The sequence below is a fragment of the Nostoc sp. PCC 7524 genome (assembly GCF_000316645.1).
In the GTDB taxonomy this organism is placed as follows: Bacteria; Cyanobacteriota; Cyanobacteriia; order Cyanobacteriales; family Nostocaceae; genus Trichormus.
In genome coordinates, this window is the sequence record NC_019684.1 from 576717 (window position 1) to 634387 (window position 57671).

The window sequence follows — 57671 nt, forward strand, 5'->3', positions numbered from 1 at the left end:
AGGATGCAAGTCTGCTGACATCATCAGCATTCATACGGCTAGCGTGGTGTGTGGAAAGTCCTAACTGTTGCTCTAGATGTCGCTCGTCTAATCCTCTTTGCTTGAAATGTTTGAAAAAGGCGCGTGCAACATCGTCACGTTCGTTGGGTTTAATTTGGGCGATCGCTCTTTGTAATTCTGGCTCCATTTGGCTGGGAGGAATCCGTTCTGGATTTAAAGAACGACTGAACAAATTACGCCGTTGATCTGCTGTTGTCCGTTGAGCAAAATCATCGAAGGTTTCGTATTGAGTACCGGCATCGGTTGTTGTATCATCCAGATATTCAATATTCCCTTCAGCCAAATCCTTCATGATTTGCCGTCTGTATTCTTCGCTGCTAGTCACTTCACTTCGCTCCGAATTCAAAATTTCTTGAGTGATGAGTCCTAAGTGCTGATTGTGTACTTTTTCTCTCCCAACTCCTCAATCCCCAGTCCCCACTACCTTCCTTCTACTTAGCTATATTGAATTTGACTTGTTTGCACATCATAATTAGCAGTCAAAATCAACTTTTTATCAGGGCCGTAAACCAAAACCGTTAAATCTTGATTAGGAAAGTTTTTGTGAAAACCTTGCAGTAGAGATTTTGCTAAAGGACGCACTTCGTTAGGACGCACTTGAGGGGCAATCACCACGCCTAACTTATTGTTATCGCGTACATACGCATCTTGTACTAAGCCTCTGGATGTTTGTACTACCCAGTTACCAAAACTTTGCCCTGATTGAGTATTGCCTCGTTCTAACTCTGAATATGTGACACTTCTACCAATAGCTGGTGGGGTAGTGGTGCGTTCGCTTTGTGTATATGTGCCACCGCCGCAAGCAGTAGTGATCATCAACACTGCAATTAAGATAAAAGTCGTCAAGATTTTGCGACTCTGCTGTAGCAGAATCATATTATTTCCTCCTATCAACTAGAGTAAATCACATAGAAAATATGTAGCTTTGCCTAGAATATTAAGCAGATATTTGGTTATTTAAGATAGTCTATGCTAGTAAATAAGGTTCAGAAATGTAGAGACATGATGCACACGTCCCTACGCTAAATAACTATTTAATCAAGGCTTTATTGTTCCAAGTAAAAGTCAAGGCTTAATCAAGCTTTTTCTTGATGTTATCTTTGACATCTTCAACGCCATGACGTACTTCGCTTTCAGCTTGCTTGGCTTTACCTTCAGTTTTATCTTCTGGGTCGCCAGTAACATTTCCTACTGTTTCTTGGGCTTTACCTTCAATATTTTTGGCTGTAGCTTTTGCCCGTTCTTCTAAACTCATTTTACACTCCTAATATTTCATAGAAAACTAATTTCAAAGCCATCAAATAACTTTGAATTCTTTGTTATCGCTTCTACAAGATAGCTTAATAAATCTATGGAAGCCTTCCCCCACAGGATATATTAATTACCTATACAAAAAGGGAGATATAGCAATCCGATTTGATTTTGGAATTTACTTGTGTAGTCAAAATCTTCAGGGAATTCAAAATCCAAAATTATCATGTTAATTAGCGATTACTTTTAACTAAGTAAGTCGGCGGGAATGAATAGACCTATTTTCATCTCTAAAGGAGGAGGGGTTGACTCATAACTTGTCAATCAAAAACCCAGTTACTATATAGAACTGGGTTAATGCAATTATTGAGGTGAATGAGATTTTTCTTTGACCTAATCTATAAAACCCATCAGGCTATCAGAATCATCAGTAGTATTTGAGGCTACCGGACGGTTCCCCATTACCGAGTAGCTGCTAGAAACCACTAACGCACTAGAAGCAATTGGGCGAATTCCAGAAAGATTAATACTGTCAACAACGTGAATTGTATTAGCAGCAATGGGGCGAATTCCCATAACATTCATTGTGTCAACCACTTGCAAATGACTGATACCAATTGGACGTAACCCAGCAATTGATACTGTTTGAGATACTTCCAAGTCACTCCCAGCGATAGGGCGCACTCCAGCAACAGCGAGTGTTCCCACAACCTCTTGTTTATCGGAATTTTCTACTTGCACTGATAAATTAGCACCTTGTTCGACTTGATCTTGATTCAAGCTATGACCTTGATTATTTTCAACTTCCACTGTTGTTTCTCCTTTAAGTTTGGCACGTCTTTGCCGAGGGCTGACCGTTTTGCCATTACTGCTGATGGTCATAACTAGACACCTCTGGTCTATTAACTGAACGTTACAATATTTAAGGAAAACTTAAATTATTTCCTATATAAGAGAGTTTAACTCTAAACAACCTTACATAGATATAAGTATCTTCAAAACTGATACATAAGTAAATTTAAACTGCAAATTTCTATAAAGTAAGATTGCCGCTTTGAAAAAAGGTGTGGGGTTGTGGGAGGAGACAAGGGAGAAATTCTTTCCCAGTCCCCAGTCCCCAGTCCCCAGTCCCCAGTCCCTACCCAGAAAATGAGGTCTTACTTCACGTCATAACCAAACAAATTGGGGTCAACTTCACCTAGTTGCAAATCAGCCAAACCATATTCAGACCATCGCCTTTGTACCATTGCGGCTACATCTGGGTCAGATTCTAAAGGCGCGCCCCATTCGTGGTCTGTTTCTGGGGGAATCTTCGTAGTTGCATCAATACCCATGCGTCCGCCTAAGCCAATTTTTTCGCTGGCAAAATCTAAAGTATCAAATGGTGTATTTGGCAGAATAAATACATCTCGTGTGGGGTCAACCTTGGAACTAATTGCCCAGACTACTTGACGCGGGTCACGGATATTAATGTCTTTATCAACAACAATCACAAACTTGGTGTAAGTAAATTGGGGTAATGCACTCCAAAAGGCTAAAGCTGCTCGTCTTGCTTGTCCGGGGTATGCTTTATCAATGGAAATAATTGCGGCTTTGTAACTCAAAGCTTCCATTGGGAGAAAGAAATCCACAATTTCTGAGACTTGTTGCCGCAATATAGGAGTATAAATCCGATTGAGCGCGATCGCCATCATGGCCTCTTCTTTGGGTGGACGACCGCTAAATGTCGTTAAATAAATCGGGTCTTTGCGGTGCGTCATACAATGGAAGCGAATCAAAGGCGAATCTTCCACGCCACCGTAGTATCCCATATGGTCGCCAAAGGGGCCATCTGGTAACACTTCCCCTGGTGTAATTGTTCCTTCCAAGACAAACTCGGAATCGGCGGGAACTTCCAAATCTACGGTTTTACACTTCGCCAACTGCACACCCGAACCACCATATAATCCAGCAAATAACCACTCAGATAAATCGACAGGGATAGGTGTAGCAGCTGCCATGATAATTAAAGGATCTACACCAAGTGCGATCGCTACTTCTAATTTTTTCCCATTTTCGGCAGCTTTACGTAAATGTCTCGCCCCTCCCCGCACCGATAACCAATGAACTGTCATCGTATTCTGGGATTGCAATTGCAAGCGATACACACCGACATTTGGCGTACCTGTCTCACAATCTTTAGTAATTACCAGTCCCAAGGTGATAATCTTGCCAGCATCACCAGGGTAAGGACGAATCAAAGGTAACTGGTTTAAATCCAAATCATCACCTTGAATCATCACCTGCTGACAAGCAGGAAAAAAGTCCCGTCCTGGTTTCGCTTTGACGACATCAAACAGCACTTTACCAAAATCTATAGCCTGAGAAATCTTTTTCGGCGGTTTTGGTTGTTGCAGCATACTCAACTTTTTCCCCAGAGTCTCTAACTCTTGGGGATGCTGCATATTCATTGCCCAGCATATCCTTTCCACCGTTCCCATCAAATTCACCGCCACCGGGAAAGATGACCCCTTGACGTTTTCAAATAACAAGCCAGGGCCACCTTGTTGCAGCATCCGGTTGGAAATCTCAGCAATTTCTAAATCAGAGTCAACTAACGCAGATATTCTCCGCAATTGACCTTTTTCTTCTAAAATCTTAATGAATCCCCGCAAATCTCTGGCCATAGTTCTAGTCAAGCTAAATATTTAAGAAGTGTAAAGCGCCTTCTTATATTATTAGCCATTAGCTACAGTGCTGTTAGCGGTAACACGGCGTTTAGCTGAGTGCTGAGTTGTGATTTGGGTATTGGATTTTTCTCCCCCTACTTCGCCCCAATCCCCAATCCCCAGTCCCCAATCTCCAATCCCCATAACTTTAACTACAAATTAACCATTTGCCTGGCTTCCCTTAACCCCTAACAGCATTAATTCAGTTATCCTAGATACGGATAGGCATTATTTCCTATAAATAAGCACTACCCCAATCAATCAAACATGGCGAGAAAATACCGTGCCATCCTGGTAGTCAGTCTGGTGAAATAGACTCTGCCAGGTTTATTTTTTTATCAAAAGAATAAGGTTCAAAACCTCACCCCTTGTGGGTGGTTTTTCTCTCCTGCTCCCCTGCTCCCCTGCTTTTCACCCTTCGCTAGTGGACGCAACACCGAGAAACATAGGTTTTTGGTTAAATTTGTATCTTTCTCTACCCCACTTTACATATTTGCGATTGCGATCGCCATCCCAAACTTATTGAATCCATCATCTCAGGGGTTATTTATACATAGACCCAAATAAAGCCTATAACAAAGGGATAAAAATGTCTTTTCCTCACTCCCCACTTCCTACGCCCTATTTTCAAGTGCTGTTCAAGCAAAAAATTACAATTGCTCAGGCTGTAGATATCAAAATCTAGCTAAATTAATCCTCTACAAAGATTCCATAACATTGGCACAATTGATTTTACTAATTGTATCCATAGTATTCTTGATGGATACTAATTTTAATTCATCATAACTTTACAAGATTTTATCTAATAATGCAAAAAATTTATGCAATCTGAGAAACATTACCACATGGTTATAACCGTTAGAGATGTGTGGCATCTTGCCTGATTGCATAAGACTGTCAATTTGATAATACGTTCACTCAGAATGATAATAATCAACTTCTAATCTGGTTTTCGTTAACTTACTAAAAACTAGGTTTTACAGACAATAAAAAGAGATTATTGCCCAGCTTTATTTAAACACAGTTTAAACGTTTATTTACCTTTCCTTAATCTAAATTAAAAACAAAAAATGTACCTTAATTAAGGTTTTGATTTAAGCAGTAAGTAGTCCTTAAATTCCGAGGCAATATGATTTTTTCAACCACCGTTCTTCAGCGTGTATTTAGCACTGCGGTTGTAGCAGCTGCTGTGACAGTTACTCCTATTTTTACAGCCACAGCTCAAGCTCAAACTCTCAATGGTGCAGGAGCAACTTTCCCAGCTCCACTATACGAACGGTATGCTCGTGAAGTGAGAAAGAAACATCCAGAGTTGAGAATTAACTACCAAGGGATTGGTAGTGGTGGTGGGATTCGTCAAACCATTGCAGGTACCGTTGACTTTGGTGGTAGTGACGCTGCCATGACAGATAGTGACATGGCTAAAGTTCAAAGAGGTGTGATTCTAGTTCCCACCGCAGGCGGTGCTGTTTCTGTTGTTTATAACGTTCCAGGTGTAAACAATCTGAGATTGTCTCGTAAGACGCTACCAGCAATTTTTTCTGGTCAAATCACTAACTGGAATGATGCAAGCATTAGAGCAGACAACCCTGGTGTTAACCTACCAAATCAACCAATTCGATTTGTAGTTCGTGCTGATAGTAGTGGTACAACTTTCATTTTCACTAACCACTTAAGTAGCATTAATGGTTATTTCCGAGGCAGAATTGGTGCTAATACGGCTCCTCGATGGACTTTGCCAAACGTCCTCAGAGGTAAAGGTAATCCAGGGGTAGCTTCTTTAGTAGCTCGGACTCCTGGCTCTATTGGCTATGTTGAATATGGTTATGCGGTTGCTAACAACTTAAGATCAGCTCAAATTCAAAACAAACGAGGAGAATTTGTTGCTCCTTCTCTACAAACAGCCAACGCGGCTTTATCATCTGTCACTTTTCCAGATAACTTCCGTACTTTCGTAGGAGATCCAGGACAAGGTTATCCCATTGTTGGTCTGACTTGGATGATGGTTTATAGAAACTATCCAACTGCTGCTAAAGCTGAGGCTGTGAGAAAGTGGATTAACTGGGTATTGACAGATGGTCAACAATTTAATGATGATCTGAACTACACCAGAATTCCGAGTGACGTAGCTAGACGGGTACTCCAAACAGTGAATAACAATGTTAAGCCATAGTTGGCAATTTTACTAATTTTTTACGTAGTATTGGGTGGGCTATTTGTCCACCCGAATAAATAACAAATAATTTCACAATCCAGTTGCAATGCTTTTATGGCAAATCTCTCTCAACCATCCAAACAACCTGCTTCAAATAATGAAAATTTTCAATTAACAACTCATGGTGATGTAAATTTTTGGCTAGACAAGGGATTTACTTGGCTAATACATATATTTTCTGCCATCACAGTTACTGTATTATTTGTGATGAGTTGGATTATTTTTTCTGAGGCTAAACCAGCAATTACACAATTTGGTATAGGATTTTTATGGAGTCAAGATTGGGATGTAGGTAATGAAATTTTTGGAGCTTTACCTTATATCTATGGAACTTTAGTCAGTAGCGCGATCGCTATTTTTTTAGCCTTTCCTATAGGCATAGCAGTCGCCTTAGTCACTAGCGAGGATTTCCTCCAACCAGCTGTAAAAACAACATTAGCTTTTGTAGTGGAATTAATTGCGGCAATTCCTAGTGTGATTATTGGGCTGTGGGGAATTTTTATATTTATTCCTTTTATAGAACCCTGGCAAAAATGGTTAGGTAGTACCTTTCACTGGTTGCCAATATTAAAATCAGATTTCCCTGTAGGCACAAATATGCTGACAGCCGGGATAATTTTAGCCATTATGATTTTACCGGCAATGGCAGCCATTACCCGCGATGTTTTGCTCGCTATACCTAGAGAATTACGCACAGCATCTATGGCTTTGGGTGGTACTCGTTGGGAAACAATTTTTCGGGTTTTGTTACCGGCTGGTTTCTCTGGAATTGTGAGTGCAGCCATGCTGGCTTTAGGACGTGCTTTGGGTGAAACTATGGCCGTCACTATGGTAATTGGTAACTCCGCTCAAATTAGTCTGTCTTTACTTGATCCAGCCTATACAATTCCTTCTGTATTAGCTAATGAATTCGCAGAAGCCAACCCAGGATTACATATTGGCGCTTTAAGTTATTTGGGGTTAATTTTATTTGCTGTAACTCTCATTGTGAATATTGCTGCTCGGTTATTAGTGCAGTTCGTAGTTAGAAAAAGTAAATAAATTTTGCCGAGAAAAATTATCTTGATGTATGTCCCAGTGAACAGCAAAATTGCCAAAAATGAATAACTTTGAACAACCAGAAATAGATAAAATTTTAGCAGCAGAATTATACAATCCTTTACCTAAAGGCAGGCTGTTATTCTCTTACTTCATGAATGGGGTTGCATTCGTATTTTCGATTTTAGCTTTAATTCCGTTAATATCTATTCTGTGGGAAATTATTGTTCGAGGCATTAGTGGTCTAAGAACAGAAATGTTTGTCACAACAGTCATTGACAATGGTTTTGCTAATGCCATTTTAGGAACAATTACAGTCGTGACTATTGGCTTTATATTAAGTTTTCCCATTGGCTTATTTACAGGGATATTTTTGGCAGAATTTGGTCAAACTAATGCGATCGCTCGTTCTGTACGTTTTATTACCAGTATTCTGACTGGTGTACCTTCTATTGTTGTCGGGATATTTGCCTATGGTGTGATAGTTTTAGTGACTAAACAATTTAGTGCGATCGCAGGTGGTTTTGCTCTAGGAACAATCATGCTACCCATTATCGTACTGACTACAGAAGAAGCCTTAAAGCTGATTCCCATAGACCAACGTCTCGCCTCTGCGGCTTTAGGCGGTACACGCTTCCAAACCACTTTTCGTGTTGTTGTCAGAGCAGCCATACCCACCATCACCACAGGTGTATTACTAGCTGTAGCGCGTGCAGCCGGAGAAACAGCACCCTTAGTTTTTACCGCCTTATTTAGTCTGGATTGGTCGGCGGGATTAATCAGTCCTACCGCTTCCTTGCCAGTATTAATTTTTAACCTCTACAACGACCCTGACCCCGCTAGAAACCAATTAGTTTGGACTACCTCCATAGTCTTACTTGCTTTAGTTTTGTGCGTTAGTGTGATTTCTCGGTTAGTTACAAGTAAGAAAAAGACCAAGTAATACCAATTCCAAATTGAATCATGAATCAACTAACCCCATCTATCAAAGTTAAAAACCTGAGCTTTTACTACAACACCTCAAAAGCAATTGAAGGGGTGTCTATGGATATTTACCAAAATCATGTCACCGCAATTATTGGCCCTAGTGGATGCGGTAAATCCACTTTTATTAAAACCCTCAATCGTATCAGTGAATTAGAAGGCCCTGTAAAAGTAGAAGGCAGTGTGGAATTTTTTGGTCAAAATATTTATGACTCTCGGATTAATATCAATAGACTACGCCGCCAAATCGGTATGGTGTTTCAAAGACCAAATCCTTTTCCCATGAGCATCTATGAAAATGTTGCCTATGGTGTCAGAATATCAGCTAGGTTGCCACAAGCAGAGTTAGATGAGATTGTGGAATCTGCACTCAAAGGTGCTGCACTCTGGATGGAAGTTAAAGATAAGCTCAATCAATCAGCTTTAGGACTTTCTGGTGGTCAACAACAAAGACTTTGTATTGCGCGTGCTTTAGCAATCAAGCCAAAAGTGTTGTTAATGGATGAGCCTTGTTCTGCTCTTGACCCCATCGCTACAATGAAAGTTGAAGAATTAATTCACAGTTTACGCTCTGAATTAACTATTGCCATTGTCACTCACAATATGCAGCAAGCCACTCGCGTTTCTGATTTCACCGCTTTCTTTAGCACTGATGAGAGTCGTATTGGTCAGATGGTCGAGTTTGGTGCGACAACGCAAATATTTAGTAATCCCCTCGACCCTCGTACCCGTGACTACGTTTCTGGACGCTTTGGTTGAAGTACAGGCTTTCAGGAAACAGTGCTGAGTCAGTCCAGTAGCGTGCGTTATGGACATTAGTCCTAACGCACCGAGAATATCAGATGGTGGATTGCGCTACATGACCTTTGATTCAGCCAATTAAAATATTATTACTCCATCTAATTCTGACAACATCTGCTCTAGCATATCTTCCATCGTTTCTTGATTTAGGGATTGTAGAGTTGCTGGGCCATTGAGAAATTCTTTAATGGTTATTTTCTGTGCTTGAAAATCTTTGACAAAATCACGAATTTCCGAGACTATATTAATTTGATATTCTATTGTCTCTAGCATCATAGTAACAGAGTCAAGACCTTTTTTAGCAGCTTTGCGGGCATCAGAAACCATCATGCCTTCAGGAGTATTTTTTGCTAAACGTAATTCCCGTTTCAAGTTCTCATATTGAGTTACAAGAATTTCATTTTGCTGTTCTAGGGTTCTACATTTGCGAGTTAAATCATCTTCACTATTATTATCAATAGCTTCTCCGATTTGATGCTGTCTTTCTATTTCTAAAAGTCTTGCTAAATCACCTTCTTGATAAGCCCGATTAATTTCCTTCATGATTTCCGTATGAGACTGAAGGGTTTCGCTATCTGTAACTCTATCGGGGTGGAAAATTTCTGCTAACCTTAAAAATGTCTGACGAATTTTTCTAGATTCATCGGTTCTGCTAGCAGAAGGAGATTCTAAAAACTCTTGTGTTTGGGAATGTTGATGGCGGTGTTCTGTCGTTTCTTGAGAGCCATCATTTTGAGCTTTAAAATTTTCAAACAGTTCATCTAACTCTGTATCTGCATCATCTTCATCATCACCATCGAATTTTAAACTAATGATGCCTGTTAACTGGAGTTGACGGTAAACTGCTTCTACATTTTTTTGAGTTTGTTTACCAAACTTCCTAGTAGTCAAAATTTCTTTGAACAGTGCATGAATTTCTTGGTCGAGTTCTGCCATCTTTTGGAATTTTGGCGTGGCTCGATGAAATATATCGGTGGCTAAAGAACGCATTTGTTCGACAAAGTTCTTTAGTTCAGTTCGCTTTCTTTTAATCTGTTTTAGTATTGATTGGTGTTCTTTTTCTAAAGCATCTAAGCGGATATGTAAATCAGATAGTGCCAGGGGGGTGGCTGTGGTGGTGGATGGAGAGGAGGTTTTTTTCGGCATGGAAGGTGTAGTTCAGTTGAGGGCTTAAACCAGAATAGAATTGTCAATGTCTGGGAACATCAACCTAGGGCATATACCTTTAGTTGTATTTAGTTTATAGGTAATTACTAAGTTTGTTAAAGTTAAGAAATTTTGAGTGCCTGAATTTTTTCAGCGACTGCTTCAGGAACGGGTATTACTGATAAGCGATTACCTTGTCGTACTACCATGAGTTCCTCGGCGGTAAACTTTTCTTTGAGTGTTGGTAGTAAGATAGGCTGGAGAAAAGCTTCTACAAATTCCACGACAACGGTTTGCCAACGCGGCGATTCAGGCGTTGATTTGGGGTCATAATATTTACTGCTGGCTTCAAATTGAGTAGGATCAGCAATATCTGTGTTCACTACACGCATTAACCCCACAATACCGGGAGGGTTGGCGTTGGAGTGGTAGAAAAAAGCTAAGTCTCCTACTTGCATTTGACGCAGATAATTGCGAGCTTGATAGTTGCGAACGCCATCCCAGATAGTTTGATGCTGCTGTTGTAAGTCAGCAATGCTATAGACTTCTGGTTCTGACTTCATGAGCCAATAATTCATCGAATCCAGATGGTGAGGAAAATTTCAACTTCAGATGGCTTTCAGGTTTTGGTTAATGTCTATGCCAAAAGGGACAGAGCAGTCATGTCAAAACCAAGAGCAGACGTTATAAATACTACCGTCTTTCTGTCTCAGATAGTTCAAGAAGTAGTTTAACGCTCTGTTAAGCTGCGGTTAAAGAAATATTGCTTGCAGAGATGGTTAAGTTGATTTTGGTTACACGCATATGCCGTAGGCGTTCCCGTGAACTACCTACACTAACCTTCTCTTACGCAAATAATCTCATAATCAAGCGCAAGCAAGCAGCCGTGCGGGTGTCTCCCCAAATCTGGGACGCAATTGAGGCGCGGATGTTGTTGGTTGAGGATATTTAGTCAACAATAGGAGATAAAAACACGACGGTTCAAGCTCAGAACTCAAAATTCCGTGTTCGGAAGTCAAATCATCGTGTTCAGAACTCGAAACTTCGTGCTTAGAACTAGAACCGTCAAGCTGAGAACTCGAAATTCCGTGTTCGGAAGTCAAATCATCGTGTTCGGAACTCGAAACTTCGTGCTTAGAACTAGAGCCGTCAAGCTGAGAACCCGAAATTCCGTGTTCAGAACTCATCCCAATTTAAGTTTTTAGACTGGTTATCTCAGCAATTAGGTGAAGAGCAATTTTACAAATAGACCAAGCTCCTGCTCATATCAACTGCGAACCCGAAGGGTCAAGATGCTTGGCGAGGGGTTAAGCAATAGCTCCCTTTTGACCCAAGAATCCCCCGTTTTATAAACGGGGGAGTGTCAAGAACTCGCATACAACAACTATTCGAGCAATTAACATTTGAGCAGGTAACTCTATATCTCTGTATATTCAGTAATATACTCTACTATGCTACTGTAGCCAAAGACATCTGCCTTACAAGCTGATTATGCAAGAATTGTAGCAAAGGCTTAATATGCACATCTTCCAACCATTCACTAGCTATATCCTCAATAACATGATGTTCACAAATCAAATTTGCACCACAAAAACGGCGAATTATGGGATGCAGGCTAGGACTTTGTTCTGCATTTTCGACATCATCTTTATGGACACGCTCAAGTGCAAATGGATCAGGACTAGCATTTATGATATCCAACCCAAATTCTAAAGTAATTGTATAGTAGTGTGCGTACTGACCTAAATTGCTTTCATGCACATAATCTACTGGTATATCTTCATAGTAATGGGCTATTGTACCTTCTTCAGCAATCACAACTAGATCACATAAAAAGCCAGTTTGTTGCCACAATCCTGAACTGATATTTACCCTGTTAATAATAGCCTTGGTTAAACTTTCGGGGTTAGCATCAATTAGCTGATTAGGTAGCTCTTGATGATGATATTTGTACTCTAATATTTGGTGTAATGCTCTAATATTGTAACGAAAACCATGAATAAATCCAGATTGCTTTTTCTGATAATCTCTCATGTGCATCAGCACACCAGCAAAATACAAATCTTTGATATTGGTTGATTCCCATGTACTTGTCTGAGCAGGAAAGCGTCTATTAATGGCTAGCTGAGGTTTACATGATTCATCAAAGATAGAATCATTAAATTTAAAGCCTGTACATACAATTACACGATCATAAACAAGGTCTTCATCTTCATTTACATTTGTGTAAGAAACAGAAACTATAAATTTACCATTTAGATGCTCTATCTTATTGATAGTAGCATCTAAAATAAGATTTTGAGATTTTAGCTGATATGTATCCAAGAGGTTATTATTAACTGCTCTTAAATTGCCAACATACTTTGTCTTCCAAGCCATTTTTACAGAGTGGGGGCTAGCTATATGTATTAATGCTGCCGTTCCCATCAGATTATCAGCAGTTTCAAACCCAGAATTTCCTTTACCAATAATTAAGACTTTTTGATTAATAAAATCTTCAGGATTGATGGATACATCTGCGTAGTTTTCTGCGAGTTCTATACCTGGTATTGATGGTATGTATGGCTGAGAAATTCCTGTGGCAATGATCAGCCGTTCTGCACAATAAACGTTATCATTGCTGTCTACAACAAAGAATTTATCTCCTTTGCTAATCTTGACGACTCTGGAACCATATTTAATATTGAGATGAAAATGTTCAGCAAAATCGCCCAGGTAATTTACTAAAGCATCTGTATGCGGGAAATACTCTTTACTGTAATTTTTAAACTGCATCTCTTGACTATCATTTAGTAGAGAATTCCAGTCCCATCTCAAATTTATTTCTGGATCAGAATAGCCGGTATAAACCTTATTAATTGAAATTAGTTTTTGATGGCGAGGAAATTTTTTGAAAAAAGTTCCTGGACTATCGCCTGCTTCTAAAATCATGTAATTGTGATTAGCTTTTTCCAGGTAATAGCCCAGTTGTAATCCAGCCGGACCCGCACCAATAATCAGATATTCTAACTGTGCCACTAAATTTATGCTTGCCATAATTTGAGGTGAATGTAGTATTTCTAACAAGTTGAACGTCTTAGCAATTATCTAGAGAAATGGGCTTTATTTTACCCCCCTTAGCAAAAGAGGGGTAAAATATACTGTTGATTCACATAGAAATGGTATTAGCCTACTGATTGTGCTATCAAAGGTTGAGTAATAGAGCATTTCTCTGCATAATTCATCATTTCTTGCATAGCTTCTGTGAACACTTCAAATACTTTCTCTACTATTTCAAGTGCTTTAGCGTTTTGTTCTTCAGTTAGATTTATATTGGCAATAAACTCCTCTATACCCTGTGTTCCAGTAGTGTGGCCAGTTTCTACACGCAAATGATATGCACCGAAATAACGATAACTTTTATCAGTAATTTCTTGCAGTTCTGCTGATACTTTTGCAGTGCAAGATAATGCTACATTTCCAGTTGCTTCTATTGCCTCAAGTGCTGCCAGTACAACCACAGGTTCTGCTTGAAAAGCGTATAGTGCAATCTGATGACATACTTGACGTGTTTTCCTTGTTTCTTCACCCCAGAAAAATCTCATGGCTTCACTAAATTTCATGGAATAATTCAAACCTAATTTTTCCAGGTCTTCTAAAAACCATGCCCAGTGATGATCATCTTCATAGGTGTGCTTGTTAATTATTGCTTGAATAGGATCATTGGTTGGTTCTTTTCGCAGATCATATTTATTCAATTCTCCAAATCCCATTGCAAAGGGAGCTACACAGGGAACCCAAGCAAGTCTTTGCATTGGATCTATGGTTGTATCTTGCAAGAACTCAAATAATGGTAACTTAGCGAATTCTTGCTTTCTTTGTTCAACTAATGCTAGAACTTCTTTCATTTTAATTACCCAATCCTTTAATAATTTAGTGTGAGCTAAATTGCCGATAACAAGCCATTTATTCAAAATGTAGTTTTCTTTGAATCAGGAGAGCAAAAGAAAATGCTACTGCTTCAATCAGCTATGTTAAGTAGTGTTTTACTGCCTCACATAGTTTGTTTGGAATTAGGTTTTATTCCTATTACTTAAGTGAACCTACTTAAGTATTTTTTTATATTTTTGTTAAAAAGGTAACTGTAATTTTATTTAACTATTTAGTTATTTAAAACAATAATTATACAAAGTATTAAAAAATACTAATTTGCAAGAAGTTTCTTAAGTGTATTTTCGTAGCGTTTGATTTTCTTTTTAGAATAAACATATTTTGATCACCTCAAACCTTAAGAAACCCTTTAGTTTGAGGTTGCTTGCGTATTATTACTTAGTTTTCTGATAATTGAGTATTTATTGTAGCTAATATAACTAAATGTAACAGTAGCTTTACATTAATGTTATGTAATCATGACATAATTATTGGCTTACAAAGCCTTCGATAAGTTGTCTGGTAACTAAGCATACAGAAACTATGCCATTATCTACACTATTTTCCAGCTCAGGATAGATGCGAATTCCTGCAAACTTTTAATAGTAATAAATTATACTAAGTTAGAAATTAGTCATAAATCTGCGTGAAAATACTCTAAAAGATGGATGAAAATTAACAAAACATTTGATAATAAATAGTTAGACGAGAAGGTATTTATTTATTTACGCTGAACTGCGTAGTATTTTTTGCAATTGAATTTATATGTGCTGAAGTTTACAGACCAGCAAATATTAGGTTGTTGATTAGTTTATACCTAAGCAAGGCAAATTTTCCCAGATTTGGTAGGTATCTCTGGGATTGAGAGCAATTTCTATGTACTATATGTTTGTGAAAGCGTTGACTAAGGTTGTGAAGATCCCTTTTGTGTGGGCAAGTTCAAATTTTCAGCGATCGCATAAAAATAAGGTTGAAAGATCGCTAAATTTTCCAGCTTGTCAAAGCTACCTGTCACTGAACCTGGATCAAAAGATGTGGTAATGACGTACAGTTGCTTACCATCGTAGGTGACATGGCCAATCTGTTGCTCTTGTACTCCCCCATCGGGTTTGATACCTACGAAACCATAGCGGAGAGCAGGTAGTTCACCAATTGTTGTCTGTTGGGGTGGATAAGTAGAAAGAATAATTTTCTCAGCTTTGGCGGCTTGACGATCTTTGGTGATAGTAGAGTATAAGTCTGCAACCCAAGCTTGCAAAGCTTTGATGACTTTATTTTGGTACTCAGGATTTTGGAGATCTACCGGAGAACCGAAAGGAATACCAACTTCTGTTAAGTGCTTTTGGAAATCTGGATTGTTTGTTACTGGGTAAATTCCCATTTCCACTGTACCCAACAGTTTCCCATTGGCTGAAACACATAACAAAGAAACATTATCTTTACAAGGTAAAACTTCCCAGCCATTGGGAGATGAAGTTTTACCTAACAGTTTTTGCCAAGTATTTTCTGCTCTGGTATTGGGATTACTTGGGGGAGTAGTGGGAGGTGTAGCTGTGGGAGTAGGCGTTGGTAGATTATTGGATGGTGTTACTTGCTCTCTAGACAATTGGGGTAAAACAAATTTAGCCCCTACTGGGATTAAAACTAATAAAACAGCAGCAATGAGAAGATGATAAACACGTAACATTTTCTGAAAAACCCAAATAAAAAGATTGCATCGAGTTCGTAGTAAGGACTTTAGTCCTAACAGAAGGACTGAAGTCCTTACTACAAACCTTTAACGACAAGAATAATTTAATCGAGTTGATATTTTGTAATATTTACATTAACGCTATTAACGCCAGTAACGCTCTCAATTAAAGAGAGCGTTACTACTAGATATATATTTAAGCTAGTTGATGCTTGTCAAATGATGTGTAGCTTATCTGTAGCGAGAGCGGTTTCTATGGTTTTGCTTGTGTCTAGCAATTGCTTTGCGCTTTTCTTTTTCTAAGGGTGTTTCAAAGTGACGTTTCTTTCTCATATCTTGGAAAATTCCCGCTTTGGAAACTTCCCGTTTAAATCTTCGTAATGCTGACTCAATCCCTTCGTTCTCCCCTAAAACTACTTGTGTCATTCTCATTCCTCCTTGATGTGGATGAATCGTTGAAGACTGGAGACAAAAAAATATTCCAGCAGAGTCGAGCCTTTGGCTTTATCTGCTGGAGACTCTGGAGTTTCTGTTCTGGAAGCTTTAGTAGCGCCGATTGCTGCGGTTGTTGTTACCCCAGCCACCACTACGAGAAGAACTTCTTTCTTCACGGGGTTTAGCCTTGTTCACCTTAAGATCCCGCCCCATCCATTCAGCACCATCAAGGGCTTCAATGGCGGCGGTTTCTTCAGCCTCTGTTTCCATTTCTACAAAGGCAAAACCACGAGGACGACCAGTTTCCCGATCAGTGGGTAGCTGTACACGATTAACCTTCCCATACTCTGCGAAGGCACGCTTCAGGTCTTCCTCTGTAACTTGATAAGACAAGTTACCGATGTAAATTGACATACAATGTCTCCGAATTGAACAAGTGTAGAGAGTTAAATTCGGAGAGACGCTTTTTAGAAATCAAAAGGAGTTACTCAACCGAAAATAATTCTTATATCCACCAGCATAGCACGATGATTCAATATTAGCTCTTTTAGATTAGTATCTTGGCGCAAAAATCTTAGGACAGTGTGTTGACATACCAATTGCCCTAAATTTAGCCATTTGCTAACTGAGCTAATATTCTGGCTGCTTGTTGACACAAGATGTCGTGATGTTGACTATTGCTAGCTAGTAAATCACCCCACTGATTGATATCACCAGTGTTGTATTGTAATAAATTACCATTGAAATGGGTAAAATTGCCACCAGCTTCGAGCAAAATTAGTTCTGGTGCTGCTATGTCCCAATCTTTGGGGGCAGACTTTCCAGAAAGGGAAATGTAAATGTCTGCTTGTTGTTCCAGAATTGTGACAATTTTACAACCGACGCTGCCCACGGCTTTTTGATTGCCAAAGGGTAAATTTTGCAAGAGATAATCTAATCTGTGATTACGGTGAGAACGACTCACAACTACAGTTAAATTCTCCAAATTTTGGTTGTGGTAATTTGATGATAGTTGCACAGGTATAACAGCACCATTGCGGGTTTCTGCAAATGTACCTCCGCCTTTGGTAGCGTAATATAACTTGTCTTTTTCTGGCACTACTACTACGGCTAGGACTGGCCTATGTTCATGGACTAAAGCAATGTGAATGGCATAGTCCCCAGTTTTGTCGATAAAGTCCCGTGTCCCATCTAAAGGATCAATCACCCATACCCAAGCAGGTGTAGGCTGTGCATTTTCTAGATCGATTTGGGTTTTATAGGTTTCTTCGCTGATATATGCAAAATCTTCTAGCCCCAAGGCGGCTTGTAGTTTCTGTAATATGTATTGACTGGTGGCTACATCCGCAACGGTGACAGGCTCATTCTGTTTGTACTGTACGTCAAGGTTGGGATCTTTGGCTGTACCGTGATAGTAAGATTGTAGTATGTCTGCTGCTCCCCAACCGACTGCACGGGCGATCGCCAGTATTTCTTGTAAATCTTTCATGCTATTTACTGTGTCCTTAAATCCATCCAGCGACGCGTACCAAAATATTTACAAGCTCTGGCAGCAACTTTCGCGGCTTGTTCCAGGGCATCACTAAAGCTAGCTTGTAAAATATAGTGGCAAAAAGCACCGTGAAAAATATCTCCAGCCCCTAGTGTATCAACTGCCTGGATAGGAGGTACAGCGATCGCGCCAGATTGACCATGACTTGAGTAGGCAATTGGCTGTTCTCCGTGGGTAATGGCGATGTGGGGAATTCTCAAGGCGTGGAGATAGGCGAAAACTTCAGACTCGGAGTGACAGTTGGGGGGGTGAAAGTTAGCTGAACAAATGGCGTAATCTACTAATGGCAAGACTTGCTCAAATCCTGGTTTCCAACTACCACCATCAATGACGATAGGGAGATGATGAGCCTTGGCCATTTGGGCGATCGCATATCCTACGGCCATTTGATGTCCATCTATCAAGATGATATCTATATTATCTAAGATATCTGGTGGAATAGAGGTGCTATTGGCTTGAGTTTTGACAGCGTTGATGGAAATGACCGCCCGTTCCCCGGTGGTTTGGGTGACAATAATTGAAGATACAGGTGGAGGTGTATTGATACTGGGTTCCAGATCAGCGATCGCTACATTATATTTAGTTAAATCCCCCCGAATTAACTGCGTCATCGGGTGTGAACCCAACACACCTAAAACTGTAGCTTGATTACCGAAATAACTAAAAGTTACAGCCGCATTAGTAGCCGGGCCGCCTGCTGCTACAGTGTAGTCAGATGCAACTAACTTTTGATTAGTTTGCGGGGCAGATTCCGCTAAATAAATTAAGTCTAAAGTGATTAAACCGATGAATAAACAGTGATTGATCATTAGGTAATAGGTAATAGGCAATAGGCAATAGGCAATAGGCAATAGTTATTCTCCCCTGCTTCCCCTGCTTCCCCTGCTTTCCCAGTCCCCAGTCCCCAATCCCTCATGCAGACAGATCCCAAACCAGCAACACTATATATAGTTGGTACACCCATTGGTAACTTAGAAGATATCACCTTTAGGGCGGTGCGGATTTTGCAGAATGTGGATTTGATTGCTGCGGAAGATACGCGCCATACGGGGAAACTGCTACAACATTTACAGGTGAAAACACCACAGATAAGCTATCACGAGCATAATCAGAGTAGTCGTATCCCAGAATTATTAGAGCATCTGCACAGTGGCAAAGCGATCGCTCTAGTTAGTGATGCGGGGATGCCAGGAATTTCTGATCCAGGGTATGAATTGGTGCAGGCTTGCATTGAGGCAAAGATTTCTGTAGTTCCTATCCCTGGTGCAAGTGCAGCGATTACAGCGTTGAGTGCGGCGGGTTTGCCAACAGATAAGTTTGTGTTTGAGGGTTTTTTACCTGCGAAAAGTCAGCAACGGCGAGAATATTTAGAGACTTTACAGACAGAATCCCGCACTATAATTTTCTACGAATCACCCCACCGTTTGCGGGATACTTTACAAGATTTAGCAGAGATTTGGGGAAGCGATCGCCAAATTGTCCTGGCACGGGAGTTAACTAAATTGTATGAGGAATTTTGGCGAGGTAGTATTGGGGATGCGATCGCCTACTATCAACAACGGGAACCCCAAGGGGAATATACCCTAGTGATAGCAGGGAACCCACCCAGCCAACCACTACTCACAGAAGCACAATTGAAGGACGAATTAGAACAATTAATTCGTCAAGGTGTATCGCGATCGCAAGCTAGCCGACAATTAACCAAATATACTGCCCTGAACCGTCGCCAAGTTTATCAAATAGCTCTTTCGATTGTGATTAATGAAGGGAGTGGGGAGTAGGGAGTGGGGAGTAGGGGACAGAGGAGCAGAGGAGCAGAGGAGCAGAGGAGGATGTAGCATCAGCTTGTCTTACGATGGCGTAAGCCTACCCGCAGGGTGGGAGTGAGGGGAGATAAGGTAGAAAAGCTAGAATTTTTACCCAATCCCCAATCCCCAATCCCCAATTCCCAATCCCCAATCCCCAATCCCCCATCCCCATTTTTGCTAGGCTAAACTTATAGGACTGAGAGATTTGCTGCCATGTCTGTAGCTAAAGATTTAACAAACCCAGAATATGTTATCTTTCCTCCAGGGGATTTATACAGTGACGAGCCGCCTTTGGAAAGTTATCTACATTTACAGCAAATAATCCTGTTATTAACCTGCTTAGAATGGTGGTGGCAAGAACGCAATGATTTTTTTGCTGCGGGTAATCTGACGATTTTTTACAGTCCAAAACAGTTGAAATCTGAACATTTTCGCGGCCCGGATTTTTTTGTCGTGCTGGGAACGGAACGCAAACCGCGTAAAAGTTGGGTTGTCTGGGAAGAAGAAGGTAAGTATCCCAACGTCATTATCGAACTACTATCAGATTCAACTTCAGCTACAGACAAAGGCTTAAAAAAACAAATTTACCAAGATATATTTCGCACACCTGAATACTTTTGGTTTGATCCCAATAACTTAGAATTTGCTGGCTTCGTTTTACTGGCTGGTAAATACGAGCCAATAGCACCAAATCCCCAAGGTAGATTATGGAGTCAGCAGTTAGAGCTATATTTAGGGGTTGAGCAGCAAAGTTTACGCTTTTACACTGCTGACGGGGAACTTGTACCCACACCTGACGAAGTTGCACGGCAGCAGATACAGCGCGTTGAAGAAGTAAAACAGCGTGCTGAAGAAGCACAACAGCTTGTTGAACAGGAAAAACAGCGTGCTGAACAAGAAAAGCAGCGTGCTGAACAGGAAAAGCAGCGTGCTGAACAGGAAAAGCAGCGTGCTGAACAAGAAAAACTACGCAGCGATCGCTTGGAGGCGAAGCTGCGAGAATTAGGTATAGATCCAGATGCTATTTAGCTATCTTCTGGTAAAACCCATTTTGGCGGTTCCATCATTTTTTTTCGCAGACGTTCTTCTGCGATGGCTAACATTTGGTCTAAAGAAGTCTCAGCAATGAATTTTGAGGCAGCCTCTCTAAACTCAATGTTTGGGCATTTATCGCCTAAAACGCAACCGTTGACGCAGGCTTGAGCGCAGTTAATTTTCTGCTCCACAGTCAATTCCTCTCTAAATCGGGCTTTTTTCTACCCTGAAGGTAAATTTTACCTTGCTAGTTGTTTACAAATTGGTCTAAATACTTACCATTTTAGAACAAGAGTGAATAGGCAATGGCTAATAGGCAATAGGCAATAGGCAATAGGCAATAGGCAATAGGCAATAGGCAATAGGCAATAGTTTTTTCTCCCCCATCTCCCTCATCTCCCCAGTCCCCAATCCCCAATCCCTGTTACCCTATCTATATATATGCAATCTCTGGCTCAAAAGATAGCTCATGTCGCAACTGTTGGCTACAACTGGAACTATTGCCGCGATCGCTACTGCTGTTGTCCCCCAACAGGGTAGTGTAGGTATTGTCAGGGTTTCTGGTTGTCACGCAATGGGGATTGCTCAAACTTTGTTTGATGCTCCAGGCAAGCAAGTTTGGGAAAGCCACCGCATTCTTTATGGTTACATCCATCATCCCCAAACACGCCAGTTGGTAGATGAAGCTTTGTTACTCATCATGAAAGCACCCCGTTCTTATACCCGTGAGGATGTGGTGGAATTTCACTGTCATGGTGGAATTATGGCAGTGCAACAGGTATTACAATTGTGTCTGGAACATGGCGCAAGGTTGGCGCAACCGGGAGAGTTTACTCTCCGTGCCTTTTTAAATGGACGATTAGATTTAACTCAAGCGGAAAGTATCGCGGATTTAGTTGGAGCCAAATCACCCCAAGCTGCTCAAACAGCTTTAGCTGGGTTACAGGGAAAATTAGCCCATCCCATCCGTCAGTTACGCGCCAACTGTTTGGATATTTTGGCAGAAATTGAAGCTCGGATCGATTTTGAGGAAGACTTACCTCCGTTGGATGATAAACAGATAATATCAGATATTGACAGCATTGCCGGAGAAATCAGCAAGTTACTGGCAACTAAAGATAAAGGTGAACTGCTGCGTACAGGTTTAAAGGTGGCAATTGTCGGTCGGCCAAATGTCGGCAAGTCTAGCTTGTTGAATGCTTGGAGTCAGAGCGATCGCGCGATCGTGACTGACTTACCTGGGACAACCCGCGATGTTGTCGAGTCTCAGTTAGTCGTGGGGGGAATTCCTGTACAAGTGCTAGATACAGCAGGCATTCGGGACACAACAGACCAAGTAGAAAAAATTGGTGTGGAGCGATCGCGTCATGCTGCTAACACAGCAGATTTAGTCTTGTTTACCATCGATGCTGCCACAGGTTGGACAGATGGCGATCGACAAATCTATGAACAGGTGCAACACCGTCCGTTAATTCTCGTAATTAATAAAATTGATTTAGTAGAAAAGCAACGCATTCATGCTTTAGAATATCCCCATCATATAAGCCATATTGTTCACACAGCAGCCGCCCAAAATCAAGGTATTGATGCCTTAGAAACTGCAATTTTAGAGATAGTCCAAGCAGGAAAAGTACAAGCTGCTGATATGGATTTAGCTATTAATCAAAGACAAGCGGCTGCACTCACGCAGGCTAAAGTTTCTTTAGCACAAGTACAAGCAACAATTGCCCAACAATTACCCCTTGATTTTTGGACAATTGACTTAAGAGGCGCAATTCAAGCACTCGGAGAAATCACTGGGGAAGAAGTGAGTGAATCTGTACTTGATAAAATTTTTAGTAGATTTTGCATCGGTAAATAATATAACTAACACAGTATTAATATGTCTTTTATTGATGAATTGAATCATGCCAATACATTAATTGTAGGAGCTAGCCAAGGCATTGGTTTAGGTTTTGTGAAAAAATTGCTCCAAGATGACAGAATCAGCAAAATTTATGCAACCTATCGACAACCAAAATCATCTGCTGAGTTGCTAACTTTAGCTAATCAATATTCTAACCGTCTAACTTGTTTAATGTTAGATATTACTGATGAATTACAAATTGCTGAAACTATACAAAAAATAAGCACTCAAACCGATAAATTACATTTAGTAATTAACTGCGTGGGATTGCTACACGACAGTGATTTACAACCTGAAAAAAGTTTAAGACAAATAAATGCCGATAATTTATTACGTTACTTCCAAGTAAACAGTATTGGTGCTGTACTGTTAGCTAAACATCTTGTACCGTTGTTTCGCCATCATGAGTCTGCTGTTTTCGCTACCATATCAGCTAAATTAGCCAGTATTGGCGATAACCAACTTGGTGGATGGTATGGCTATCGTGCTTCTAAAACTGCACTCAATATGTTTATGCGAAATGTGGCGATTGAGTATGGTAGAAGTTGTCCTAATACAGTAGTTGTAACTTTACATCCCGGTACAACTGATACACAACTTTCTCGGCCATTTCAAAAAAATGTATCTGCGGAAAAACTATTTTCAGTTGAACGCACCGTTACCCAATTACTCGCTGTTATCGAACAACTTCAAAAAGTTGATAGCGGTACATTTTTCTCATGGGATGGAAGTAGATTACCTTGGTAAAGGTAAAAATCTAAAGGTAGAACCAGTTATAAATAGACCTTGAATAATCTATGGTATAAATTTTGTTATCGTGGAAATTGAACGAGTAAGAACCAGTATAGTAGGTATTCTCAGTACCATTTATACCACCACTAATATTGGTTACATGAACGTACATATACCCTCCCGATACAGTTTCAGCTTGAAATGAAGGTAGTTCGTGTATCAACAACCCTATATTATGAACATATAATTGAGAACTTACTATTTGATCCATTGTCCTACTTGAGTGGTTAGGTTTGTGATTTAGGACATTTCAGTTGTTAGCTGAAATGGCTTACAACATTTTGGCTGAGATGTAATGTTTGAACAACAATTGTGCTGATATAATGCAGGTAAATTTCCCAGATTTCCTACATTTATTAAATGGAGTAATTTAATAACTACTCTGTTACGCTAACTATCGTAAGCTCTATGAGCAAGTTTTTACTTTCAAGTCTCAACAAGTGTCGAAACTAATAAATAAATGTATTATAGATTGACCTTGAATAGTCTATTGTATTAATTTTATTATCGTGATAGCTAACCGAATATGCACCACCAGCTTCAATTGTATTATCTCCTCCTGAATTCTTGATATTTACACTATCAGTAATGTTATTAATATAAAATCCGTAGGGATAACCACCTCCTGCTATAGTCTCTGCTTCCTCTGAAGTTAGATTGTAGATAAATGTCTTTATAGGATTAATATATAAACCAGTAATTACAATTTTAGCCATGATTTTAGTTCCTCCGAAGTAAGTAGCTGTCATGAATTGCGTACACCGAAACACAATAAATCTTAAGTTAGAGAGTATTTTCGCTAAATACTCTGCTACACTTATTATCATCAGTCCTATCAATAATTTTCTAGTTTCAATTCTCAATAATTTCTACAATCTACTAAATAAATCTGTTATGGATTGACCTTGAATAGTCTATTGTATTGATTTTATTATCGTGGTTGCTGACAGAATATATACCACCAGCTTCAATTGTATTATCTCCTCCTAAATTCTTGATACTCACCTCATCAGTAACATTATTAATATAAAATCTGGAGGGATAACCACCTCCTGTTATAGTATCTACTTCCCCTGTAGTCAAATCGTACATAAATGTCTTTATAGGACTAAGATGTAAACTGGAAAGGACAATTTTAGTCATCATTTTATTTCCTCACAAGTAAGTAGTTGTCATGAATTGCGTAAACCCAAATATATAAAAAACCTTCACTCAAAATTGACCTTTAATTTATTGTATTAATTAACTTGCTTACAAGGTTATTATATATGAAACTCCATTGTGCAACCATTATTTTACGATATTTTTAAGACATAAAACAATTTTTTTGTCCATAAAAAAGATTGTCAAATTAGCAGGTTTTATCTAAAATAAACCAGTCAAATAACTACATAAGTAAATTGGCTACGCCTCCCATAAGGGATACAGAAATCAAATTGGATTGCTTGGAGCGATCGCTGTTGTTAAGTGCAAGTGCAATGGGGTAAATCTATTGCAAACATTACAGCTTTCGGAAGTGATTCCTAAAAAGCTTTTCCATATAATCATTCTTAACACACCACAACCAAGGTGTTCATTGGATAAGGTGATTCCTTAGCTTCGACAGATAATTATAGATAAAAACAAGTTGTAATGTATGAAACTTACTCAGTACATATCATCAACAATCTAGTTGATAAAAAATTACAACGCATCATATTTTGCTTTTGTACATATCTTAGTAATCATCTCTATTTTGTCATTTTCTTTCGTGAGATTTAGTCTCCAATCCCGCATTGATTCATGATAGTGATATTTAGCTAATGCTTAATAAGCATACAATTATCTGAAATAGAATTCAATTTGCTCCTTATTTAGAGAAAAAATAATGGCTAAAACAATTACTCCTGACTCACCTGCAATTGATGTCAAGGCTTTGCTAAATGAGATACTTCCAGTGCAAGCAGAGACTGTATTAGGGGGTGCTACTATTGTCGATTTAACTAATATTCAGGATGGTATAAATACCATTTCAAATAGCTTGAGTATGCTCTCTGTCAGTGGCAACAAGCTCTTTACTATTGACTTCTCCAGAACGACTATCAATCTGGTAATAGTGTTACCTCAATCAGAACCAACTGTTCTAAGTTGGCTTCTGTAGATTGAATTAATTAAGCAGATGGCATAGATATCTGCACAAGCTTTCTACTGTTTTGATCCATTTATAGTATTCACAAACTGGAATGAAATAATTATGGTATATAAACAAAGGCAGCCGTTGACAAAACCTAACGGTTGGTGGTCGATCATGTTGACAGCCTCTACTGCTGTAATTGCTAGTATAATTTCCGTCTACAGCTTTTCACAATATCAGTTGAAATCTCAATTGGACTCACCAACACGCAGCACTTCTCCTGTTATCACTGCTGTTACAGCTTTAGGATATCTAGAACCGGAAGGAAAAGTTATTCGTTTATCTGCTCCTAATTCTCAAGGAGGTGTTCGAGTAGCAAAGCTCCTTGTCAATCAAGGAAGTTCGGTACGTCAGGGACAAACAGTTGCTATTCTTGATAGTTATTATCCTCGTCTTGCAGCCTTAGAAAAAGCACAAAAACAAGTCCTAGTTGCTCAAGCTACTCTTAATCAAGTGAAAGCTGGTGCAAAAACTGGAGATATCTCTGCACAGAAAGCAATCATTGCTCGCCTGGAAGCTGATTTGGATGGAGCGATTTCTGTACAAAAAGCCACAATTACTCGTCTAAAAGCTGAGTTACGTAATGTGGAAAGCGAAAATCAGCGATATCAACAGTTATACAAAATAGGTGCGATTTCAGCTTCTGATTCAGAAGCGAAGAATTTACGTGTCGAAATTATTCAACAACAGTACAAAGAAGCTAAAGCTGATCATAAGCGGATTATAGAAAACATTCAAAAGCAGCTAATGGAGGCCAAAGCCAAGTTTAAGAGTATTACAGAAGTTCGTCCTACTGATGTGCAAGTAGCGCAAGCTAATGTCGAGAGTGCAAAAGCTTCAGTGAAACAGGCTCAGGCAGAGTTGGAACTAAGTTCTGTGCGATCGCCTATATCTGGACAAATCCTGAAAATTAATACTCGTCCTGGAGAAATTGTCAGTGCTACAGGAATAGCAGACTTAGGTCGTACACAGCAGATGTATGTAGTAGCAGAAATTTATGAAACCAATATTAAAAAAGTACGTCTAGGTCAGTCAGCCGTTATTACTAGCGATGCGTTACCAAAGGAACTGCACGGAACAGTTACAGATATTGGTTTACAAGTCGGCAAACAAAATATTTTCAATAATTTACAAGCTGACACAGATAACAAAATAGTTGAGGTCAAAATTCGGATCAATAATATGGAGGATCTCAAACAAATTACTGCTCTGACTAACTTACAAGTGCAGGTACGCATTGATATATAGAGTTACAAAGAAAGTTTTGTTAATACATCAAACAAAAAATCTTGTAATATTTAACAGATAACTAACTTTAATTGGAAAATAAAGTTAACTATTACTAGATAGCATTTACGTGTTTAAGTTACAGCATAAAGATTATTACATTGCAATCAGCAGTCTTGCTTTAATTAGGATAGGAGCTTAATTTGTGCTGATTTTAGTGAAGTCTAGTGTCTATTGTTCAAGTATTTTAGTCAGCAATATTATCTTAATATATTTGGGTTTCTAAGATGATTTTAACTATATCTTTAGCTTGGCTACAACTGGCTAGACAAAAAGTTCGCTTTTGTGTAGCCTTAACGGGAATTGCTTTTATTGCAGTATTAATGTTTGTACAAATTGGTTTCCAAGATGCTCTATATACCAGTGCTACACAGCTGCATCATAATCTCGAAGGCGATTTATTTATCATTAGCACTCAATATCAATCTTTGACATTACATCAAAGCTTTTCACATCGGTATTTATATGAAATATTAGGGTTTGATTCTATAGAATCAGTTACCCCTTTATATATGCAATTTGCTAAATTAGAAAATTCTATTAATGGATTGAAATTACCAATATATGTTTTAGGCGTTAATCCAGTTAGAACAGGTTTAAAATTACCAATCAGTCAGGAAAATCTCAGCTTAATACAACTACCATACATGGTTTTATTTGACAGAAATTCCAGACCAGGTTTTGGTTCAATTGTGCAAGATTTTGAGGAAGGAAGAGATGTAACAGTTGAAATGTTTAATTATACTTCATCAATTGGTCATAAAGTAAAAGTTGGTGGATTATTTAGCCTAGGGCCATCTTTTGGGGTGGATGGAAATTTAATTGTTAGCGCCTCGACTTTTTTCCAAATATTTCCAGATCGTTCAGCACAAAATGTAGATATAGGCTTAATTAAACTCAAACCCAATACTAACACCCAAGAATTTTTGGCTCATTTGTCAGCTAAATTGCCTCAAGACGTAATAGCAATTACGCATCAGGATTTTATTAATTTAGAAAAAAACTATTGGCAGGTCAGAGCGCCTATTGGATTTGTGTTTCAATTGATGGTGACTATGGTATTTATTGTTGGTGTAGTCGTAGTCTATCAAATTCTTTATAGTAATATCTCTAGTCATTTAGCTGAGTATGCAACTCTCAAAGCAATGGGATTTAAAAATAAATATCTTTTAGTTGTAGTTTTTCAACAGTCTTTAATCCTAGCACTTTTTGGTTACATACCTGGCTTTGCTATATCTACAGGTTTGTATGATGTAGCAAAAAATACTACTAATTTACCGATTAGTATGAGTGTAGATAAAGCAGGTATAGTATTAGTCTTTATAATTTTAATGTGCTTGGCATCTGGTTTCATATCTACAAAAAAACTACGTAATGTAGATCCAGCTAACTTTTTTTAATCTCATTTACTTAACTTAATTTCTTGTGTAATATGCTCACAACAGACTTTATTGTTAGCATCAGAAACCTTAACCATTACTTTGGTAATCAAATATTGAAAAGTCAAATTCTATTTGATATTAATCTCACGATTAAATATGGAGAAATTGTTACCATGACTGGTCCTTCGGGTTCAGGAAAAACAACCCTGCTGACTTTAATTGGTGGATTACGTTCTGTACAGAAGGGGAGTCTAAAATTTCTCAATCAAGAGCTTTATGGGGCTAGTAATGAAAAGTTAGTACAAATACGTAGTCAGATTGGCTATATTTTTCAATCGCATAACTTACTAAATTTCCTAACATCTCGGCAAAATGTTCAAATATCGCTGGAATTAGACAAAAATATAGATAAATTGGAAGCTCGTAGAAAAGCAGAAGCTATGCTCCATGCTGTTAAATTAGGGAATCGAATGAATTATTATCCATCTGAACTGTCTGGAGGCCAAAAGCAACGGGTAGCAATTGCCCGTGCTTTAGTAAGACATCCTAAATTAGTTCTGGCTGATGAACCTACTGCTGCATTAGACAGTAAATCGGGGCGAGATATTGTTAACCTCATGCAGCAATTAGCTAAGGAACAAAATTGTTCCATCTTAATGGTTACTCATGATAGTCGAATTTTAGATATATCTGATCGAATAATTCATATAGAGGATGGCCGATTAATTAAAGAAGTTTCCTGACACCTTTACAAAAGATTGTCATGATATCTTAGCGATCAGTTAAGGCTCTATCCTAATTGTCAGAGCCTGACTTTTTTCAGAAATATATATAGTAATTACCTGAACATTATTAATACTAATTTAAATTAGTTATTATAGGTTCAAATGATTAATAAATTAGTTCCTTATCTCAGGCTTGTTAATATAGTTATTATCTTCATATTTATATTAACCAATAATTTCATAGCAGGCAGAGCGAATGCTAAAAAAAAGTCAGACCTAAAACTGCCAGAATCTAGCAAATTTGTTAACACAATCATAGAAACAAGAACTGAAAATAATTTATTTCTTTTTTTAGACAATTTAAAACCTACAATTATTACACAAGAACCTAAGACTATACAATCAAAGATTCATAAGAAGCAGAATCGAAAGCTAATTCTGCAACACAAGAATTTAACACCATTTATTTTAAACGCAATTACTAATAATGAATTTAAATATTATTGGAGTATTGATTATCAAGACAAATTTACTGTCCAAAATGCCAATTTTAATTTCATAGAAAACACCAACAAAATTGAATTTTCAATTAAGTTCTCATCAGAATATTCTGTATTTAACCGATTTGTATTTGCCGATTTTCCCCAACCAGACCAATTTTATTGGGTATTACCTGGCAATCGAATTGTAGTGGTAAACCGAGGTTGGCAGAGTGGAGTTTTATATCAAGGAGAATCAACAGATGTTCAAACCATACAGAAAATTAGTTTGGATCAAACAATTGGGACTATGGAAGCAGCTTTCTCTCTTCCCCAATCTTTCCAAGAATCAACAGATAGTATTAACCAATTTGCTATTGAAGGAATTGTAGAGGAAACAAGTAATCCAGTAGGTGTTACTGCTGCTCCTATTATTACCGATAGTCAACGTAAGTTATATGACTTAAATTCCTTATATGGTGATGATTTAAGCGAAATACAAAATAATTTAGAAGTTAGTCAAAAACTTGAAACCTACAGTTGGCATAGATTGTATTTTAGTTATCCTCAAAATCAAACTTTATTAGAATACGATTCTTCAGAAGCTAAAGTAACCTACACTAATATTTATGTCAATCCAGGAATGTCTTTATTTTTAACATTTTCTGATAGAAGAATAGATGAATTACAAAGTGCAAATTCTACGCTAGGAATGCTCGTTGGAGGCATTTTTAGATTAATTGATTTTCCGAATTTAACACAAAGTTTGGAGGAAGCTCAAGAACGTTTCTCCCGACAAGAAAGTTTGGCAAATTTATACTCTAAAGCCACACCAGAGCAAAGAAGACAAATTTACCAAACACTAAATAGAACCCTATTATTAGGTAATCGTACCAGTGGATTAGAACAAATTTCTGGCACAGTATCCTTTCCTAGTATAATTACACCCAATAGCTCCAGTATTTTACAAATACGTACTGGTAATCATCGACGAGCAGTTCAGTTTTTAGATGAAAGACGTACTTGTAGAAATGAAGTTTCTCATAACAGTTTTGGTGGTTTGACATCTGTTATCTCTCCTGTTTCTGCACAACAAATATCTAACCATTCATCAGATACACAGATGGATTTAATTACACTTAATGGTGAGCAGTATGTTCAAAATTGGAGTTCATTTGATATAACATCAGTTCCAATTGATATTCTTTCGTTCAATATGGCATTTGACTGCCTTGGATCAAGTCAAGATAGTCAACTCATAAGTTATTTACAAACTTTTGATGGATACTTATCTTTACCTGCTATAGAAGGTTTATGGACTGGTTCTTCTGGCAGATGGAATTACAGTATTAATTTAGGTATGTGGTTTAACCTCAATGCAAACACCGCACTTAATATAACAAATAATTTTGGTTTTTTAGAGCCAACACTAGGTATTTATACAAATGGAGCATTGAATTATGTCGATACTCATGTAGAGATTGATGCAGAAGGTGAAACTCAAGCTATTACTACCAATATTCCATCCTTGCAATTTGCTTGGAATAGTGCGGCTGATTTTCAAAATCCGGCTTATCTAAATTTGAGCTACTTTTTTTCTAGTCAAGATAGAAATAAAAATTATTCTCTATCCACAGCTATTATGCTTATGGATGATCAATACAGTCTTATCCCTTCTGGATTTCTACAGGGTAAATTAGGATTCAATACAGGTTTAGAATTTAGCACTTCTTTAGATATAGGAGAGCAGTTTTTTTACACATTAGAAAGTATTCAACAAGTAAATACTCATTGGTCTTTAGGAATTTATCTACAGAACTTTAGAAATATTGATCGAGGTATAAAAAACCGAGATATAAATTTTTCATATGGCTTGATAATTCAGCATGATACCCCAGGTAGTAGTTCTTTTTGGGAGTCACGTATTGGGATGAATGGAGATATATTTGAAGTCAATTTTGAAGGAGGTGTGAGATTTTGATATTTGTTTTGTAAATGGTCGTCAAGTATATTTATTACAAGGTAATTTACACGATCACAGCACATTCAAACCCCACTAATATCCTAAAATTAATCATGTAATATACACAATTTTCGACTCATCACAATACACACAACTACAACTATCAAAGCAACTTCAGCTAACAAAAATGCTGCTATTGATGTAATTCCTACCTCTTGAATGAGTAAAGATACTAAAGCTGTACCGCCAGCAGTACCACCAAAATATAGTCCTGTACCTAAACCTAGATTACTAGGGTGAAATTTAGCTAATATCACAGGAAGAATACTGATAATAACTAAGCCAAGGCTGATACCAAAAGCCAATATAAACCCAATGACTAATGTATGGCTGTCGTTCAATACTGCCAACCCCATCAAGGCTGTCATAGTTCCTAAACCCAGTAAAATCGACTTATCAGCACATCGTTTATCTGTCCAATCCCCTAAAGGAATCGAAGCGATCGCAGATACTAAAAGGATGGCAGAAGTAATAAATTCTACTGTCAAGTTTGGTAGTTGTGTTTGCAATTGTTGCGGAAATATAGATAACAGTAAATTTACTTCTACTCCTGTAGCTACACCAATGACAAATATTACAACCAACATCTCTACAGGAGTATTCACAGATTGATCATGAGTTGATCTAGATGGGTAGAAAGAATTTTTGGGAGTCAACGATCGCAAAATGTATGCGCCTAAAACTAAAGCGATCGCTCCTAATAGAAAAGTCAGCGATGCACCCATACTATGCAGCACAGTGTTCAACAATGGCTCTGTAGCCCTGATCGCTCCCAAGACAAACACTAGCAACGCATTAGCCTGGGGTAATTCGGTTGTGGGTACTAATTGAGTTAATAGTGCGATCGCTGGGCTGCGAAAAATGATGATTGTCATCACCCAAGCAGTCATTAAAACTGGCACAATCCAACGTATATCTGTGGACAAATTCTGCTCTACTAACAGTGATACACTCACAAAAATCAAACCTGCTAGCACTACTCCCACACTAATCATTGGTAAGCGGCTACCCCAACGCTGTTGGATGCGATCTGATAGTCCCCCAATCATCGGTTCTATGAATGCTGCAAGTAATCCTTGTAATATTCCTAACCAGCCTATTAGTTCAACAAATTCTAATTTTTGTAAAATAATTGGCTGATAAAAATTATAGGACATCCAACTCAAGATGATCGCTGCTAGTAAAGCAGCTAATCCCCAAACTTGTCGCCATAAACTTTCAGGTCGGGTATTGACAGAGTGAAACATTATTTTGTCTGATTCTTCTTCATGGGTGATGGGATTGTCTGACAAATTTTATTACTAAGATTGCATGAGCAATTACATATCTTTTCGTGGTAGTAAAATCACTCCTTACAAGATATCACACAACAACAGCACCCATATCGTAAAGAGTTTGCAGAATTATTACATCAAAATTTATGCAATAATTATCTAAAAAAAAGTCATATTTATAATTACATATCAAAAAAATAGATGCTATATACTAGAAATATTTAATTAGGTGGTTGCATCTTTACCCAATTAACTGCCCTCTGCCATTTAATCCTGATTTTATAAGTTTTTATATCCAGTTTAACTGTATTACTTTAAAATTTAATTTTGGATTTTTTCTGTTATAAACAATACAATAATTTGAATAAATTCGCAGGTGAATTTATCTTGATAAGTTTGTTATTTTTAACATAAATAATTCTTGACTTTGTAACCCTCTCAACTCAGCACTCCCCAACGCCACTTGCTACAAGTCGGCATAGCTGCCCAACGCAGTGACTTCTCACCACTCAGCACTGACTTGATCCCCAAGATACCAATCCAAGATAGGATGGACGTTGATTTACGTAGGTTTGACATAATGCTTATGAATCGCTATTGGTCGCGTCTGCTTGCCTTAATTTTAGTTGCAGTGATTGGCTTAGTGGGCTGTGGTAGCCTGGATAGCCTGACAGGGGATTATCGCCAAGATACGTTGGCTGTAGTCAATATTTTGAGAACAGCCATAGAATTACCTCAAGATTCCCCAGAAAAAGCGGCAATCCAAGCAGAAGCCCGACAAAAAATTAATGATTTTTCTGCTCGTTACCAAAGGGTTAACTCTGTTTCCGGACTCAGTTCCTTTACCACCATGCGAACCGCCCTTAACTCCCTAGCCGGACACTACAGTTCTTACCCGAATCGCCCTGTACCAGAAAAACTCAAGAATCGCTTAGAGCAAGAGTTTAATCAGGTAGAAGCGGCACTAAGACGAGGTGCTTAAACAGTTAAGTAATCAACTTGACATCAGGATGTGGGCAGAAGGGGAAATGAGGAAGAGAGACTAGCGATCGCCCACCCAAATTTCTGTGATTGGTAGATACTCAAGATTCTCCACCTCCCCCTGTCCTCTTAATCATTAGGTGACAAAGCACACAAATATCCCCTTAGTAGGATGTTATGGCTGAAGTAGCTTTAATAAAACTTTAATAACTTCACAAATAAACATTCATTCACATCATGGGGGCGAAGCAGTCTTTCCTCGTGTAGACTGCAAAACCCCTATTTTGGGAATACAACATTTAATACACATTCGCCAGTTTAGGGGAATGGGTGTAAATTGTTGCTTGCTTCTATTTTTTAGTTAGTTATGTCTAACTTTCCTTTGAACCGTGGCAGAGCGAAATTATTTTATCAAAGACTGTTCGCTGCTATATGCAGCAGCAGTATATTGCTTCTGTACCTAAGTAGTCAACCAGTACAGGCACAACTAACAGCGCATTGTCAATTATCACAGACAGCAGTCAAAACAAAAGAAAACTTACGCCTATTAGCACTCAAGGGGAATAAAAATGCCCAAACACGCTATCAGCAGTTAATTAAAAAACACGCTCAGGAAATACAGCAGTGTCGCCAACGCACCTGGCCAAACATCCAAGCCCTTTGGATACGTTTATATCCCTGCGATCTGAAGCCAGGGGCTATAGACCAAATTATGGATCGGATTGTCAACGGTGGTTATAACCAAGTCTATTTAGAAGTGTTCTATGATGGACGAGTATTATTACCCGCAGCCGCTAACCCCACAGTTTGGCCTTCAGTAATTCGCAATCCGGGAGCAGAAAAAGTTGATTTGCTGGCTACAGCCATTCAAAAAGCCAGACAACGGGGGTTAAAAGTTTATGCTTGGTTGTACACGGCTAATTTTGGCTATAGCTATGCCTTGCGACGAGATAGAGAAGGGGCGATCGCTCGCAACGGTAAGGGTCAAACTAGCTTATATGTCGTCAATGATAGCAATCAAGTATTTATCGACCCCTACAACGAACAAGCCAAACGCGACTACTACCGCATGGTACAAGAAGTCTTACGCCGTCGCCCAGATGGTGTATTGTTCGACTATATTCGTTATCCCCGCCAAGCAGGTAGTGATTCCATTGCTACCAAAGTGACGGATTTATGGCTATTTACCAAGGCTACCCAAGAAGCATTATTTCGTCGCGCCCAAAATAACAAAGGACTAGAGTTGATTCGGCGTTTTTTAGGCAAAGGATATGTGACAACCGGAGATATTAGCGAAGTTGATCAACTCTATCCCCAAGAAAATGAACCTCTATGGCAAGGACGTGTTCCATCATCACAAGAAAAATCCCTGCTGTCACCTAGCGATAGACAACCACTACTGCAAATGGAATTATGGTTGTTGGCTGTAGCCCATGCTATGCAAGGGATTGTAGATTTTGTCGCCTTAGCCAGTCACCCAGCGAAACAACAAGGCATTCCCTCTGGGGTGGTATTTTTCCCAGAAGGCAATCAAAGTGTGGGACAAGGATATGATTCCCGCTTGCAGCCTTGGGATCAGTTCCCTAATTCCTTGCAGTGGCATCCCATGTCTTATGCAACTTGCGGTAACGTTAGCTGTATTGTGGAGCAAGTGCAACGGGTATTGAGTTTGGCCAAGCCAGGGACAAAAATCATTCCGGCTTTAGCTGGCAAATGGGGAGGAGAGATCAGTAATCGTCCGTCATTAGAAGCACAAATGCAGGCATTGCGACAATATGCCCCCAAACTCAAGGGAGTCAGCCACTTTGCATATTCTTGGCAGTATCCAGAACATGATAGCGATCGCAAGGCTTGCCGTAGTCAGTAAGCGTTAGAGGTGAGAGACTAGAAACTATAGTATTGAATTGAATTGAATTTTCACCCCCGCCAATCTTCCAATTGTGTGGCTAAAAAATAACGCACATGATCAACAAAAGTTGCACCCCATTGTCTAGTCCCATGTCCCATTCCAGGAACGACATAACAAGCACCATCGGGAAAGTTTTGAGCGCAAGCACGGGCATCTTTAACATTTACCATTGGGTCGTTAGCACCAATTAAAAAACGTACTCGACGCGGTAATTTGACTGATGCAATATAGTTCATGGGATTGCATTTCCACGCAAATTCATCTTGATATTTGAGATTATTAGCTAGTTGCAAAAGTTTGATTACAGGTGTTAAATCAGGTTGCAATCGGTCTAAAATTGACTCTGCTAATCCACCCACAGGAGACGCAGCGATATCTGGTAGAAAGTTATACCCCCAACTTTTAGCAAAGGATTTGAGATCCGCATGGCCAATAGTTCCCAATAATCTCTCTCCTAAACCATTGGCTGTAAAAGCGTAGGCGGACAGCAACACACCCATACTCACCCCAAATAATGCCAGTCTAGAATCACAAAGTCCATAGCGATCGCCGCAAAATTCCCTGACTCTAGCGATATCATTCGCTGTGCTGCAAAATATCGACAGCAGCATGGCTGTATCGAAAGCAATTCCCTGGTCAAGTAAGGGTTTAATCTCGTGCTGTGCCAGACTTGTAAAGGTGCGTACTAAACTCCGTTCACCGGCTAAGGGGGTATCGAATAAAGCTACTGCTATACCCATTTGGGTGAGTGTGGGGATAATAAAAGCATTCCAACCATAGGGCGCACACATCCCTTGTAAACCTATGACTAAGGGTGTGTCCTGTCTGGGGCGATGGTGTGGCAAAAATATCGCCACAGGAAAGCCGCTTAATTGTTCATCGATGTCACTTACCCCAGTATAAGGATAAGGCTCATAAAACCAATAGCGATCGCCTCTTACTCCTTCAAAAGTAATTGTATCCGGTGCGTAAATCGGCATATTGTGGTAGATAAAAACAGTAATGGTTAATCCTGTGACTAAGATTAATTTACTTTGTTTCCATCCAGTTTTCACCTGCTCTGACTTCTACTAACAACGGCACACTTAAATTTACTGCTTTTTCCATGACGGATTTAATTTGTGGTTGTAATTCTTCCCACTCATGGGGGGGAACTTCAAAGACTAATTCATCATGAACTTGTAGTAATAACCGCGCTTGATAGTTTCGCAAAACTTCATGCAGTTGCACCATGGCAATTTTGATAATATCTGCACTCGAACCTTGAATTGGTGCATTGGCGGCGGAACGCAATAAGCCTGCATCGTAAGCACCTAAATTTTTTAATTTACTCAAGTCAATATCTGCTGGATTGCTACCTTTGAGCTTGCGTAAACTGTTGCTGGTAAACTCAAAATAACGCCGACGACCAAGGATAGTTTCGACATAACCTTGAGAGATTGCTTGTTTTTTCACTCCTTCTAAATAAGCGAAAACTTCAGGGTAGCGATCATTAAATCGTTTAATAAATTCATTGGCTATGTTTTTATCAATTCCTGTAGAACGGGAAAATTTCAGCGAACCCATGCCATAAATTACACCAAAGTTAATTGTTTTGGCGATTCTACGTTCATCGGCTGTAATATCTTCTTTTTCAAAGACCAACTTTGCTGTCACCGTATGAATATCTTCATTCTGCTGATAGGCTTGCACTAAAACTGGTTCTTGACTTAAATGTGCCAAAATTCTTAATTCAATTTGCGAGTAATCAGCCGCCACCATTAACCAATCTGATTCCGGTAAAAATGCTTTGCGAATTTGGCGACTAAAGGCTGTCCGAATGGGGATATTTTGCAAATTGGGATTAGAAGAAGATAGCCTACCAGTTGAGGTTGCTGTTTGATTAAAATTAGTATGTACTCTGTGGGTATCTGAACGGACTAATGCTGGTAAAGCATCTACATACGTAGACTTTAATTTAGATAAAGTCCGATACTCAATAATGGCATTAACAAAACCTGTTTCATCAATTTCTTGCAGTTTTTCTAAAGTGGCTGCATCTGTAGAATAACCAGTCTGAATTTTCCGTGAATATTTGGTACTTAAACCTAATTTTTCAAACAATATATAACTTAGTTGTTTAGGAGAACCTAAATTAAAACTTTCTCCGGCGATTTCCGTCGCTTGCTCATGTAATTTGGCTAGATCTGTTTCTAATTGCTGGGAAAGTTCTTGTAAATAAGCAGAATTAATCCGGACTCCAGTATATTCTATTGCTGCTAAAACTGCTTCTAGGGGCTGTTCTATCTCTGTTAATAGTTGAGATAAAGCTGGAATTTTATCTAACTCTTCGCGCATTTTCGGCACAAGTTGCCATGTTGCATAGACTTGCAAACAGCAATAATGAGCTACAGCCGAAATATTTATATCTGCGATGGTTTTACCTTTAGGAACTAAATCAACATAATTGGTTAATATTAATCCCAAATAACGCAAAGCTAAATCAGTGAGATTATGGCTAGTATCTGGATTCAAAACATAACTAGCCAACATAGGGTCAAAGACAATTCCCGCCAAGTTAATTCCTTGAGTGCGAAAAACTAAACGGTCAAATTTACCGTTTTGAAAAGTTTTGGGATATTTAGCATCTTCTAGAATTGGTTTTAGTGCTTGGAGTGCGACATCTTTATTTAAGTTATCTCCAATTTTATGAGCCAGGGGAATATAGGCTAATTCATCAGGTGCAGTTCCCCAACAGCAGCCAATACCGACTAATTCAGCGTCTCTAGGTTCTAAATCACTGGTTTCTGTATCCCAAGCAACGGGATTCTCTGTATTAGTGAATGTCTGTAATATCGCAACTAATTCTGTGAGTTTTGCCTCAGTATTAATGATGTGTGGTTGAATTGGAGAATCAACTGGTTGAGAGACAGCTGCTGTGTCATCAGCACTGAAAAACCATAGGTCTTCATCTTCTTCATCTGTACTGATTGATGCGGCTGGTATTTCTTCAACTTGTCCACCAAACTTTTGCTGTAGGTCGCTGATTTTTTTTAAATAGGTGCTAAATTCTAACTTTTCTAAGATGGGGATGAGAACACTATGATCAAAACCTTGCAGTTTGCTATGTTCTAAATTGACTTCTAGGGGAACATCTACAACTATTTTGGCTAAATATTGAGATTTATATGCGTCTTCTTTCCCCTCTATCAGTTTTTTTTGAGTTGCGCCTTTAATATCATTGATTGCTGCGTAAATCTGCTCTAGGGAATCGTAAGTATTAAGTAATTGGACTGCGGTTTTTTCTCCAATCCCCCTTACACCGGGAATATTATCTGATTTATCCCCACACAAAGCTTTAAAATCAACAACTTGTGTGGGTAAAATACCAAGTTTGGCTTTAACTTCTTCTGTACTGAATTCAGTGATGCTATTTGTAGCTCGCTTAAGCGCATCCGGGCTAAAATTTAAAACAGTAATTTCCTTAGCGGGGTCGATGAGTTGAAATAGATCGCGATCGCCTGTTAAAATCTTCACCCTATACCCAGCCGCAGTGGCTTGCTGTGCTAATGTCCCTAATACATCATCAGCTTCATAACCAGGTGCGGTGTAAATTGGCAGATTGAAACCTGCGAGTAACTCGTGCAGATTTTTTAAATCCGGGACAAAATCTTCTGGTGTTCCTGGACGATCAGCTTTATAGGTATCGTCGGCTTCGTGGCGAAAAGTTGGCAAACCCAAATCAAAAGCAACTGCCATTGCTTGCGGTTGTTGTGTATCCATGACTTCCAAGAGTGACTTGAGAAAGCCAAAACATACACTGGTAGGAATTCCCGTTTTAGTACGCAGTCCACCGTCTCGTCCTTTAGCGAAAGCAAAGTAAGAACGAAAAGCCAAGGAGTGTCCATCCACGAGGATGAATGTAGGACGGGTAGTGGTTACAGAAGTAGAAGTTTGAGACATAGGCTTATTTTGACATACTCCCCGCAATTGAATTGCGGGGATTCTAGGCTAAAACAGCGATTGCTGGCGTAGCCAGTCTGACATCACCTAACCCAATGGTTGATGCCCCAACCATTTGAATATTACGTGCGGCGTTTTCGTCTCTTCCGTTAACTGACTGACAGGAAGGACAACGCCATTCTCTAACGGACAAATCAAGACTTTCTAGAATATGCCCACAGTGAGAACAAGTTTTAGAACTTGGATACCATTGATCCACAAACACCACTTGTTTATGTTTCTGTTTGGCAACCCATTCTAGAATTTGCAGAAATTCACCAAATGCCAAATCTGATATCTTCCTACCCCAAAGTCGTTGCATTCCTTTAAGGTTTAAGGTTTCAAAACAGAGAACATCAAATTTATCCGTTAACTCATGAGCTAACTTCCAGAACCAGTCACGACGACGGTTAGAGATATCTTCATACCTGCGTACTAAGTTCTTTCTAGATTGCTCCCGATTGGCTGAACCTTTTAATTTCTGAGAATGTTGTCGGTTGGCTTTTTTAATTGCATTTAGGGATTGCTTAAAAAACTGGGGAGACCCAATTATTGTACCGTCTGAGCAAGTAAGAAATGTCTTCAATCCAAAATCAAAACCAGCGATTTTACCCGTCTTAATCTCAATTTCTGATTTACTACCTTCTCTTTCAGAGACGAAGAGAGAGCGAACATCAACAACAATAACCATAAACAGTTCACCTAAAGGAGTTCGTTTAATGGTTAGAGTTTTAACCGTTCCCTCAATCTCTCTAGACTTCCAAAATTGATAAACTCGACTACCAATTTTTACTCTGTTGCCACCCAAAAACTTATAACCTGCTTGCTTAAGGGTGAAAGATTTGTACTTTTTAACCTTCTTAAAACCTGGTGGTCTAACTCCTTTCTTATTGTGTTTAAAGAATAGTTGGTAGGCTTTCTCAATGCGTTGGCAAATATCTTGCACTGACTGAGAACCTACTGATTGCCAAAACGGATTTCGCTTTCTCATCTTGGCAATATGAGACTGAAGTTTTGCACAGTTTAAATGCTTGCCCCACATCCGGTAGTACCGTTTATGCAAAGCAATGCAATGGTTATAAATCACCCCAGCAGCGTTAATTGTGCGCTTGAGGTGTCTATTCCGTTTGTGCTGATATAACTTAAACTTCAGAGTTTTCATGGAGTTATGATATCATCTATTGTGTAGATAATCAACACTCATCTACATGAAAACCGTTTACAATCACTACAACTACGCTATTGGTTTGGCTATTGTCCATTTAGTTTGGATACCATGCCGAAGAAGAAAAGTCTTTGCTAACAATGAACAACTAAAACTCAGATGTATTGAGATATTTCAATCTGTTGCTAAAGATAATAAATGGGTGATCAAAGCGTTGGAAGTTGCACCAGATCATGTTCACCTATTAGTTGAGTATGACCCGCATCATTCAATATCCCAGGTTGTTAAAGCCTTCAAGGGTCGGTCATCAAGATATTTAAGGCAAGAGTTTCCAGAATTAATGAAACTGCCTAGTCTGTGGACGCATTCATATATGTTCGACACCACAGGAAAAGTTAGTACCCAGAAAGTCTTGGAGTACATTAATGACCCACATCACGGATGAATAAATTCATCCTGTTCGCTTATATCCCCCGGCTGTTCGCGCAGCGTGCCGAAGGCAAGCGCGGGGGCTTTACGCATCACGACTCGTAATGAAAGGCAATAGGCAATAGGCAATAGGCAATAGGCAAGAGTTATTAGTTTTTCTGCCCTGCTCCCCTGCTCCCATATCTCTATCTTTAAGATATTTTGTGAAAACTTTACAAAAAATTACGTATATTTATCAAACCTTTTAATAAACTTCCAGAGTTAGAAATGGGTGAGTCATCTTTTTAGCCGTCGTTCTTTTGAGAAGATTATTACCCATGACAACAACACTATTTAAAACACTCGGTGCTGCTACAACATTGGCAGGTATGATTGTTACTGCTGGCTCTGCTAATGCAGCTTCTATTAGCTACGACAGTTCAACTAATTTTCAGCTCACAAATATCTCCAACGCACCTCTCAGTGTCCAAAAGTTTGACTCATCCCTTGGTACACTCAACAGCGTAACTTTAACATTTACTGGCGACCTGGAAGGAAGCGCAAGATTTGAAAATCTCGGTGCTAGTTCTACTCCCATAACCGTAAATCTTGCAGGTCAACTCGGCTTAATATTTGCTGGTCAGTCTTTGTTTAGTATTAATCCACAAGAAACTTATCCACAAGACTCCTCTGGCTACCAAGTTGGAGCTTTTGATGGCACAATAGACTTCGCAGGTACTTCTGGAAAAACAATTCAGGGATTGACCGCCCAAAAGTCAGAAACTCAGAGCTTTACTGATGCTCAATTCTTACAAGCTTTCACGGGTACTGGTAACTTAGATTTCTTATTCTCAGCTCTAGCCACCTCAACAGTTTCTGGTTCTGGAAATATGATTTCCCAAATTACAACTCTTGCTAAAGCAGGTGTTAAAGTCACTTATGACTATGATCCTGCTCAGTCTGTACCAGAACCATCTGCTGCATTAGGATTTGGTCTAGTTGCAGGTGTTGGTTTATTGTCACAACGCAAAAAAAACTGGCTCAAGACTTCCCATTCATAAATTTTTTTGAGTAGATGATTTTATCTACTCGCTTGATTAACCGCTTCAAAAGTGAATCAATTACTGGAAACAATTGTTGTTTTTAACAACTCATCTCAAAAAAATTAGATTAAAAAAACCCAGGTTCACTTTGTGTAATCTGGGTTTTTTATTGTTCAAAGTCCTCACAGATGTAGAGGTATAGGGGTTATCCGAGAGAAGAATTTTTACACATTGCCCAATACCCCATACCCATTTCAAAAAGGCGGCAATTCATTGAGAATCGTAAACCGGATATGATTAATCGCTAAATCACCTATAGGGATATCTTCCTTAGTCAACCTGATACCTTGACTACTCAGGGTTTCAAAAGGAATGCCTTTACCGATTTCAATGTGATACCAGCATAAGCCCATGAAAAAGCGCGTAGGATAGGGGCCATCATTACCCAAATCATCGGGATTAGATTCCATTGGCAACCAGCCAATACCCGGTATGTAGAATTCTAACCACACATGATTAAAATCTGGTTGCAGAGGCACCCCTTGGTGTTCGCCGTAGGGAGGGCATTTGTATCTACCAACAGTACGGCAAGGAATACCATTTAAACGACAAAGTGCCAGTAAAACACCTACATACTCACCACAGGAACCTACACCCCTCTCTAAAACGATATCTGGTGTATCAATGTAGGGTTTAATACCGTAGGATAACTCATCATAAACATAGTTGCGGATACTGTACATTTTCCGCAGAATATTGGTTTCTGACCCAACAGCATCACGGGCAGAACGGCGGACAATGGGGGTATCCATTGCTAAATCATCATTATCGACTAAATAGCGGGTTTGAAATTCCTCTGGTAATTCTGGAATATCTTCCACATCTTTAGGCGTAATGCGATACTTAATTCCTCGCACTTCTAACAGTGCTTTCCAACCAAATATGTGACGTTCTCCGGGAGTGAGAGCATCGAATTTAAAGACTGCTACCCGTTGCCCATCAATGATTTCTTCTGTAAAGGGTATACCGATCGCTTCAACGTGTTTGACTTTTTGACGTTCGGTTTCTGAGGGGAGAGCAATCCGCCATTCCACATCAGGCAGATATACCTCGTCTAACGGGGAAATTTCCTCAGCATAGGACATTTCGATCAGATAGCCATTAGAAAGGGCATATTTTTGATCTGGCTCATGGTGATAATACAGGGGATGAATAAAGGTGCGATCGCGGTATGTTAATTCATGATTAGGATCAGCATTGGGGTTATCTCGAATATACGGTTCCTCGGAAGCATAGGCGACAAACAGACTTTCTTTGCCAGTCTCAGTATCTAGATGTACTGCTATACCTGTAGGTGAGTCAAAGGGAGTTAACACGCTAAATCTGACTTCCCCAGTTGCCCTATCCATAGAGTAGACTGTTTGTTCTGTGCGATCGCAAATCCACAGGGTGTCCCGATTTACTGCTAAATTCTGTATTCCCACCCCTGGAGTATAAAATCTCGTAATTTCTTTACGCGTATCACGATCAAAAATCAGGATGTAACCCACTTTTTGACAACTTACGTAAACTGTTGACTCCCAAACAGCAACACCATTGGCAGGATAAGGCAAGGTGACAAAATGCTCTAAACCCCAAGACGAAAGCTTGGATAGATAAACACTGTTACCACGAGTTACCCAAAGTGTGTCTTCCCAAACAGCTAAACCTGTTACCTCACTAAATTCTTTGGTTTGGTGAGGGTTGAGAATTCTACTATTATCGGTATGAGGGTCAATTTCTAGTAAATGTCCCTTGATGGTATCAATCGCAATCAGTTGATCTTGAATAAACGCAATGCCGCAGATAGTAGCAGCAGTCAACGGTCGAATTGTCCTTTGCCCAAACATTTGGCTAGCTGTCAAACTAATGGGTGCAAAACTCATATTAAGCATATTTGTTAACGGTTTAGCACTCCTAAAATTAATTGTGGCATATCTTCTGTGACTCAATTTGAGACTTTAATACCCATTCCTATTATCAGTACAATGTTGTTTTAAAAACTCTTACCTCAGAAATAATACACAAGTGTGCAGCCCAAAAGTTAGTCCCATCTGGGAATGACATTTCATTCTTATACACCTTGACAACAGTTGTAATGTAACTTTAGTAGATGGTTTTTCAGCCATCACTAAATTATGATCGAATCTTGTAACTATTTCCTGTGACTTACACAATGTCTGCTAATTCTTTGCCTGAAGGTGTCGCCATTTGGCATAGTTTGGAAGTTGATAAAGCACTCAACCTGCTCGATAGTAATGCAGACAGTGGCTTGACAACCCCAGAAATTGAAAAGCGATTGCAAAAATATGGCCCTAACGAACTAGAAGAACACGGGGGTCGTAGCGCCTGGGAAATTCTGCTGGATCAGTTCAAAAACATCATGCTGTTGATGCTGATTGCTGTGGCTTTCATTTCTGGGTTATTAGATTTCCTGGCTTGGCAAGCAGGGCAACTCAAACCTGGGGAAGTGCCATTTAAAGACACGATCGCTATCTTAGCAATTGTAATTCTCAATGGTATTCTGGGATACGTCCAAGAAAGCCGTGCCGAACAAGCCCTAGCAGCACTAAAAAAACTGGCTTCTCCCTTAGTCCGCGTCATCCGTAACGGCAAACTGGAGGATGTAGCAGCTAAGGATATAGTTCCAGGCGATGTCATGTTTTTAGAAGCTGGGGTACAGATATCCGCCGATGGACGCTTGATTGAACAAGCTAATTTACAGGTGCGTGAGTCAGCACTAACAGGTGAAGCGGAAGCAGTTAATAAACAAGCAACTATACAACTACCAGAAGATACATCTTTAGGCGATCGCATTAATTTAGTGTTTCAAGGTACGGAAGTTGTCCAAGGGCGCGGTAAGGTACTGGTGACGAACACTGGTATGCAAACCGAACTGGGTAAAATTGCTGCCATGTTGCAGTCAGTAGAAAGCGAACCCACCCCCTTGCAGCAACGCATGACTCAACTAGGCAATGTCCTAGTTACAGGTTCCTTGGTTTTGGTGGCGATTGTTGTCGTCGGTGGAATTATCCAGGCTAGAGGTTTTAGCAATTTACAAGAACTGTTAGAGGTTTCTTTAAGTATGGCGGTGGCTGTAGTACCAGAAGGTTTACCAGCAGTGATTACCGTCACCTTGGCACTAGGAACCCAGCGCATGGTACGCCACAATGCCTTAATTCGCAAATTACCTGCGGTGGAAACCTTGGGTTCTGTCACCACTATCTGTTCTGATAAAACCGGAACACTGACTCAGAACAAAATGGTCGTGCAATCGGTGTACACCAATGACAAAAGATTTCGGGTGACAGGAGAAGGTTACGCGCCTGTGGGTGAGTTTCAGTTAGCAGGTGCAACCATCGACCTAGAAGATCATCCCGAAATTACAGCCTTGTCAGTCGCCTGTGCTATTTGTAACGACTCGGTACTGCAAAAAGAAAAAGGGGAATGGGCGATTTTAGGAGACCCCACTGAGGGTGCTTTAGTCACCCTAGCGGGTAAAGTGGGTATTGAAAAAGACCAGTGGAGCAGTAAATTACCCCGTGTAAGTGAATTTCCCTTTTCCTCAGAACGCAAGCGCATGAGTGTGATTTCACAGGTAGAGGCAGTCGCTACAGGGGAACAGTCCTTGACAGCCGTTGATCCCGCGATCGCTAACTTGGTGAAATCTGAACCTTATGTCATGTTTACCAAGGGTTCGCCAGAATTAATTTTGGCACGTTGCAGTGAAATTTATACAGGTACAACCTCAACACCATTAGATGACGCACAACGTAGCCAAGTTTTGGCAGAAAATGACCAAATGGCAAGTAAAGGTTTACGGGTGTTAGGTTTCGCCTACAAACCTCTGTTAGAAGTGCCGCCGGAAGGTTCAGATGAAACCTCTGAGCAAAATTTAGTCTGGTTGGGTTTGGTAGGAATGCTAGATGCACCCAGGCCAGAGGTGAGGGCAGCAGTGCAAGAATGTCGGGAAGCGGGGATTCGTCCGGTGATGATTACTGGTGATCATCAACTAACAGCACGAGCGATCGCTACCGATTTGGGTATTGCTCAAGAAGGTGACAGAGTTCTGACGGGGCAAGAATTACAACACATGAGCGACCAGGAGCTAGAGCAGCAAGTTGACCTCGTAAGTATTTATGCACGGGTAGCCCCAGAACACAAACTACGGATTGTGCAAGCCCTGCAACGTCGGGGTAGATTTGTCGCTATGACTGGGGATGGTGTCAACGATGCCCCCGCTTTAAAACAAGCTGATATCGGCATTGCTATGGGCATCACGGGTACAGATGTCAGTAAAGAAGCCAGTGACATGGTGCTTCTAGATGACAACTTTGCTACCATTGTTTCCGCCACGAAGGAAGGTAGAGTAGTTTACACTAACATCCGTCGCTTTATTAAATACATCCTCGGTAGTAACATTGGCGAAGTTCTCACCATTGCTGCCGCTCCATTGTTAGGACTGGGAGGTGTTCCCCTGACACCATTACAAATCCTTTGGATGAACTTGGTGACAGACGGTTTACCAGCCTTAGCCTTAGCTGTGGAACCCCCAGAACCAGATGTAATGAAGCGTCCCCCCTTCAGCCCTCGCGAGAGTATTTTTGCAAGGGGTTTAGGTTCTTACATGATTCGCATTGGGATTGTTTTCGCCATCATTTCCATTATTTTGATGCAGTGGGCTTACAATCATGTCCAAACAGTTACAGGGGCAGGACTTGACCCTGAACGGTGGAAGACAATGGTATTTACAGCCTTGTGTATCGCCCAGATGGGTCATGCTATAGCAATTCGCTCCAATAATCAACTAACCATAGAGATGAATCCCCTCTCAAATCCTTTTGTATTGGGGGCTGTAGTCGTGACTACACTGTTGCAGCTCATGTTGATTTACGTTCCACCCCTGCGAGCATTCTTTGGCACTCACTGGCTACCTCCCACAGAGTTAGCGATTTGTGTTGGTTTCAGTGCCTTGATGTTTGTGTGGATTGAAGCAGAGAAAATATTCTTCCGCTTTACGGGCAGAAAGAGCGTTTAGAGGGTGCGTAGGGGGATGAGGGGGATGAGGGGGATGAGGGGGATGAGGTAGACAAAGCAGGTAGAAATGATTTCTCTATTTATCTCTTCCCCCATCTTCCCCTACCTCCTCATCTCCCCCACTCCCTACTCCCTACTCCCTACTCCCTGTTATGTACTTAAAAACCCTACAACTAAGGCATTTTCGCAACTACCAAGAACAGAAAGTTGAATTTACTGCTGCTAAAACGATTTTGGTAGGGAATAACGCTCAGGGAAAGTCAAATTTGTTGGAAGCGGTGGAGTTACTGGCAACATTGCGATCGCATCGGATGGCACGCGATCGCGATTTAGTCCAGGAAGGGGAACCCATAGCCCAAATTTACGCCATCCTGGAAAGGCAAACTGGAGATAGTGAACTCAGCTTAACCCTCCGGCGTAACGGCCGCCGCAGTGTAGCTCTCAATGGTGAGTCTGTGCGGCGACAAATGGATTTTTTGGGTGTTCTTAATGCCGTAGAATTTTCTAGCCTGGATTTAGAACTGGTGCGTGGTAGTCCCGAAGTCCGGCGTAACTGGTTAGATACTCTCTTAATTCAACTCGAACCAGTGTATGCTCACATTTTGCAGCAATATAACCAGGTTTTACGCCAACGTAACGCTTACTTAAAAAGCATTCCTGACTCAGCCCCCAGTATTGATAAATCAGCCCTCGCCATCTGGGATACCCAGTTAGTGGCTACAGGCACAAGAGTAATTAGAAGACGCGATCGCGCCCTCCAAAGACTTGCCCCCCTGGCTGCTGCTTGGCACGCCAGTATTAGCGGCAGTACAGAAGTTTTGCAAATTCAGTACGCCCCCAATGTTCCCACAACAGACAACCATCCCGAAGAAATACAGCAAGCTTTCTTAACCAAAATCCAACAACGAGCCAACGCCGAACTCTACCGAGGTACTACTCTCATAGGGCCGCATCGTGACGAAGTAGAATTAACCATCAATCAAACACCTGCTCGCCAATACGGTTCCCAAGGACAGCAGCGCACCCTTGTATTAGCACTAAAACTAGCAGAACTACAGTTAATTGAAGAAGTTGTCAAAGAGCCGCCCCTACTGCTGCTTGATGATGTGCTAGCCGAATTAGATCAATCCCGCCAAAATCAATTACTTGATGCCATTCAAGACCGTTTTCAAACTTTAATTACCACCACTCATCTCAGTTCTTTCGATTCCCAGTGGTTAAAATCCTCTCAAATTCTCCATGTGAAAGCAGGAGAAATCCTCCCCACAGATTGACAGAATACAAATCCCAGTCCCCAGTCCCCAATCCCTCAATAAGTACATCTTGCATATACTCATATGTATAATAAAGTAAATTTTTGTGAAGCGAGGACTACGAATGTACATTGTACAGATTGCCTCGGAATGCGCTCCTGTCATTAAAGCAGGAGGTTTGGGGGATGTTGTCTACGGTCTCAGCCGGGAATTAGAAATTAGGGGTAATTGTGTCGAATTGATCTTACCCAAGTATGATTGTATGCGCTACGACCATATTTGGGGATGGCATGAAGCTTACTTAAATCTGTGGGTACCCTGGTATGGTGGGGCAGTTCACTGTACTGTGTATTGCGGTTGGGTACATGGAAGAGTGTGTTTCTTTATTGAACCCCACTCCCAAGATAATTTCTTTAATCGCGGCTGCTATTACGGTTGTGATGATGATAATATGCGCTTTGCTTTCTTCAGCAAAGCCGCTTTAGAGTTTCTCCTGCAAAGCAACAAGCGTCCTGATATCATCCATTGTCATGACTGGCAAACAGGCTTAGTACCAGTGATGCTCTATGAGATTTACAAGTATCATGGCATGGAGCATCAACGAGTTTGCTACACCATCCACAACTTTAAGCATCAGGGAATAGGTGGTGTACAGACGCTCTGGGCGACAAACTTAAATCGGGAATCTTACTACTTCCAATACGATAAGCTGCAAGACAACTTTAACCCCTTTGCTTTGAACTACATGAAAGCGGGTATTGTCTACTCTAACGCTGTCACCACAGTTTCACCCAACCACGCCTGGGAAGCTCAATGTACAGAAGTAGGATGTGGTTTAGGTCATACTTTGCATTTGCAACGCGACAAATTCCGTGGGGTACTTAACGGTATTGATTACGATTTTTGGAATCCAGAAATCGATCGCTACATCCCCCATAACTATAACCAAGAAGATTTTGAACAAAAACTTTATAACAAAAAAGCCTTACGTGAACGGTTGATGCTGCGCCAGAGTGATCAACCACTCATTGCTTACATTGGTCGATTAGATCACCAAAAAGGTGTGCATCTTGTCCACCATGCCATTTATCATGCTCTCAATAAAGGCGCACAATTTGTATTACTGGGTTCTGCCACAGAAGCAGGAATCAATGCTCATTTTCGCCATGAGAAACAATTTTTAAATAACAATCCTGATGTCCATTTAGAACTCGGCTTTAATGAAGAATTATCTCACCTAATTTATGCGGGTGCAGATATGATTGTTGTTCCCAGCAATTACGAACCTTGCGGGTTAACACAAATGATTGGTTTGAAGTACGGCACTGTACCAATTGTACGTGGTGTTGGTGGACTGGTAAATACAGTATTTGACCGAGACTACGACCAAAATTTACCACCAGAAAAACGTAACGGTTATGTATTTGAACATACCGATAACTATGCTTTAGAATCAGCTATGAATCGGGCAATTGATTTGTGGTATCAGTCTCCTGATGAGTTCCGCCAGTTAGCTATTCAAGGTATGAGATATGACTACTCATGGAACTATCCAGGTGCAGAATATTTAGAGATTTACGACTGGATTAAATGCAAGTGGTAGTCATACAAATCCTATGAGAAGCTGCACCAAATAAATTCTGTAGAGACGTTGCATGCAACGTCTCTACAACAACCTATAAATTGCATCTTCATAAAGAAACGGTATCAGTGTTAATTAGGGTAGTTAAGCCAGTTAGTATCTACGCTACTGGCTTTTTTATTTGAAGGAAATGGGGACTCTTAATACCAATTCACAATCCGCAACGATGCTCCTGCCCCGCTCCGCTCTAAGCGCAGCTATGCCGCAGGCTTTACGCAATTGATCAATCCTGACTTGACAAAGGTTTTCGGATTTGAATCTGTTTCAAGATTTTCGTGAATTGGTATAAGAAGCAGGGGATCAGAGGGGAAAAATCCCATGCCCAATACCCCACACCCAATCAGAAATTTTTTATAACTTCATGAATATTACATCTGTAATCGGGAACTATATAGACGCACCATCAGTATTTGATGTCATATTTATGGTTTTTCTAGAAAATCACGGCAATATTGCTGAATTTGCTGATAAATTAGGGTTGACTTGAGTCAATTAGTTTTTGTTTACGTAGATGTACGGATAAAAACTGAGTTAAATTCTGTTAATTTTGCAGTGTTGTTTCTGTGTTTATAGCTTAAAAGTTACTGATAAGGTATGTGGCTTGCTTGAGTCTTTACCTTTTCTTGACTTAATTCAACTCAGTATCTACTAATCTCAGTAAAAATATCTCAAATAGCTATAGCTTAACTATTGATGACAATTTCATCATCTTTGATGAGCATAATTTTAATTGAGTTTAGCCACAAGTATCTGGTTCACGGTTTTGCATTTGCAGCTATACAAAGCTAATGACTGAGCCTTGATAGGAATTGTGGTAAGGCTGTTACATAAATTTAGCTGAAGTAAAAGCACCATGAACGCAACTCCTATAAGTAGCTACAGGTTAGCCCAGAAACTACATCCGATATCTCTATTGGCACAACTAACCAGTCGTCGTGCTAGTGGTTGTTTGCGTATATTTACAGATACAGCTTTTTGGTCAATTCACTTAGAGGAGGGTAAACTTACTTATGCCTCTTACTCCGATAAGGTGTTTGAACGGTTGGATAATCACCTGCGGCGTTTGAGTCAGAAAATTCCCCATCTCAATAGCGCCACTCGTGTGCAGATGCGCTTAATGTTTGAACCCCAACCTGAGACTCAGCCCATACCATACGCTGATTATCAAGCCATTTGCTGGTTAGTTGAGCAAGAGCATCTCACACCTAAACAAGCAACTACCCTCATAGAAGAATTAGCGAAAGAAGTGCTGGAATCATTTCTGGTATTAAAGGAGGGAAGCTATGAATTTTATCCTGAAGCAGCTTGGGATGAATTACCAAAGTTTGGTTATTTGGACTTGCGTTTATTAGTTGAACACTGTCAAAAAGAATTGCGAAATAGACAACGTGTTCAACCTGCAATTAATACTGGTGGGAGTTCCCCTGTTTTCTCTGCAAATAAACCACCGCAGACTCAAACACCCCCACAAACTGGACAACAATTAACAAAACCAGAGGGCTTGGAGGGGTTTGATAGTCGAGGACAACAGTTTGCCCAGCCACTGGTGAGAAAAAGTTTATATACAATAGCTTGCATCGATGATAGTCAAACAGTATTGAATTCCATCAAAAGCTTTTTAGATGAGAATGTATTTGCAGTTGTGACTATTAATGATCCAGTTAAGGCTTTGATGCAAATTTTGCGGAGTAAACCAGACTTAATTTTATTAGATGTAGAAATGCCAAATTTAGATGGTTATGAATTATGTTCTTTATTGCGGAGGCATTCGGCTTTTAAAAATACACCTATTATTATGGTGACTGGTAGAACAGGATTTATTGATAGAGCTAAAGCAAAAATGGTGAGGTCTTCAGGCTATTTAACTAAACCATTTAATCAATCAGATTTATTGAAAATTGTGTTTAAACATTTGGGATGAAGCGAGGAATGAGGGGTGCATGGGTGTAGGGGTATAGGAAAGAATAACTATTGTCTATTGCCTACTAACTCATGACTAATCACTCAGCACCGACTCAACACCTCGCTACCGCTAACATAACTCTTGTATTGTAGGAGATTTAGCAGTGACTTTGACTTTAGTCGGCACAATTTTGATTGTCGAAGATTCGCCGAGCGAATTGGAATTAATGAGCCATTATTTACAAGAAAGTGGTTACAACGTGATTAAAGCATCTGGAGCAAAGGAGGCTATGGACAAAGCTTTGTCACAACAGCCAGATGTGATTGTGACTGATGTCGTCATGCCGGGGATGAGTGGATTTGAGTTGTGTCGTTCTCTGAAAAAAAATCAAATTACTGAGAAAGTGCCAATAGTTATTTGCAGCTCTAAAAATCAAGAAATTGACCGTTTATGGGCTATGAAACAAGGTGCGGATGCCTATATTACTAAGCCATATACACGGGAAAATTTGCTGCGTGCGATTAAATCAGTAGTGCTTTAAATCAATGAATAATTTCAAAATTAAACTGGCTATAAAACCTAACCAGCATAAATCAGGAGATGGTTATCTCAAGTTTCAACTAAATCATCAAACTGCTGCTATGTTAGCTATGGGCTATACGCAAGAGGCAGTGATTGTAGCTGTTGATGCCATAACACCCATGCCAAATATGCCTGCTTGTATCTTGGGATTAATGAATTGGCGCAGTCGGATAATTTGGGCAATTGATTTACCGAGAATGCTGAATTTAGAATCTATAGATCATAGGTTGCGGCAATACAATGTGATTGTGATTAAAGCAGAATCACTTTTATTGGGATTAGTTGTGCAAGAAATTAAGGGGATAACTAAATTTATGCCTGATGAAATTCGTTCACCTATAGGACAGGTGGCATCTAGTTTAGTACCTTATTTGTGCGGTTGTGTTGTGCAGCAAGAAGAAATATTTCTTGTATTAGATGCCCAATCTATTGTGAATTCTTCTGTGCTATACAAGATTTAACTAAGTAGCTCAGTGTTAAAAATTATCGCTATGGCAAGGCAGGAGGCAGGAGGCAGGAGGCAGGAGGGAAGAGGGTTTGAGCCTAGTTTATTTTTCTTAACATAGTTGTGTTTTTTCCCACCGACTTACTTATATTAGACAAAAACATTTTTAGTGTTCTCTTTTACTATTTAGGATTTTTCACTATGTTTCATAAAACCGACATGGCTAAGAGTAGAGATGCACAAAATCAGTCAGCGTTTATGCCAGCCCAAAATCTGACTGATAATGTAGTACAAATTAGCAGTAGTCTTAATCATCAAATCAATAATAAATATTTAAATAATACAGTTAATTATTTAAAACGCCTGAGTTTGAGTACGAAAGCCATAATTTTAGCGATCGCAGTCGGTACACTACCTATATTATCTATAGGAGCGATCGCCTATAATTTGCTCAATAAGTCCATCAATGAACAAATAACCAAAGCGCAACAAACAGAAGCTATAACTTTAGCAGATACAGTTAATCAATTTATTTCAGAACGTTATCAAGATATTCAAACTTTGTCGAATTTGCCATTTTTGACTAATTATAAGGTGAGAGAAGTCAAGACAAATGCCGACAAACAAGCAGTATTAAATCAAATTATCCAAACGAATAGAAACTATGACAGCATTGCTGTCTTTGATATGGAAGGTGAACTCATCGCCCAGTCGGGTGGCGAACCTTTAGATACTCAAAAATACCAGAACTATTTTCAAGAAATACTCAAGAAAAATGTTCCGGTTGTTAGTCAAGCAGAATTATCGAGTCTTTATCTGGCTGCACCAATTAAAGATGCAATCACAAATGAAACTATTGCTGTGGTGCGAGTGCGGATGCCCATGCAATCCTTAGCAGCAGTGATGCGAAACTACTCAGCTAATGGACAGACATACAACTTACTTGATTCATCCGGTAAAATTATTCTCAGTTCCAAAACGGCATTATTAAACACAGCAGTCACAACTGAGTATCCTAGTTTAGCGCCAATACTAACTAATCAGAAAATTGCTAGTGTAACGACAGTCGGACAATTACAACAAAAAGCCGAATTAGTTAGTTACATTCCCTTGCCAAAAATAGAAGGTTTATCCAACCTCAACTGGCAAGTTTTATTAACCACAGATGCAACAATTTTATTTGCACCCCAAAGACAATTACTGTGGACGATCGCCATTGGTACCGTATTGACAGCCTGTATAGTCAGTGCGATCGCAGCTTGGTTAGCCCAGCGTATCACACAGTCTCTTATCCAAGCAAATGCAGCTTTAGCAAAACTCGGTCAAGGGGAATTCCACACTCGCTTGCAAATAGAAGCTGAAGATGAACTAGGGTTATTGAATGCCAATATTAACCAAGTGGCAGAAAATTTGCAGACTTTGGTGAAACATAGAACATTTGTTATTCCCAGTTTTGACAATGAACAGCAACCAGAAGCTCTGCAACTGCAACTTTTAGAACTACTGAGTAATGTCGAAGGTGCAGCGAGGGGTGATTTAACAGTTCGCGCCGACGTGACAACCGGTGCAATCGGTACGGTTGCTGACTTTTTCAACTCGATTGTGGAAAATCTGCGGGATATCGTCACCCAAGTGAAGCAAGCTGCCAGTCAATTGAACACAGCCATCGGTTCTAACGAAGGGGCAATTCGCCAGCTAGCCGAGGAAGCACTCATCCAAGCTGCGGAAATCAACCGCACCTTAGAAGCAGTTGACAACATGACTAATTCCATGAAAACCGTAGCCATCAACGCCCAACAAGCGGCGATTGTCGCTAATCATGCCGCCCACACCGCCACGTCAAGTGAACAAGCAATGGATTTGACTGTACAAAACATCCTCAATTTGCGGGAAACCGTGGGTGAAACCGCTAGGAAAGTGAAGCGTTTAGGGGAATCTTCCCAAGAAATCTCCCGTGTGGTATCCATCATTAACCAAATTGCCACCCAAACCAACTTGCTAGCGATTAACGCCAGCATTGAAGCGGCGCGGGCTGGGGAAGAAGGGCAAGGTTTTGCCGTCGTGGCGGAAGAAATTGGCGAGTTAGCCGCCAGAAGTGCCACAGCCACCCAAGAAATTGAATACATCGTGGAGAATATTCAACGGGAAACCAGCGAAGTAGCTAAAGCAATGGAAATTGGTACTACTCAGGTAGTCGAAGGTACACAGATTGTCGAAACAGCTAAACAAAGCCTGAGTCAGATTTTAAATGTCTCCCAACAAATTGACAGTTTAATTCAGTCGATTTCTACAGCAACTACATCTCAGGTAGAAACATCACAAACCGTCAATCAATTAATGCAAAATATTGCGGCGATTTCCCAACGCACCAGTGATTCCTCACACATCGTTGCTAAATCTCTACAACAAACTGTAGAAATTTCCCATCAGTTACAGGAAACTGTTGGTACTTTTAAAGTGAGTTAGGGGATAGGGGATAGGTGACAGGTGACAGGTGACAGGGGAGCAGGGGGGCAGAGGAGCAGGGGAAAATAACTATTGCCTATTGCCTCTTAACTAATAACTATTAACTATAGGACTCCTATTTGATTTTTTTTGGCGTAGCCTGCGCTGGTGCATAAAGAACTCAGTACACCTCTACCCTCTCCTTTCCTATTGCCTATTGCCTAACTACGCAGATAATTTTAGAAATCAAATCGGATTGCTATATGTCAAAAGATAAAGAATTAGAAATTCAGATGCAGTTTCTGGAAGAAGCAACAGATTACATTAATACCCTAGAAGGGGTATTGTTGGAAATCGATACCAGTCACCGCATTGATTTAGATAAAATTAATGGTGCTTTACGGGCGGCTCACTCTATTAAAGGTGGCGCAGCGATGATGGGCTTTCGGGCTTTAAGTGATTTAGCCCATCGTTTAGAAGATTCTTTTAAAGTTTTAAAAACCAGTAAAAATTCCTTAAAAATTGACACCCAATTACAAAGTTTACTGCTTTCTGCTGTTGATTGGTTGCGGCAAATTGTGGTATTACTGGCACAAGGAAATACTATAGAAGAAGATTGGTTAGTTTCATTTTGTTATCCAGTTTTTGATCAATTACACGATCGCTTAGGTGATCCTACTCCAGAAGATGCAACGACGCTACTATCCTCAGATGAGGGGCAAGATATTATTCCCTTACTGTTTGAAACCGAGGTAGAAGGCTGTTTGCAGCGTCTAGAGTCGGTGTTAGCTGATAGCCAGCAGCCATGCTTACAGGAAGAAGTGGCGATTATGGCGGCGGAATTAGGTGGGTTGGGGGAAATGTTGGAGTTAACAGCCTTCACCCAATTGTGTGCATCTATTCAGGAACATATAGAAAATGCTCAAGGCGATCGCATTGCGGAAATTGCCCAATTAGCATTACAATCATGGCGGCGATCGCAAGCCCTAGTTTTAACGAATCAACGGCATAGTTTACCAACTAAATTATCTCTAGAGGAATTAGCGTCTCCATCTCAACCACAATTAAAACCAGCAGAAATTACACCTGTTATTGATGAATTTCTCCCAGTAATTACGCCAGAAGAATTAATTACAGCAAAGGCAGAATTTAAAACCGTAGATACTATCAGTGAGCTAGCTGCCGTTGATTTCCCGGAACCTCAGCCGATATTGGTGATAGAAAATAATCTCACAGATACTAAGATTAGTGAACCTAAAACAGAGAATATTCCTGTTAGTCAGGAGAAAGAGCATCAACAAGATAATATAGTCCGCATTTCTAGCAAACAAATAGAACAAATTAATGATTTATTTGGAGAATTAATTATTCAACGTAATGGGTTTAATTCCCAGCTTGATAGACTGCGTAAACTGGTGCGAAATTTAAACCAGCGTGTGCGAACTCTAGAGCGAGAAAATCAAGAACTGCGAACAAGTTATCATCAAGTCAGCGCCAAAAATCTCATTCCTGTTGGTGTACCATCCTTAGCTCATAGTGCAGAACATCCCCCAGGCATAGATACTGAATTGGATGCCTTAGAAATAGAACGCCACAATGAAGTAAACTTGCGATCGCAAGCTGTACTGGAAACCATTGTCCAAGTTCAGGAAGTCACTACAGATATTCAACTCAGTGTTGACGACACAGACCAAATTGTTCGCAAATTTAACAAAACATCCAAACAGTTACAAACTAAGCTCAATCATATCCGAATGCGTCCCCTATCGGATTTAGTCGAGCGTTTTCCCAGAGCCATCCGCGATTTAAATGTCGAGTATGGTAAAAATGTCCAGTTACAAGTTATCGGCGGCAATACCTTAATTGAACGCAGCATTTTAGAAGCTTTAAATGAGCCGTTAATGCACCTGTTAAGAAACGCCTTTGATCATGGTATCGAAGAATCAACCACCCGTCGCACCCTCGGTAAACCCGAACAAGGATTAATTGAAATTACCGCCTCACACCAAAGTAATCGCACCATCATTACCATGCGTGACGATGGACGGGGTATTTCTCTAGAGAAAATCCGCAACCGCGCTTTAGAAATGGGTATCGATGCGTCACTACTAGCTAACGCCACCGATGAAGAACTGTTATCACTCATCTTTGAACCAGGATTCAGC

General features: G+C 39.9%; 51 protein-coding genes (2 of these 51 cut by a window edge). 27 read left to right on the top strand and 24 right to left on the bottom strand.

All coding sequences use genetic code 11. The features are described 5' to 3' along the window. The 6 genes from NOS7524_RS02430 to NOS7524_RS30890 all read right to left on the bottom strand — a co-directional run. Window positions 1-385 carry the 5' portion of a hypothetical protein gene (locus tag NOS7524_RS02430; protein ID WP_015136870.1) on the bottom strand. It extends 137 nt beyond the left edge of the window, so the window shows 385 of its 522 coding nt (coding positions 1-385); its start codon is at window positions 383-385; its stop codon lies beyond the left edge, outside the window. Window positions 386-495: 110 nt separating this feature from the next. Beyond that, window positions 496-936: a hypothetical protein gene (locus tag NOS7524_RS02435; RefSeq protein WP_015136871.1), complete on the bottom strand. Its 441-nt coding sequence runs from the start codon at window positions 934-936 to the stop codon at window positions 496-498. A gap of 196 nt (window positions 937-1132) precedes the next feature. Further along, entirely contained in the window at window positions 1133-1315 is a 183-nt protein-coding gene (locus NOS7524_RS02440) for a CsbD family protein (protein ID WP_015136872.1), read from the bottom strand. Between the two features lie 389 nt (window positions 1316-1704). Then, complete coding sequence (locus tag NOS7524_RS02445; RefSeq protein ID WP_015136873.1) at window positions 1705-2193, bottom strand: hypothetical protein; 489 nt, start codon at window positions 2191-2193, stop codon at window positions 1705-1707. A 275-nt stretch (window positions 2194-2468) separates the two neighbouring features. After that, on the bottom strand, window positions 2469-3977 hold the full coding sequence (locus tag NOS7524_RS02450) for a UbiD family decarboxylase (protein WP_015136874.1): 1509 nt from the start codon (window positions 3975-3977) through the stop codon (window positions 2469-2471). 51 nt (window positions 3978-4028) lie between these two features. Beyond that, on the bottom strand, window positions 4029-4163 hold the full coding sequence (locus tag NOS7524_RS30890; RefSeq protein WP_015136875.1) for a hypothetical protein: 135 nt from the start codon (window positions 4161-4163) through the stop codon (window positions 4029-4031). 985 nt (window positions 4164-5148) lie between these two features. Here NOS7524_RS30890 and pstS point away from each other — a divergent pair. The 4 genes from pstS (at window position 5149) to pstB (ending at window position 9015) form a co-directional block, all read left to right on the top strand. Further along, complete coding sequence (gene pstS / locus NOS7524_RS02455) at window positions 5149-6192, top strand: phosphate ABC transporter substrate-binding protein PstS (protein ID WP_015136876.1); 1044 nt, start codon at window positions 5149-5151, stop codon at window positions 6190-6192. A gap of 96 nt (window positions 6193-6288) precedes the next feature. Continuing rightward, window positions 6289-7275 (top strand): phosphate ABC transporter permease subunit PstC, encoded by a 987-nt coding sequence (gene pstC, locus NOS7524_RS02460; RefSeq protein WP_015136877.1) that lies wholly within the window; start codon window positions 6289-6291, stop codon window positions 7273-7275. Window positions 7276-7333: 58 nt separating this feature from the next. Then, window positions 7334-8215: a phosphate ABC transporter permease PstA gene (gene pstA / locus NOS7524_RS02465; protein ID WP_015136878.1), complete on the top strand. Its 882-nt coding sequence runs from the start codon at window positions 7334-7336 to the stop codon at window positions 8213-8215. Between the two features lie 20 nt (window positions 8216-8235). Continuing rightward, a complete protein-coding gene (gene pstB / locus NOS7524_RS02470) occupies window positions 8236-9015 on the top strand; it encodes a phosphate ABC transporter ATP-binding protein PstB (protein WP_015136879.1) in 780 nt (259 codons plus the stop codon). Window positions 9016-9135: 120 nt separating this feature from the next. Here pstB and NOS7524_RS02475 read toward each other — a convergent pair whose 3' ends face one another. Both NOS7524_RS02475 and NOS7524_RS02480 read right to left on the bottom strand, forming a co-directional pair. Beyond that, complete coding sequence (locus tag NOS7524_RS02475; protein ID WP_015136880.1) at window positions 9136-10203, bottom strand: J domain-containing protein; 1068 nt, start codon at window positions 10201-10203, stop codon at window positions 9136-9138. 122 nt (window positions 10204-10325) lie between these two features. Continuing rightward, on the bottom strand, window positions 10326-10781 hold the full coding sequence (locus NOS7524_RS02480) for an EVE domain-containing protein (RefSeq protein WP_041555090.1): 456 nt from the start codon (window positions 10779-10781) through the stop codon (window positions 10326-10328). Between the two features lie 212 nt (window positions 10782-10993). Between NOS7524_RS02480 and NOS7524_RS29800 the strand changes: the two genes are divergently transcribed. Further along, window positions 10994-11155, top strand: coding sequence for a hypothetical protein (locus tag NOS7524_RS29800; protein ID WP_171815337.1), 162 nt, complete (start codon window positions 10994-10996; stop codon window positions 11153-11155). Window positions 11156-11652: 497 nt separating this feature from the next. On the opposite strand, the gene NOS7524_RS02485 is transcribed toward NOS7524_RS29800, so the two are convergent. The 7 genes from NOS7524_RS02485 to NOS7524_RS02515 all read right to left on the bottom strand — a co-directional run bounded on the left by NOS7524_RS02485 (window position 11653) and on the right by NOS7524_RS02515 (window position 18598). Continuing rightward, the gene (locus NOS7524_RS02485) at window positions 11653-13269 is read right to left on the bottom strand and encodes an NAD(P)-binding domain-containing protein (protein ID WP_235622389.1); all 1617 of its coding nucleotides are present in this window, start codon (window positions 13267-13269) and stop codon (window positions 11653-11655) included. Between the two features lie 98 nt (window positions 13270-13367). Continuing rightward, a complete protein-coding gene (locus NOS7524_RS02490) occupies window positions 13368-14156 on the bottom strand; it encodes a hypothetical protein (protein ID WP_235622390.1) in 789 nt (262 codons plus the stop codon). 860 nt (window positions 14157-15016) lie between these two features. Then, window positions 15017-15799 (bottom strand): hypothetical protein, encoded by a 783-nt coding sequence (locus NOS7524_RS02495; protein WP_015136885.1) that lies wholly within the window; start codon window positions 15797-15799, stop codon window positions 15017-15019. Between the two features lie 234 nt (window positions 15800-16033). After that, complete coding sequence (rpsU, locus tag NOS7524_RS02500; RefSeq protein ID WP_015136886.1) at window positions 16034-16228, bottom strand: 30S ribosomal protein S21; 195 nt, start codon at window positions 16226-16228, stop codon at window positions 16034-16036. Window positions 16229-16345: 117 nt separating this feature from the next. After that, window positions 16346-16651, bottom strand: a complete 306-nt coding sequence (locus NOS7524_RS02505; protein ID WP_015136887.1) for an RNA recognition motif domain-containing protein — start codon at window positions 16649-16651, stop codon at window positions 16346-16348. A 196-nt stretch (window positions 16652-16847) separates the two neighbouring features. After that, window positions 16848-17726, bottom strand: coding sequence for a 3'(2'),5'-bisphosphate nucleotidase CysQ family protein (locus tag NOS7524_RS02510; protein ID WP_015136888.1), 879 nt, complete (start codon window positions 17724-17726; stop codon window positions 16848-16850). A 5-nt stretch (window positions 17727-17731) separates the two neighbouring features. Beyond that, complete coding sequence (locus NOS7524_RS02515; RefSeq protein ID WP_015136889.1) at window positions 17732-18598, bottom strand: sugar kinase; 867 nt, start codon at window positions 18596-18598, stop codon at window positions 17732-17734. Between the two features lie 105 nt (window positions 18599-18703). Between NOS7524_RS02515 and rsmI the strand changes: the two genes are divergently transcribed. Together rsmI and NOS7524_RS02525 are read left to right on the top strand one after the other, a co-directional pair. Then, on the top strand, window positions 18704-19570 hold the full coding sequence (gene rsmI, locus NOS7524_RS02520) for a 16S rRNA (cytidine(1402)-2'-O)-methyltransferase (protein ID WP_015136890.1): 867 nt from the start codon (window positions 18704-18706) through the stop codon (window positions 19568-19570). 240 nt (window positions 19571-19810) lie between these two features. Further along, complete coding sequence (locus NOS7524_RS02525; RefSeq protein WP_015136891.1) at window positions 19811-20626, top strand: Uma2 family endonuclease; 816 nt, start codon at window positions 19811-19813, stop codon at window positions 20624-20626. Here the strand turns inward: NOS7524_RS02525 and NOS7524_RS02530 are convergent. Then, entirely contained in the window at window positions 20623-20823 is a 201-nt protein-coding gene (locus NOS7524_RS02530; protein ID WP_015136892.1) for a hypothetical protein, read from the bottom strand. The genes NOS7524_RS02525 and NOS7524_RS02530 overlap by 4 nt on opposite strands. 278 nt (window positions 20824-21101) lie before the next feature. Between NOS7524_RS02530 and mnmE the strand changes: the two genes are divergently transcribed. Next, on the top strand, window positions 21102-22493 hold the full coding sequence (gene mnmE / locus NOS7524_RS02535; protein ID WP_015136893.1) for a tRNA uridine-5-carboxymethylaminomethyl(34) synthesis GTPase MnmE: 1392 nt from the start codon (window positions 21102-21104) through the stop codon (window positions 22491-22493). A gap of 21 nt (window positions 22494-22514) precedes the next feature. Continuing rightward, window positions 22515-23285 (top strand): SDR family NAD(P)-dependent oxidoreductase, encoded by a 771-nt coding sequence (locus tag NOS7524_RS02540; protein WP_015136894.1) that lies wholly within the window; start codon window positions 22515-22517, stop codon window positions 23283-23285. 494 nt (window positions 23286-23779) lie between these two features. Here NOS7524_RS02540 and NOS7524_RS02545 read toward each other — a convergent pair whose 3' ends face one another. Beyond that, a complete protein-coding gene (locus tag NOS7524_RS02545) occupies window positions 23780-24046 on the bottom strand; it encodes a hypothetical protein (protein WP_015136896.1) in 267 nt (88 codons plus the stop codon). A gap of 163 nt (window positions 24047-24209) precedes the next feature. Further along, window positions 24210-24476: a hypothetical protein gene (locus NOS7524_RS02550; RefSeq protein WP_015136897.1), complete on the bottom strand. Its 267-nt coding sequence runs from the start codon at window positions 24474-24476 to the stop codon at window positions 24210-24212. A 721-nt stretch (window positions 24477-25197) separates the two neighbouring features. Here NOS7524_RS02550 and NOS7524_RS02555 point away from each other — a divergent pair. The 5 genes from NOS7524_RS02555 (at window position 25198) to NOS7524_RS02575 (ending at window position 31357) form a co-directional block, all read left to right on the top strand. Next, the gene (locus tag NOS7524_RS02555) at window positions 25198-25470 is read left to right on the top strand and encodes a hypothetical protein (protein ID WP_015136898.1); all 273 of its coding nucleotides are present in this window, start codon (window positions 25198-25200) and stop codon (window positions 25468-25470) included. Between the two features lie 93 nt (window positions 25471-25563). Next, complete coding sequence (locus NOS7524_RS02560) at window positions 25564-26751, top strand: ABC exporter membrane fusion protein (RefSeq protein WP_015136899.1); 1188 nt, start codon at window positions 25564-25566, stop codon at window positions 26749-26751. Window positions 26752-27017: 266 nt separating this feature from the next. Further along, the gene (gene devC / locus NOS7524_RS02565; RefSeq protein ID WP_015136900.1) at window positions 27018-28190 is read left to right on the top strand and encodes an ABC transporter permease DevC; all 1173 of its coding nucleotides are present in this window, start codon (window positions 27018-27020) and stop codon (window positions 28188-28190) included. Window positions 28191-28222: 32 nt separating this feature from the next. Continuing rightward, window positions 28223-28915 (top strand): DevA family ABC transporter ATP-binding protein, encoded by a 693-nt coding sequence (locus NOS7524_RS02570; protein WP_015136901.1) that lies wholly within the window; start codon window positions 28223-28225, stop codon window positions 28913-28915. Between the two features lie 144 nt (window positions 28916-29059). After that, entirely contained in the window at window positions 29060-31357 is a 2298-nt protein-coding gene (locus NOS7524_RS02575) for a hypothetical protein (protein WP_015136902.1), read from the top strand. A gap of 89 nt (window positions 31358-31446) precedes the next feature. On the opposite strand, the gene NOS7524_RS02580 is transcribed toward NOS7524_RS02575, so the two are convergent. Together NOS7524_RS02580 and NOS7524_RS29805 are read right to left on the bottom strand one after the other, a co-directional pair. Continuing rightward, on the bottom strand, window positions 31447-32691 hold the full coding sequence (locus tag NOS7524_RS02580) for an MFS transporter (RefSeq protein WP_235622391.1): 1245 nt from the start codon (window positions 32689-32691) through the stop codon (window positions 31447-31449). Window positions 32692-33111: 420 nt separating this feature from the next. Continuing rightward, window positions 33112-33252, bottom strand: a complete 141-nt coding sequence (locus NOS7524_RS29805) for a hypothetical protein (RefSeq protein WP_171815338.1) — start codon at window positions 33250-33252, stop codon at window positions 33112-33114. Window position 33253: 1 nt separating this feature from the next. Between NOS7524_RS29805 and psb27 the strand changes: the two genes are divergently transcribed. Then, window positions 33254-33655 (top strand): photosystem II protein Psb27, encoded by a 402-nt coding sequence (gene psb27 / locus NOS7524_RS02585; protein WP_015136904.1) that lies wholly within the window; start codon window positions 33254-33256, stop codon window positions 33653-33655. A gap of 366 nt (window positions 33656-34021) precedes the next feature. Then, window positions 34022-35521, top strand: coding sequence for a family 10 glycosylhydrolase (locus NOS7524_RS02590; RefSeq protein WP_015136905.1), 1500 nt, complete (start codon window positions 34022-34024; stop codon window positions 35519-35521). A gap of 50 nt (window positions 35522-35571) precedes the next feature. Here NOS7524_RS02590 and NOS7524_RS02595 read toward each other — a convergent pair whose 3' ends face one another. The 3 genes from NOS7524_RS02595 to NOS7524_RS02605 are packed head-to-tail and all read right to left on the bottom strand — an operon-like array spanning window position 35572 to window position 40706. Further along, window positions 35572-36543: an alpha/beta hydrolase gene (locus tag NOS7524_RS02595; protein WP_041555510.1), complete on the bottom strand. Its 972-nt coding sequence runs from the start codon at window positions 36541-36543 to the stop codon at window positions 35572-35574. Window positions 36544-36592: 49 nt separating this feature from the next. Continuing rightward, a complete protein-coding gene (polA, locus tag NOS7524_RS02600) occupies window positions 36593-39505 on the bottom strand; it encodes a DNA polymerase I (protein WP_015136907.1) in 2913 nt (970 codons plus the stop codon). Between the two features lie 43 nt (window positions 39506-39548). Beyond that, window positions 39549-40706 (bottom strand): RNA-guided endonuclease InsQ/TnpB family protein, encoded by a 1158-nt coding sequence (locus NOS7524_RS02605; protein ID WP_015136908.1) that lies wholly within the window; start codon window positions 40704-40706, stop codon window positions 39549-39551. Between the two features lie 46 nt (window positions 40707-40752). Here NOS7524_RS02605 and tnpA point away from each other — a divergent pair, with 46 nt between their 5' ends. Then, window positions 40753-41154 (top strand): IS200/IS605 family transposase, encoded by a 402-nt coding sequence (gene tnpA / locus NOS7524_RS02610; protein WP_015136909.1) that lies wholly within the window; start codon window positions 40753-40755, stop codon window positions 41152-41154. A gap of 301 nt (window positions 41155-41455) precedes the next feature. Further along, window positions 41456-42178, top strand: coding sequence for a choice-of-anchor E domain-containing protein (locus tag NOS7524_RS02615; protein ID WP_015136910.1), 723 nt, complete (start codon window positions 41456-41458; stop codon window positions 42176-42178). Between the two features lie 236 nt (window positions 42179-42414). Here the strand turns inward: NOS7524_RS02615 and NOS7524_RS02620 are convergent, their stop codons facing one another. Then, a complete protein-coding gene (locus NOS7524_RS02620; RefSeq protein WP_015136911.1) occupies window positions 42415-44085 on the bottom strand; it encodes a transglutaminase domain-containing protein in 1671 nt (556 codons plus the stop codon). A gap of 290 nt (window positions 44086-44375) precedes the next feature. On the opposite strand from NOS7524_RS02620, the gene NOS7524_RS02625 reads away from it, so the two are divergent. The 9 genes from NOS7524_RS02625 to NOS7524_RS02660 form a co-directional block, all read left to right on the top strand. After that, window positions 44376-47237 carry a cation-translocating P-type ATPase gene (locus NOS7524_RS02625; protein WP_015136912.1) on the top strand — a complete coding sequence of 954 codons (2862 nt, stop codon included), beginning with the start codon at window positions 44376-44378 and terminating at the stop codon, window positions 47235-47237. A gap of 151 nt (window positions 47238-47388) precedes the next feature. Beyond that, on the top strand, window positions 47389-48510 hold the full coding sequence (gene recF / locus NOS7524_RS02630) for a DNA replication/repair protein RecF (RefSeq protein ID WP_015136913.1): 1122 nt from the start codon (window positions 47389-47391) through the stop codon (window positions 48508-48510). A 103-nt stretch (window positions 48511-48613) separates the two neighbouring features. After that, window positions 48614-50092: a glycogen synthase GlgA gene (gene glgA, locus NOS7524_RS02635; protein ID WP_015136914.1), complete on the top strand. Its 1479-nt coding sequence runs from the start codon at window positions 48614-48616 to the stop codon at window positions 50090-50092. Window positions 50093-50492: 400 nt separating this feature from the next. Beyond that, complete coding sequence (locus NOS7524_RS30895) at window positions 50493-50618, top strand: hypothetical protein (RefSeq protein ID WP_015136915.1); 126 nt, start codon at window positions 50493-50495, stop codon at window positions 50616-50618. Between the two features lie 366 nt (window positions 50619-50984). Then, a complete protein-coding gene (locus NOS7524_RS02640; protein ID WP_015136916.1) occupies window positions 50985-52052 on the top strand; it encodes a response regulator in 1068 nt (355 codons plus the stop codon). A 145-nt stretch (window positions 52053-52197) separates the two neighbouring features. Continuing rightward, window positions 52198-52575, top strand: coding sequence for a response regulator transcription factor (locus tag NOS7524_RS02645; RefSeq protein ID WP_015136917.1), 378 nt, complete (start codon window positions 52198-52200; stop codon window positions 52573-52575). Window positions 52576-52579: 4 nt separating this feature from the next. Beyond that, entirely contained in the window at window positions 52580-53077 is a 498-nt protein-coding gene (locus NOS7524_RS02650; RefSeq protein WP_015136918.1) for a chemotaxis protein CheW, read from the top strand. Window positions 53078-53262: 185 nt separating this feature from the next. Beyond that, window positions 53263-55527, top strand: coding sequence for a methyl-accepting chemotaxis protein (locus NOS7524_RS02655; RefSeq protein ID WP_015136919.1), 2265 nt, complete (start codon window positions 53263-53265; stop codon window positions 55525-55527). A 242-nt stretch (window positions 55528-55769) separates the two neighbouring features. Continuing rightward, window positions 55770-57671: the 5' portion of a hybrid sensor histidine kinase/response regulator gene (locus NOS7524_RS02660; protein WP_015136920.1), read on the top strand. The gene runs 1065 nt beyond the window's last position; only the first 1902 of its 2967 coding nucleotides appear in the window; its start codon is at window positions 55770-55772; its stop codon lies beyond the right edge, outside the window.

Bases quoted from the DNA above. Each gene is read 5' to 3' on its own strand.
- NOS7524_RS02435 (WP_015136871.1), bottom strand. From the start codon at position 936: ATGATTCTGCTACAGCAGAGTCGCAAAATCTTGACGACTTTTATCTTA.
- NOS7524_RS02440 (WP_015136872.1), bottom strand. From the start codon at position 1,315: ATGAGTTTAGAAGAACGGGCAAAAGCTACAGCCAAAAATATTGAAGGT.
- NOS7524_RS02445 (WP_015136873.1), bottom strand. From the start codon at position 2,193: ATGACCATCAGCAGTAATGGCAAAACGGTCAGCCCTCGGCAAAGACGT.
- NOS7524_RS02450 (WP_015136874.1), bottom strand. From the start codon at position 3,977: ATGGCCAGAGATTTGCGGGGATTCATTAAGATTTTAGAAGAAAAAGGT.
- NOS7524_RS30890 (WP_015136875.1), bottom strand. From the start codon at position 4,163: ATGGGGATTGGAGATTGGGGACTGGGGATTGGGGATTGGGGCGAAGTA.
- pstS (WP_015136876.1), top strand. From the start codon at position 5,149: ATGATTTTTTCAACCACCGTTCTTCAGCGTGTATTTAGCACTGCGGTT.
- pstC (WP_015136877.1), top strand. From the start codon at position 6,289: ATGGCAAATCTCTCTCAACCATCCAAACAACCTGCTTCAAATAATGAA.
- pstA (WP_015136878.1), top strand. From the start codon at position 7,334: ATGAATAACTTTGAACAACCAGAAATAGATAAAATTTTAGCAGCAGAA.
- pstB (WP_015136879.1), top strand. From the start codon at position 8,236: ATGAATCAACTAACCCCATCTATCAAAGTTAAAAACCTGAGCTTTTAC.
- NOS7524_RS02475 (WP_015136880.1), bottom strand. From the start codon at position 10,203: ATGCCGAAAAAAACCTCCTCTCCATCCACCACCACAGCCACCCCCCTG.
- NOS7524_RS02480 (WP_041555090.1), bottom strand. From the start codon at position 10,781: ATGAATTATTGGCTCATGAAGTCAGAACCAGAAGTCTATAGCATTGCT.
- NOS7524_RS02495 (WP_015136885.1), bottom strand. From the start codon at position 15,799: ATGTTACGTGTTTATCATCTTCTCATTGCTGCTGTTTTATTAGTTTTA.
- rpsU (WP_015136886.1), bottom strand. From the start codon at position 16,228: ATGACACAAGTAGTTTTAGGGGAGAACGAAGGGATTGAGTCAGCATTA.
- NOS7524_RS02505 (WP_015136887.1), bottom strand. From the start codon at position 16,651: ATGTCAATTTACATCGGTAACTTGTCTTATCAAGTTACAGAGGAAGAC.
- NOS7524_RS02510 (WP_015136888.1), bottom strand. From the start codon at position 17,726: ATGAAAGATTTACAAGAAATACTGGCGATCGCCCGTGCAGTCGGTTGG.
- NOS7524_RS02515 (WP_015136889.1), bottom strand. From the start codon at position 18,598: ATGATCAATCACTGTTTATTCATCGGTTTAATCACTTTAGACTTAATT.
- rsmI (WP_015136890.1), top strand. From the start codon at position 18,704: ATGCAGACAGATCCCAAACCAGCAACACTATATATAGTTGGTACACCC.
- NOS7524_RS02525 (WP_015136891.1), top strand. From the start codon at position 19,811: ATGTCTGTAGCTAAAGATTTAACAAACCCAGAATATGTTATCTTTCCT.
- mnmE (WP_015136893.1), top strand. From the start codon at position 21,102: ATGTCGCAACTGTTGGCTACAACTGGAACTATTGCCGCGATCGCTACT.
- NOS7524_RS02540 (WP_015136894.1), top strand. From the start codon at position 22,515: ATGTCTTTTATTGATGAATTGAATCATGCCAATACATTAATTGTAGGA.
- NOS7524_RS02545 (WP_015136896.1), bottom strand. From the start codon at position 24,046: ATGGCTAAAATTGTAATTACTGGTTTATATATTAATCCTATAAAGACA.
- NOS7524_RS02550 (WP_015136897.1), bottom strand. From the start codon at position 24,476: ATGATGACTAAAATTGTCCTTTCCAGTTTACATCTTAGTCCTATAAAG.
- NOS7524_RS02555 (WP_015136898.1), top strand. From the start codon at position 25,198: ATGGCTAAAACAATTACTCCTGACTCACCTGCAATTGATGTCAAGGCT.
- NOS7524_RS02560 (WP_015136899.1), top strand. From the start codon at position 25,564: ATGGTATATAAACAAAGGCAGCCGTTGACAAAACCTAACGGTTGGTGG.
- devC (WP_015136900.1), top strand. From the start codon at position 27,018: ATGATTTTAACTATATCTTTAGCTTGGCTACAACTGGCTAGACAAAAA.
- NOS7524_RS02570 (WP_015136901.1), top strand. From the start codon at position 28,223: ATGCTCACAACAGACTTTATTGTTAGCATCAGAAACCTTAACCATTAC.
- NOS7524_RS02575 (WP_015136902.1), top strand. From the start codon at position 29,060: ATGATTAATAAATTAGTTCCTTATCTCAGGCTTGTTAATATAGTTATT.
- NOS7524_RS29805 (WP_171815338.1), bottom strand. From the start codon at position 33,252: ATGTCAAACCTACGTAAATCAACGTCCATCCTATCTTGGATTGGTATC.
- psb27 (WP_015136904.1), top strand. From the start codon at position 33,254: ATGCTTATGAATCGCTATTGGTCGCGTCTGCTTGCCTTAATTTTAGTT.
- NOS7524_RS02590 (WP_015136905.1), top strand. From the start codon at position 34,022: ATGTCTAACTTTCCTTTGAACCGTGGCAGAGCGAAATTATTTTATCAA.
- NOS7524_RS02595 (WP_041555510.1), bottom strand. From the start codon at position 36,543: ATGCCGATTTACGCACCGGATACAATTACTTTTGAAGGAGTAAGAGGC.
- polA (WP_015136907.1), bottom strand. From the start codon at position 39,505: ATGTCTCAAACTTCTACTTCTGTAACCACTACCCGTCCTACATTCATC.
- NOS7524_RS02605 (WP_015136908.1), bottom strand. From the start codon at position 40,706: ATGAAAACTCTGAAGTTTAAGTTATATCAGCACAAACGGAATAGACAC.
- tnpA (WP_015136909.1), top strand. From the start codon at position 40,753: ATGAAAACCGTTTACAATCACTACAACTACGCTATTGGTTTGGCTATT.
- NOS7524_RS02615 (WP_015136910.1), top strand. From the start codon at position 41,456: ATGACAACAACACTATTTAAAACACTCGGTGCTGCTACAACATTGGCA.
- NOS7524_RS02620 (WP_015136911.1), bottom strand. From the start codon at position 44,085: ATGAGTTTTGCACCCATTAGTTTGACAGCTAGCCAAATGTTTGGGCAA.
- NOS7524_RS02625 (WP_015136912.1), top strand. From the start codon at position 44,376: ATGTCTGCTAATTCTTTGCCTGAAGGTGTCGCCATTTGGCATAGTTTG.
- recF (WP_015136913.1), top strand. From the start codon at position 47,389: ATGTACTTAAAAACCCTACAACTAAGGCATTTTCGCAACTACCAAGAA.
- glgA (WP_015136914.1), top strand. From the start codon at position 48,614: ATGTACATTGTACAGATTGCCTCGGAATGCGCTCCTGTCATTAAAGCA.
- NOS7524_RS30895 (WP_015136915.1), top strand. From the start codon at position 50,493: ATGAATATTACATCTGTAATCGGGAACTATATAGACGCACCATCAGTA.
- NOS7524_RS02640 (WP_015136916.1), top strand. From the start codon at position 50,985: ATGAACGCAACTCCTATAAGTAGCTACAGGTTAGCCCAGAAACTACAT.
- NOS7524_RS02650 (WP_015136918.1), top strand. From the start codon at position 52,580: ATGAATAATTTCAAAATTAAACTGGCTATAAAACCTAACCAGCATAAA.
- NOS7524_RS02655 (WP_015136919.1), top strand. From the start codon at position 53,263: ATGTTTCATAAAACCGACATGGCTAAGAGTAGAGATGCACAAAATCAG.